At 36.1% G+C, this 57,671-nt stretch carries 46 protein-coding genes, 23 tRNA genes, 1 rRNA gene, 1 other RNA gene, 2 pseudogenes, 1 riboswitch and 2 other annotated features (1 of these 76 only partly in view); of the genes and pseudogenes, 42 read left to right on the top strand and 31 right to left on the bottom strand.

The genetic code is table 11. The annotated features are described in order from the left end of the window. On the bottom strand, window positions 1–418 hold the 5' portion of the coding sequence (locus BKP45_RS05840) for an AAA domain-containing protein (RefSeq protein WP_071388753.1). The gene continues 1,850 nt to the left of window position 1, outside the view; 418 of the gene's 2,268 nt are visible here — the first part of the coding sequence; the start codon lies at window positions 416–418; the stop codon falls past the left edge of the window. A gap of 593 nt (window positions 419–1,011) precedes the next feature. Here BKP45_RS05840 and BKP45_RS05845 point away from each other — a divergent pair. The 3 genes from BKP45_RS05845 (at window position 1,012) to BKP45_RS05855 (ending at window position 4,303) form a co-directional block, all read left to right on the top strand. After that, window positions 1,012–2,460 carry a SulP family inorganic anion transporter gene (locus tag BKP45_RS05845; protein ID WP_071388754.1) on the top strand — a complete coding sequence of 483 codons (1,449 nt, stop codon included), beginning with the start codon at window positions 1,012–1,014 and terminating at the stop codon, window positions 2,458–2,460. A gap of 16 nt (window positions 2,461–2,476) precedes the next feature. After that, window positions 2,477–2,890, top strand: a complete 414-nt coding sequence (locus BKP45_RS05850; RefSeq protein ID WP_071388755.1) for a universal stress protein — start codon at window positions 2,477–2,479, stop codon at window positions 2,888–2,890. A gap of 317 nt (window positions 2,891–3,207) precedes the next feature. Then, window positions 3,208–3,302, top strand: a riboswitch (glycine riboswitch). Between the two features lie 383 nt (window positions 3,303–3,685). Then, a complete protein-coding gene (locus BKP45_RS05855) occupies window positions 3,686–4,303 on the top strand; it encodes a trimeric intracellular cation channel family protein (RefSeq protein WP_071388756.1) in 618 nt (205 codons plus the stop codon). A gap of 230 nt (window positions 4,304–4,533) precedes the next feature. On the opposite strand, the gene BKP45_RS05860 is transcribed toward BKP45_RS05855, so the two are convergent. Next, window positions 4,534–4,953 (bottom strand): GNAT family N-acetyltransferase, encoded by a 420-nt coding sequence (locus tag BKP45_RS05860; protein ID WP_071388757.1) that lies wholly within the window; start codon window positions 4,951–4,953, stop codon window positions 4,534–4,536. A 702-nt stretch (window positions 4,954–5,655) separates the two neighbouring features. Here BKP45_RS05860 and BKP45_RS05865 point away from each other — a divergent pair. Further along, entirely contained in the window at window positions 5,656–6,090 is a 435-nt protein-coding gene (locus BKP45_RS05865; RefSeq protein WP_071388758.1) for a DUF2663 family protein, read from the top strand. 114 nt (window positions 6,091–6,204) lie between these two features. On the opposite strand, the gene BKP45_RS05870 is transcribed toward BKP45_RS05865, so the two are convergent. Both BKP45_RS05870 and BKP45_RS05875 read right to left on the bottom strand, forming a co-directional pair. Beyond that, the gene (locus BKP45_RS05870; protein WP_139193744.1) at window positions 6,205–7,878 is read right to left on the bottom strand and encodes a hypothetical protein; all 1,674 of its coding nucleotides are present in this window, start codon (window positions 7,876–7,878) and stop codon (window positions 6,205–6,207) included. A 35-nt stretch (window positions 7,879–7,913) separates the two neighbouring features. After that, window positions 7,914–8,336: an SEC-C metal-binding domain-containing protein gene (locus BKP45_RS05875; RefSeq protein ID WP_071388760.1), complete on the bottom strand. Its 423-nt coding sequence runs from the start codon at window positions 8,334–8,336 to the stop codon at window positions 7,914–7,916. Window positions 8,337–8,630: 294 nt separating this feature from the next. On the opposite strand from BKP45_RS05875, the gene BKP45_RS05880 reads away from it, so the two are divergent. Both BKP45_RS05880 and BKP45_RS05885 read left to right on the top strand, forming a co-directional pair. Next, window positions 8,631–9,131 carry a cation:proton antiporter regulatory subunit gene (locus tag BKP45_RS05880; protein WP_071388761.1) on the top strand — a complete coding sequence of 167 codons (501 nt, stop codon included), beginning with the start codon at window positions 8,631–8,633 and terminating at the stop codon, window positions 9,129–9,131. 5 nt (window positions 9,132–9,136) lie between these two features. Next, window positions 9,137–10,297 (top strand): cation:proton antiporter, encoded by a 1,161-nt coding sequence (locus tag BKP45_RS05885; protein WP_071388762.1) that lies wholly within the window; start codon window positions 9,137–9,139, stop codon window positions 10,295–10,297. A 172-nt stretch (window positions 10,298–10,469) separates the two neighbouring features. Here the strand turns inward: BKP45_RS05885 and BKP45_RS21460 are convergent. Continuing rightward, window positions 10,470–10,690, bottom strand: a pseudogene (locus BKP45_RS21460) (HPr(Ser) kinase/phosphatase); the annotation flags it as partial. A 272-nt stretch (window positions 10,691–10,962) separates the two neighbouring features. On the opposite strand from BKP45_RS21460, the gene BKP45_RS05890 reads away from it, so the two are divergent. Continuing rightward, window positions 10,963–11,751 carry a histidinol-phosphatase HisJ family protein gene (locus BKP45_RS05890; RefSeq protein ID WP_071388763.1) on the top strand — a complete coding sequence of 263 codons (789 nt, stop codon included), beginning with the start codon at window positions 10,963–10,965 and terminating at the stop codon, window positions 11,749–11,751. Between the two features lie 251 nt (window positions 11,752–12,002). On the opposite strand, the gene BKP45_RS05895 is transcribed toward BKP45_RS05890, so the two are convergent. The 9 genes and pseudogenes from BKP45_RS05895 to BKP45_RS05935 form a co-directional block, all read right to left on the bottom strand. Then, window positions 12,003–12,776 (bottom strand): ABC transporter ATP-binding protein, encoded by a 774-nt coding sequence (locus tag BKP45_RS05895; protein ID WP_071388764.1) that lies wholly within the window; start codon window positions 12,774–12,776, stop codon window positions 12,003–12,005. A 3-nt stretch (window positions 12,777–12,779) separates the two neighbouring features. Continuing rightward, entirely contained in the window at window positions 12,780–13,595 is an 816-nt protein-coding gene (locus BKP45_RS05900) for an ABC transporter ATP-binding protein (RefSeq protein WP_071388765.1), read from the bottom strand. Further along, the gene (gene nikC, locus BKP45_RS05905; RefSeq protein WP_071388766.1) at window positions 13,592–14,443 is read right to left on the bottom strand and encodes a nickel transporter permease; all 852 of its coding nucleotides are present in this window, start codon (window positions 14,441–14,443) and stop codon (window positions 13,592–13,594) included. Before nikC ends, BKP45_RS05900 begins: the two co-directional genes overlap by 4 nt. Then, window positions 14,443–15,393: a nickel ABC transporter permease gene (gene nikB / locus BKP45_RS05910; RefSeq protein WP_071388767.1), complete on the bottom strand. Its 951-nt coding sequence runs from the start codon at window positions 15,391–15,393 to the stop codon at window positions 14,443–14,445. The genes nikC and nikB overlap by 1 nt, the downstream gene beginning before the upstream one ends. Window positions 15,394–15,474: 81 nt before the next feature. Next, window positions 15,475–17,013 (bottom strand): nickel ABC transporter substrate-binding protein, encoded by a 1,539-nt coding sequence (gene nikA / locus BKP45_RS05915; RefSeq protein WP_071388768.1) that lies wholly within the window; start codon window positions 17,011–17,013, stop codon window positions 15,475–15,477. A gap of 589 nt (window positions 17,014–17,602) precedes the next feature. Next, complete coding sequence (locus tag BKP45_RS05920) at window positions 17,603–17,842, bottom strand: hypothetical protein (protein WP_071388769.1); 240 nt, start codon at window positions 17,840–17,842, stop codon at window positions 17,603–17,605. Between the two features lie 276 nt (window positions 17,843–18,118). Continuing rightward, window positions 18,119–18,966: pseudogene (locus BKP45_RS05925) on the bottom strand (Cof-type HAD-IIB family hydrolase). Between the two features lie 111 nt (window positions 18,967–19,077). Then, window positions 19,078–20,322 carry a tyrosine--tRNA ligase gene (tyrS, locus tag BKP45_RS05930; protein WP_071388770.1) on the bottom strand — a complete coding sequence of 415 codons (1,245 nt, stop codon included), beginning with the start codon at window positions 20,320–20,322 and terminating at the stop codon, window positions 19,078–19,080. Between the two features lie 49 nt (window positions 20,323–20,371). Beyond that, window positions 20,372–20,593 (bottom strand) — a binding site (T-box leader). A 201-nt stretch (window positions 20,594–20,794) separates the two neighbouring features. Beyond that, entirely contained in the window at window positions 20,795–21,307 is a 513-nt protein-coding gene (locus BKP45_RS05935) for a MarR family transcriptional regulator (protein ID WP_071388771.1), read from the bottom strand. 219 nt (window positions 21,308–21,526) lie between these two features. Here BKP45_RS05935 and BKP45_RS05940 point away from each other — a divergent pair, with 219 nt between their 5' ends. From BKP45_RS05940 to BKP45_RS05960, 5 genes are all read left to right on the top strand, one after another. Further along, window positions 21,527–23,371 carry an SLC13 family permease gene (locus BKP45_RS05940; RefSeq protein WP_071388772.1) on the top strand — a complete coding sequence of 615 codons (1,845 nt, stop codon included), beginning with the start codon at window positions 21,527–21,529 and terminating at the stop codon, window positions 23,369–23,371. 521 nt (window positions 23,372–23,892) lie between these two features. Next, the gene (locus BKP45_RS05945; protein ID WP_071388773.1) at window positions 23,893–24,822 is read left to right on the top strand and encodes an ABC transporter ATP-binding protein; all 930 of its coding nucleotides are present in this window, start codon (window positions 23,893–23,895) and stop codon (window positions 24,820–24,822) included. Window positions 24,823–24,832: 10 nt separating this feature from the next. Beyond that, window positions 24,833–25,945 carry an ABC transporter permease gene (locus BKP45_RS05950; RefSeq protein WP_245747405.1) on the top strand — a complete coding sequence of 371 codons (1,113 nt, stop codon included), beginning with the start codon at window positions 24,833–24,835 and terminating at the stop codon, window positions 25,943–25,945. 331 nt (window positions 25,946–26,276) lie between these two features. Next, a complete protein-coding gene (locus BKP45_RS05955) occupies window positions 26,277–27,497 on the top strand; it encodes an MFS transporter (RefSeq protein ID WP_071388774.1) in 1,221 nt (406 codons plus the stop codon). Between the two features lie 326 nt (window positions 27,498–27,823). After that, window positions 27,824–28,372, top strand: a complete 549-nt coding sequence (locus BKP45_RS05960) for a GNAT family N-acetyltransferase (protein WP_071388775.1) — start codon at window positions 27,824–27,826, stop codon at window positions 28,370–28,372. Window positions 28,373–28,722: 350 nt separating this feature from the next. Here BKP45_RS05960 and BKP45_RS05965 read toward each other — a convergent pair whose 3' ends face one another. The 6 genes from BKP45_RS05965 to BKP45_RS05990 all read right to left on the bottom strand — a co-directional run bounded on the left by BKP45_RS05965 (window position 28,723) and on the right by BKP45_RS05990 (window position 34,883). Further along, window positions 28,723–28,926, bottom strand: coding sequence for a cold-shock protein (locus BKP45_RS05965; protein WP_071388776.1), 204 nt, complete (start codon window positions 28,924–28,926; stop codon window positions 28,723–28,725). A 415-nt stretch (window positions 28,927–29,341) separates the two neighbouring features. Then, complete coding sequence (locus BKP45_RS05970; protein ID WP_071388777.1) at window positions 29,342–30,178, bottom strand: YihY/virulence factor BrkB family protein; 837 nt, start codon at window positions 30,176–30,178, stop codon at window positions 29,342–29,344. Window positions 30,179–30,639: 461 nt separating this feature from the next. Further along, window positions 30,640–31,308: a beta-phosphoglucomutase gene (gene pgmB, locus BKP45_RS05975; RefSeq protein WP_071388778.1), complete on the bottom strand. Its 669-nt coding sequence runs from the start codon at window positions 31,306–31,308 to the stop codon at window positions 30,640–30,642. After that, on the bottom strand, window positions 31,305–33,632 hold the full coding sequence (locus BKP45_RS05980) for a glycoside hydrolase family 65 protein (RefSeq protein ID WP_071388779.1): 2,328 nt from the start codon (window positions 33,630–33,632) through the stop codon (window positions 31,305–31,307). The genes pgmB and BKP45_RS05980 overlap by 4 nt, the downstream gene beginning before the upstream one ends. A gap of 143 nt (window positions 33,633–33,775) precedes the next feature. Continuing rightward, the gene (locus BKP45_RS22800) at window positions 33,776–34,303 is read right to left on the bottom strand and encodes a hypothetical protein (protein ID WP_245747388.1); all 528 of its coding nucleotides are present in this window, start codon (window positions 34,301–34,303) and stop codon (window positions 33,776–33,778) included. Between the two features lie 187 nt (window positions 34,304–34,490). Next, window positions 34,491–34,883 (bottom strand): hypothetical protein, encoded by a 393-nt coding sequence (locus tag BKP45_RS05990; RefSeq protein ID WP_071388780.1) that lies wholly within the window; start codon window positions 34,881–34,883, stop codon window positions 34,491–34,493. 542 nt (window positions 34,884–35,425) lie between these two features. Between BKP45_RS05990 and BKP45_RS05995 the strand changes: the two genes are divergently transcribed. Both BKP45_RS05995 and BKP45_RS06000 read left to right on the top strand, forming a co-directional pair. After that, entirely contained in the window at window positions 35,426–35,953 is a 528-nt protein-coding gene (locus tag BKP45_RS05995) for an RNA polymerase sigma factor (RefSeq protein ID WP_071388781.1), read from the top strand. Next, entirely contained in the window at window positions 35,943–36,830 is an 888-nt protein-coding gene (locus BKP45_RS06000) for a hypothetical protein (RefSeq protein ID WP_071388782.1), read from the top strand. The genes BKP45_RS05995 and BKP45_RS06000 overlap by 11 nt, the downstream gene beginning before the upstream one ends. Window positions 36,831–37,398: 568 nt before the next feature. Here the strand turns inward: BKP45_RS06000 and BKP45_RS06005 are convergent. Next, window positions 37,399–37,656 (bottom strand): hypothetical protein, encoded by a 258-nt coding sequence (locus BKP45_RS06005; RefSeq protein WP_071388783.1) that lies wholly within the window; start codon window positions 37,654–37,656, stop codon window positions 37,399–37,401. A gap of 815 nt (window positions 37,657–38,471) precedes the next feature. On the opposite strand from BKP45_RS06005, the gene pfkA reads away from it, so the two are divergent. Beyond that, a complete protein-coding gene (gene pfkA / locus BKP45_RS06010; RefSeq protein WP_071388784.1) occupies window positions 38,472–39,428 on the top strand; it encodes a 6-phosphofructokinase in 957 nt (318 codons plus the stop codon). 465 nt (window positions 39,429–39,893) lie between these two features. Here pfkA and BKP45_RS22450 read toward each other — a convergent pair whose 3' ends face one another. The 5 genes from BKP45_RS22450 to gltB all read right to left on the bottom strand — a co-directional run bounded on the left by BKP45_RS22450 (window position 39,894) and on the right by gltB (window position 47,509). Further along, complete coding sequence (locus BKP45_RS22450) at window positions 39,894–40,043, bottom strand: hypothetical protein (protein WP_169824069.1); 150 nt, start codon at window positions 40,041–40,043, stop codon at window positions 39,894–39,896. Between the two features lie 187 nt (window positions 40,044–40,230). Then, window positions 40,231–40,419, bottom strand: coding sequence for an SOS response-associated peptidase family protein (locus tag BKP45_RS06015; protein WP_071388785.1), 189 nt, complete (start codon window positions 40,417–40,419; stop codon window positions 40,231–40,233). 97 nt (window positions 40,420–40,516) lie between these two features. Continuing rightward, window positions 40,517–40,945: a protein-tyrosine phosphatase family protein gene (locus tag BKP45_RS06020; protein WP_071307973.1), complete on the bottom strand. Its 429-nt coding sequence runs from the start codon at window positions 40,943–40,945 to the stop codon at window positions 40,517–40,519. A gap of 513 nt (window positions 40,946–41,458) precedes the next feature. After that, window positions 41,459–42,937: a glutamate synthase small subunit gene (gene gltD, locus BKP45_RS22030; protein WP_071388786.1), complete on the bottom strand. Its 1,479-nt coding sequence runs from the start codon at window positions 42,935–42,937 to the stop codon at window positions 41,459–41,461. 18 nt (window positions 42,938–42,955) lie between these two features. Further along, a complete protein-coding gene (gltB, locus tag BKP45_RS06030; protein WP_071388787.1) occupies window positions 42,956–47,509 on the bottom strand; it encodes a glutamate synthase large subunit in 4,554 nt (1,517 codons plus the stop codon). Between the two features lie 132 nt (window positions 47,510–47,641). On the opposite strand from gltB, the gene BKP45_RS06035 reads away from it, so the two are divergent. After that, the gene (locus BKP45_RS06035; protein WP_071388788.1) at window positions 47,642–48,535 is read left to right on the top strand and encodes a LysR family transcriptional regulator; all 894 of its coding nucleotides are present in this window, start codon (window positions 47,642–47,644) and stop codon (window positions 48,533–48,535) included. Window positions 48,536–48,646: 111 nt separating this feature from the next. Here the strand turns inward: BKP45_RS06035 and BKP45_RS06040 are convergent, their stop codons facing one another. Further along, a complete protein-coding gene (locus BKP45_RS06040) occupies window positions 48,647–48,850 on the bottom strand; it encodes a hypothetical protein (protein WP_071388789.1) in 204 nt (67 codons plus the stop codon). 366 nt (window positions 48,851–49,216) lie between these two features. Between BKP45_RS06040 and BKP45_RS06045 the strand changes: the two genes are divergently transcribed. After that, the gene (locus tag BKP45_RS06045) at window positions 49,217–49,864 is read left to right on the top strand and encodes a M50 family metallopeptidase (protein WP_169824070.1); all 648 of its coding nucleotides are present in this window, start codon (window positions 49,217–49,219) and stop codon (window positions 49,862–49,864) included. A gap of 79 nt (window positions 49,865–49,943) precedes the next feature. On the opposite strand, the gene BKP45_RS06050 is transcribed toward BKP45_RS06045, so the two are convergent. The 4 genes from BKP45_RS06050 to ppnP form a co-directional block, all read right to left on the bottom strand. Then, window positions 49,944–51,341, bottom strand: coding sequence for a PAS domain-containing sensor histidine kinase (locus BKP45_RS06050; protein ID WP_071388791.1), 1,398 nt, complete (start codon window positions 51,339–51,341; stop codon window positions 49,944–49,946). Between the two features lie 590 nt (window positions 51,342–51,931). After that, a complete protein-coding gene (locus BKP45_RS06055; protein WP_071307967.1) occupies window positions 51,932–52,021 on the bottom strand; it encodes a YjcZ family sporulation protein in 90 nt (29 codons plus the stop codon). A gap of 356 nt (window positions 52,022–52,377) precedes the next feature. After that, entirely contained in the window at window positions 52,378–52,473 is a 96-nt protein-coding gene (locus BKP45_RS06060) for a YjcZ family sporulation protein (protein ID WP_071388792.1), read from the bottom strand. 546 nt (window positions 52,474–53,019) lie between these two features. Further along, window positions 53,020–53,334, bottom strand: coding sequence for a pyrimidine/purine nucleoside phosphorylase (gene ppnP, locus BKP45_RS06065; protein ID WP_071388793.1), 315 nt, complete (start codon window positions 53,332–53,334; stop codon window positions 53,020–53,022). A gap of 536 nt (window positions 53,335–53,870) precedes the next feature. On the opposite strand from ppnP, the gene ffs reads away from it, so the two are divergent. From ffs to BKP45_RS06195, 25 genes are all read left to right on the top strand, one after another. Then, an RNA gene (gene ffs / locus BKP45_RS06070) (signal recognition particle sRNA large type) lies at window positions 53,871–54,136 on the top strand. A 286-nt stretch (window positions 54,137–54,422) separates the two neighbouring features. Beyond that, window positions 54,423–54,663, top strand: a sequence feature (23S ribosomal RNA rRNA prediction is too short). 93 nt (window positions 54,664–54,756) lie between these two features. Next, window positions 54,757–54,872 (top strand): 5S ribosomal RNA (rrf, locus tag BKP45_RS06075). Window positions 54,873–54,881: 9 nt separating this feature from the next. After that, window positions 54,882–54,957: transfer RNA gene (locus tag BKP45_RS06080), tRNA-Ala, on the top strand. A gap of 53 nt (window positions 54,958–55,010) precedes the next feature. After that, window positions 55,011–55,087, top strand: a tRNA-Met gene (locus tag BKP45_RS06085). A 54-nt stretch (window positions 55,088–55,141) separates the two neighbouring features. Then, window positions 55,142–55,234: transfer RNA gene (locus BKP45_RS06090), tRNA-Ser, on the top strand. Between the two features lie 23 nt (window positions 55,235–55,257). Further along, window positions 55,258–55,334 (top strand) — tRNA-Met (locus tag BKP45_RS06095). 54 nt (window positions 55,335–55,388) lie between these two features. Further along, window positions 55,389–55,481, top strand: a tRNA-Ser gene (locus tag BKP45_RS06100). Window positions 55,482–55,491: 10 nt separating this feature from the next. Then, window positions 55,492–55,567, top strand: a tRNA-Asp gene (locus BKP45_RS06105). A 27-nt stretch (window positions 55,568–55,594) separates the two neighbouring features. After that, window positions 55,595–55,678 (top strand) — tRNA-Tyr (locus BKP45_RS06110). A 31-nt stretch (window positions 55,679–55,709) separates the two neighbouring features. Further along, window positions 55,710–55,783 (top strand) — tRNA-Trp (locus BKP45_RS06115). A 14-nt stretch (window positions 55,784–55,797) separates the two neighbouring features. Next, window positions 55,798–55,873, top strand: a tRNA-His gene (locus BKP45_RS06120). 14 nt (window positions 55,874–55,887) lie between these two features. After that, a tRNA-Gln gene (locus BKP45_RS06125) sits at window positions 55,888–55,962 on the top strand. Between the two features lie 8 nt (window positions 55,963–55,970). After that, window positions 55,971–56,045, top strand: a tRNA-Gly gene (locus tag BKP45_RS06130). 38 nt (window positions 56,046–56,083) lie between these two features. Further along, window positions 56,084–56,157 (top strand) — tRNA-Cys (locus BKP45_RS06135). A gap of 27 nt (window positions 56,158–56,184) precedes the next feature. Further along, a tRNA-Leu gene (locus BKP45_RS06140) sits at window positions 56,185–56,273 on the top strand. A gap of 30 nt (window positions 56,274–56,303) precedes the next feature. Further along, window positions 56,304–56,380, top strand: a tRNA-Arg gene (locus BKP45_RS06145). Between the two features lie 9 nt (window positions 56,381–56,389). Next, a tRNA-Pro gene (locus BKP45_RS06150) sits at window positions 56,390–56,466 on the top strand. 17 nt (window positions 56,467–56,483) lie between these two features. Continuing rightward, window positions 56,484–56,557, top strand: a tRNA-Gly gene (locus BKP45_RS06155). 7 nt (window positions 56,558–56,564) lie between these two features. Beyond that, a tRNA-Ile gene (locus BKP45_RS06160) sits at window positions 56,565–56,641 on the top strand. Between the two features lie 12 nt (window positions 56,642–56,653). Beyond that, a tRNA-Asn gene (locus BKP45_RS06165) sits at window positions 56,654–56,728 on the top strand. A gap of 6 nt (window positions 56,729–56,734) precedes the next feature. After that, window positions 56,735–56,825 (top strand) — tRNA-Ser (locus BKP45_RS06170). A gap of 18 nt (window positions 56,826–56,843) precedes the next feature. Next, window positions 56,844–56,918, top strand: a tRNA-Glu gene (locus tag BKP45_RS06175). 59 nt (window positions 56,919–56,977) lie between these two features. Further along, window positions 56,978–57,053: transfer RNA gene (locus BKP45_RS06180), tRNA-Val, on the top strand. 166 nt (window positions 57,054–57,219) lie between these two features. Then, window positions 57,220–57,295 (top strand) — tRNA-Lys (locus BKP45_RS06190). 33 nt (window positions 57,296–57,328) lie between these two features. After that, window positions 57,329–57,409, top strand: a tRNA-Leu gene (locus BKP45_RS06195). The last annotated feature ends 262 nt before the right edge of the window (window positions 57,410–57,671 follow it).

Genomic DNA, 57,671 nt, shown 5'->3' on the forward strand with positions numbered 1-57,671 from the left:
TGTCGAGTGGGTGTTTCGGCTCCTCGGTTGGTTCCATTAATTGCTTAATTCGACTACGCTTCTTCTTACTTTTTTTACATTCATCAATACGATCGATGAGTTCTTCTAAGAGCTCCCACGGATCATGATAAAGGATTGCCTCATCAATTAAATCGCCTAACGATTGTTCAAGTGACAAAAGCAAATTATTTCCCTCAGAAGACAACATCCTCCCCTCTACTCTTCGATTTTTCCACTGTAAACAAATACTTGAACCGACTGGAATAGAAATCGGTACAGACGTTTCAAAATAGTAAGTAAACCCTTTATCACTCAATACTAAATGCCCATTTTTTAACGTATATTTTGTACTTCCGTATTTTTTCAAATGATTAATTTCTATATAAAGTGCTTGTTGCCACTCTTTTAAGTATTCCATTACACTCTTCCTTACATTAAAAATGTTTACTAAAATAAACACTCGAAATGGTATCGAATGTTTTCCTCAAATAATTAATTATAACGTAAACTGATATCTTTCGCTTTATTTTCCATAATTTACATTATTAGCGGTGACTATACTGCCATTTTTAAACATTCGCGGACACCATAGCCCTTATATCACGAAAATCATTTCTGAACTCGTTTCAGCAAGCTGAAACATCGGAAAATCCCACCTACGCTTTCAGCCTAAAAAAAATTCAGAAAAATTGCCATTACAAGTTCAAATCAGCAATTTGATGTCCGCAAAAATCAATTTTTACGTCATCTTTCCTAAATAAGGTCCACTGTGTCTGCACCATTTGTTTTACCTGCTAATTTTAAACATGCAGATGTTTCATTTCTTTCTAAAATACCTTTTTACAAGGTTGAAATCGGTAATATCATATTCGCACACTATTTTTTTCAAAGCCTATCTCCTCACCACTCCTACTGGCAAACACCTTAAACAATTCCTTCAACTATTTACCAATATAAACCCTTCAATAATATCACAAATTAAAAAAAGACTTATTTAAGAGGGGGTTTATTATGAATACGATAAAAAAACAATGGTTTGGAAATGTTAGAGGGGATATACTGGCGGGGATCGTTGTGGCTCTTGCTTTAATTCCTGAAGCCATTGCTTTTTCTATTATTGCAGGAGTGGATCCAATGGTTGGATTGTATTCTTCCTTCCTAATCCCTTTAGTCATCGCTTTTGTAGGTGGCAGACCAGGTATGATTTCAGCTGCTACAGGGGCAATGGCACTACTAATGATTGATCTTGTGGCACGCTTTGGTTTAGAATATTTATTAGCTGCAACGATCTTAACAGGAGTTTTGCAGATTATATTCGGTCTCTTAAAACTTGCACGTTTCATGAAATTTATCCCACGTTCAGTAATGGTGGGCTTCGTAAATGCGTTAGCCATTCTCATTTTCATGGCGCAAATTCCCCACCTTTTTGGGCAAGGTTGGCTTGTATTAGCCTTAGCTAGTGCAACACTAGCGATCATCTATTTATTTCCTTATATCACAAAGGCAATTCCGTCTACTCTAATAGCCATTGTTGTGATCACAGGATTTACAATGTTTTACGGGTTAAATGTGTTTACTGTAGGAGATATGGGAACATTGACGCGAACATTGCCGGTTTTTCTTTTACCACAAGTCCCGTTATCATATGAGACATTAGCGATCATTTTTCCTTATGCACTCGCTTTAACAGTAGTTGGTATTCTTGAGTCTCTTTTAACCGCTTCCATTGTTGATGATATGACGGATACGGATAGTAATAAAAATAGAGAAAGCCGCGGACAAGGAATCGCTAATATTGTTGCAGGTTGTTTTGGTGGAATGGCCGGATGTGCGATGATCGGACAATCGGTTATTAATGTAAAATCAGGTGGTCGAGGAAGATTATCAACCTTAGTCGCTGGAACAGTTCTAATCCTTTTAATTATTTTATTAGGAAACATTGTCGTACGAATACCAATGGCAGCATTAGCTGGTGTAATGGTGATGGTTTCTATTAGTACGTTTGATTGGAATTCCTTACGAACCTTACTTATTGTTCCGGCTACTGATTCTATTGTGATGGTCGTGACCGTTGTTACTGTAGTAGTTACACATGACCTTTCCAAAGGGGTTTTTGCTGGTATCTTATTAAGCGCTATCTTCTTTGTGTCAAAAATTTCAAAGGTAACAATTGAAAGCAAATTAGATCCAACTAAGAAAAAACGAACGTACTTTATTAAAGGACAATTATTTTTTGCCTCTGTTACTGAGCCTATTGCAGAATTTGATTTTAAGGAAGACTTAAATGAAGTCGAACTAAACTTTACTCATGCACATATTTGGGATGACTCAGCAGTTGCTGCAATGGAAAAAATCATTACGAAGTTTGAAGAAAACAAAACAAATGTTGAAGTGACAGGACTAAATGAAGCCAGTACACTATTAGTCAATAAATTAAGACATAAATTAAGCAGCCATTAAAAAAGGAGGTAAATATATGTTTAATAAAATTTTATTAGCTTCGGACGGTTCTGAATATGCCATTCGTGCCACAGAGAAAGCGATGGAAGTTGCAAAATGTAACAATGAAGCTGTCATACACATTGTCTATGTCGCCGATGACTCGAAAGGTGATGTACTACAAAATTGGAATACTGCCGGAGCCCAAAATAAACGAAAAGAAAAAATAAAGCCGAGTGTAGAAAAAGTAGAATCTGCAAATATAAAATATGAAGTGAAATATTTACACGGCGAACCCGGACCAGCAATCGTCAAACATGCAAATGAGAATGATTTTGACCTCGTTGTCGTCGGAAGTAGAGGTCGTAATCGATTGCAAGAATTAGTTCTTGGTAGCGTCAGTCATAAAGTAGCTAAAAGAGCCAATTGTGCTGTAATGATTATCAAATAAAGTTGAACTTCAATCAGTGGTGGTTTTCTTTCATCCCCCACTGATTGTTAGTTTAACTTATACCACAGGATAAACAAAAATAAAGGCTTGCTTTAGAGGTACAAAAAACTAAATGTTGGGAAATGCTCTTCATCCAACAACATTTAGTATCATAGTAGTGAAAGAAACAATTATGAAATTCATTAGAGTAAAAATTTTTAAAAAATAATATTAATCTCAATCACTTTACAAGTTTATTATATTATTTATTTTAATAATATTGACAAATCATGCAATCATCCATTATATTTTATAATTATAAAATTGAATAAGTACGTAAGACTACTGTGGGAGAGAATGTAATAATACGTCACCGAAGGGGCAAATCTTTAAAAGAGATGAATCTCTCAGGTAAAAGGACCGCTGTAGGACAATAACTCTCTGGAGAGTGCTTTATGCCACCCACGGGGACACCTTCTAACAATAGGTAAAACTCTCAGGTAAAAGGACAGAGACTATGAATATCTGTTTATTTTATACTATCAAAAAGTATAAAATTTTATGGATGATAGTATAAGAAAAGCTAAGGCTCTCGCCATTAAGACCTGGCGATAAGTCAAGTTTTTCTAATACTATCAGAAATTATAAGTTTCTAACTTGGAAACTGTCTAGCTTCAGCGCCTACGATCTCGGTCACTTCAGTCCTTTTCGGAAGCCAAAGAGCGGCTTCTGTCAAAGGCCTTCCAGTGCCTTTCGCTCGTGACCAAGGCGCTTGCGCTTTTCTTGTAATGTTTACTTATTGATAGGGGGATTTTTGTGGTTTGGGATGTATTAAATGTAATTGGAACTATTGCCTTTGCAATGAGTGGGACAATCATTGCAATGAAAGTAAAGTATGATATTATTGGCACTTATACTCTAGGCTTAATTACAGCGTTTGGTGGTGGAGCGATTAGAAACCTTCTTATAGGTGTTCCAATCATCGAATTGTGGCAACAAACAACACTTTTTATCATTGCAATTATCACCATTACTATTATTTTTCTGTTACCATATAATTTTGTTGATAGATTAAAAGAGTGGAATCTATGGAATCTCTTTGATGCAATCGGACTATCTGCATTTGCAGTTCAAGGAGCTATGCAAGCACACTCAATGGGAATGCCAATCCTAGCGATTATGTTTTCAGCTGCTATTACTGGAGCTGGTGGAGGGATTATCCGAGATGTATTAGCTCAACAAACCCCAAATGTTTTCCGTAAAGAAGTATACCTCTTATGGGCAATGATTGCTGGTTTTATTATTGGCATGGGATGGGCAGAAAAACCTTACCAATTATACACACTTTTCAGCATTATTTTACTATTACGTATCATATCATACCGGTTTAAATGGTGTTTACCGATTAGAAATTTTAATGAATTACAAGCATAATGTTATGTTTTGCAGAACATTAAGTGAAACTTCAATTAAACTATTAAGTAAGCAATCCATTTACATATGAAATAAAAACAGCTCAATTCACAATAAGTTGGGCTGTTTTTATATTGTATAGAACTACACTAATAACTCAGAACAACCGTTTATTTAAGCACAACTTCTCATATGATTTATTTTATCGGCACCAGTATACAGCCGCTAGCAATAAGTAGTCCTACTGCTCCTTAAGAGTGGGAAAAATATTTCTCCATAATTATATAAACTCTACCACCTTTAATAAATCTATTGTTCGTTTCTAACAATCCAAATTTTTTATAAAAATCGAGTTTATTTTCTCTTGCATTACACCAAATTTTTTTTACACCAAGGTTCTTCGCTTCGTTCAATACATAATCCAATAGCTTACTCCCATATCCCTTCCCTTGTTCTTCTTGAAGAGTAGCAAATTTTCGGAATTGAGCTTCTTGATTATTAATAAAAAGTGAGACACCAGAGACTAGTTTTGTTTCATGGTAAAGTCCAAAATGAATTCCGTAGTGATCGTCCTTTAACTTAATGTAGTCTATCTCTTTATCTGGCCACATCACTTTATGACGTAATTCCCATGCTTTTTCCTTATCTATTTTTGTAATTTGAAATTCCATGATACCTCCTTACTAAATCCCAAATATGATAGTAGTCTTTGTAATAATGAAACTTCCTCGTGATTGTTAGTGTTAAACTTTATGAAGAGAACTCGTTCTAGCTTCGCTAGAACATCGGAAATTCAGACGGAGTCTCAACTCCACCTGAATGGAAGTTCCCACCTACGCTACGCTTAGAGGTGGGGGTCTTTGACCCTTAAGTACAAATCAGTTTGATTAATAAGCTAAAGTATTAAAGTATGTTCTATTTTAACACCTTTTTATACTACTGTATTTAATAAAGCTGAACTAACAATCAGTGGGGGTTTTCCTTCATCCCCCACTGATTGTTAGTTCAACTTATACCACGGGCATAAGAATAACTAATCATCAGCTTCACTGATGAAAGTTATTCTATATCGGACCTTTAGGGGCAGTTTATCCCCCACCTAAACTTCTCGATTTTCTTACGTTTTGAGGTGGGGGGCTTACTTGCCCCTTAAGAGTGCGATAAATGTTTTCACAATATTTAGAAATAAATTATGTCTAACGTAAAGTTATGATAAGCTCCTATTTAACAATATCTAAATTATTCTTCGATAATATTCAAGAAGATTTGACTGCATCGTTATCTATTTAAACGAACATTTCTTTTTTCTAATTATCAACAGGTTGTACTAGAAGTGAACTTGCAACATATACATGTTTAAGAGGAGGTGTTGTATGAAAAAACCTTGGGATACTGTCAACGATCAAGCGATGAAAATGATCATTCGTGAATTAATTAAAGTACATGGAGAGTATCAAACTGCTAAAAAAAATACGATGCGTTGGTTACTAGCGTCTTATGTACCTTTATTAGCACTCGTATATATTTTTTATACTCAAGTCCAGTTTAATCTCCATAATATATTTTCTACTATAATGAGTAATAATACGATACTGATTCTTCTTTTAATTTACATTGCCTTAGCTGCAAAAGTAAAAATTAGTATGGATACAGAAAAAGAAGCAAAAAAAGATTATAAAGATATACGTGGCCAAGTTACTGATAACCTTAATAACATCTGGCGTATGAACTATGATATAGCAACTTGTAATGATATTGTTGAAGCGCTGGATAAGCAATATAAAATTAATATTAGTTACAAAGGATAAAAAAGAGCTGCTCAAAAGTACGATAACGTTTCTTTTGAAGCAGCTTTTATTTTGATTGAAAAGAAATTCTACCAAAATTATTATTTTTTATTGTCGGTATTTTAGCAAACAATTCTACCGTATCGTCACCATCATCTCTAGTAAAAATCGTTTGGCAAGTGGCGGATATACGTGATGGAGTTCAGTTATATGATAACGATCTATTTCATCTACCGCCATTTCCGCTGCAAAAATAAGACCCTGCTTCATCTCTTTTACTTCATGATCAAACAATGTGACGATATATCGTTTTTGATGAGAGTCTATTTTTTTAACCTCAATAGAATCAGTGTTACATTTCACAACTTCAAACAATCCATCTAACCGCTTATGTTTTGCTATTAATTTCGGTAAATTTATATTAGGATAATTTTCTTTGCGTCGATAAAGTATGATACTCTTCAGAGCTTCTATAGCTTCAATAAAATCAGATTCGTTTTTTTGAATGACTGAAATAACATTTTTGCCTATGTCTGTTTTGTAGCGCTTATTTAACCATTTTGCTAAAGCTTTTAAGGTACTAAATAAATCTTTCAATTGGGTTTTGTTCATGTTTTCAAATAATTGAATATAATCAACCGATAATAAATGTTCCCAAAAAACACTCGTACACTCTTCCCAACTAGTTAAAGGTGTTTCTTCAAGTAAATAGCGTAATTCATATAAACTCCCTTGATATTTACGTACTGTCGTTTCACTTTTTCCTATTGTTTTTTCTTTAAAAAATTCAAGAAGATCATTTGCATAGAAGCTATTTACTGTACTAGGTGTAAAGCCTAACTGTTCTAAAAATGGGATATCCTCTTCATCCACAAAATTCCGTACTTCTTTTTTTATAGAAGTTATCCTATTTGTTCCACCGGTCACAAAAAGTGATATTGGTAAGTTTAACTTTTTTCGAACTGTATTGAAATCAGCTGTAATTTCTACTTCACCAAATTGTTCGAATACATTTTTGAACAATTTGTATTCGGATTGTTTTAACCAAAGATCAGCTTGATCTGCTCGATCTGTTTCAATTAAACTATGTAAAGATAAATCATTATACATAGGAATAGGTTCATCTACATTTAGCAAAGTACTATTCTGTGCATATATAGAAAAATAGGCTGGTATTTGTTTATCCATTGCTATAACAGAGTTTTTAAATTCTGCCTGAAACGGAATGTTGATCTTTTTTTGCTCCATTTTCAATAGTTTTACCGGTATATTAGCCTCAACTAACGATTGAAATTCCGTTGCTTTGTCTCGTAATAAACTTGTAAATATTAGCTTTCGCTGTTTAAGCAACATCATTCCATAGACGTTACCAATACGAATCGGAAGGTTTAATTCACTATCCTCATAAACATACCAATCGCCCACCCAACTATATTGTTGCTCGTTTTGTTCGCTAGGATTAGCTTCGAATTGCTTCGACAAATAAGCCATTACTTCTTGTTCATCACATTCAATTTGATAGTGAACCGAATACTCAATAATTTCTTTTTCTTGGTGATCACCTGTGATAGTTGGTTCTGTTAATAATTCACCAACTAACTCAGGAAAATAATACGTCATTACTTCACTTGCTGAAAGATTTTCCTGTCTACAAAGCTCTTTAATTTTGGTAGCTGCAGAATGTAAGCTTTGTGGATCAACCATTACTCTTACACCATTAAAGTAATATTTATTATCAAACAACTCAAGTAAACCAAGTGTCCCATACCAAGGTAGTGGAGTTGAAATATTTTCATAGGTATTAGCCACCGGATAGCGTTCCTTTGTTAACAGATCCTCAAAAATCACAATACAATGTCTTCTTTGAATTCCACTGCTTGTACTAATTTAGGTGTTAATTGTAACCATGTTTGAAGCATTGAAGAATCACTTAATTTATTCTCCTTACCAAACCACTCTATTGTTCGAAGTCCATTTTCAAATGTATGAAAAAAATACAACCAGAATCGAAAGTATGGGTATTTTATATTTTGATCAATTTTATATTTAACTCGCTGATAGAAATAAGTCTCCAAACGAAGTTGTTCTTGATACGATATATTTTTATCAACAAAAGCCTCTAGTTTTTTTACTAGCGCATGTTTTTGTTGCAAAAAACGCTCTTCTTTAACTTCACCCATTTGGATAACGTTTTGTTTTTGCATACAGCATTTTTTGTACTTTTTCCCACTACCACATGGACATGTTTTATTGCGATTAACACTCATTTGCAACCCCTCCTAACTTCCTACTTTTTAATCATTTTAGCATTGAACGTTTTAATTTAATCGAAATGATCGAATTTAACAGGAAACATTAACTTTTTTCCAAACTGATCGACCTTCTTAAATCATCAAAACCGTTTTGGTATTAGTATTAGTAAATCCTTTCGTTTGTTGACGCTGGAGCTCGGCAATTAGATAATATATACTTGGAAGAAAAGTATTTTCTACGTATCAGTACTTAATTGAGATAATCAGCAAGGAAAAGGATACGATTTTATTAAAGGAGAGGGATTAATAATGAAAATGAAAATGACAGATTTACCTGGAGTAGGAAAAAAAATATCATTTATTAACGCCGAAAATCAGATGATGGCCATGATCATCCATCATTCAGGGAAGCGAGAATTGTACTTTTTTGAAGATGCAGATGACGATGAAGCAGTTTTTACCTTTAACCTATCATCAGAAGAAACGAAACAAATGGGAGCACAATTTTTAAATGCTACGTTAGATCCAGTTATGAATGAAAAGTTAGAACGACTTCAACTTCTACGAAAACAAGTCATCGTTGAGTGGGTCGAAATTAAAAGACAACCACAATTTACAGGAAAAACCTATATGGAATTTGAAAAATTATTACCGAACGGAGTAACCGTCGTTGGACTCTTCCACGATGACGATTTTAATGTCAGTCCAAGTGGCGATTTGACGCTTCAAAAGGGAAATACCATTATGGTCGTTGGAAAAAGGGAACCGATTGAACATTTTTTGAAAATTTGTGAAAGTGAGGCTCATTAAAAATTATGGAAATTCCTGAATTATTAGGATCTGGCCTCGTACTCCTACTATTGTTTATTACAGGATTCGTAGGGGCAAAAATGAAGATTCCTGATGTTATTATCTATATTCTATTAGGAATTGTCGTTAGTAGTTTCTTATATGGTTCCCATCTCCTTCACTTTACTGGTGAAGTTGGAATTGTTCTCTTATTTTTTATGCTAGGAATGGAGTTCCCTATTAAGCAGTTGTTAAATGTCGCAAAAAAAGTAATGAAAGCGGGAATTCTAGACGTCGTATTAAGCTTTGGTGTCACAACACTCCTTTGTATTGCAATGGGATTAGATATCATCCCTTCTTTAATCATCGGTGGTGTTGTCTACGCAACTAGTTCTTCTATCACGGCAAAAATGCTTGAAAACTCGAAACGAATGGCCAACCCAGAATCAGAATTTATGTTAGGACTTCTTATATTTGAAGATTTAGTTGCACCAATTTTAGTAGCTATTCTTGTTGGACTAACAGCCGGTGCAGCAATAACAGCTACATCCATGTCGATACTTTTACTGAAAGTTGTTGGTTTAATTGCTGGAGCCATTTTACTAGGGCATTTTTTATTTAGTAGACTTGGTCCGTTCTTTGATCGTCATATGAATAAGGATATTTTTATCTTATTTGTGATTGGATTAGCGTTAGCATACGGTGGCCTTGCCCTATTCCTAGATTTATCAGAAGTATTAGGGGCTTTTCTAGCTGGTATCATGCTTGCAGAAGTACGTAGAACCCACGAACTAGAAAAATTAGTTATTCAATCGAAAGACTTATTATTACCCCTGTTTTTCTTATATTTCGGTACAACGATTAGTTTTAATGAAGGTATCCCAATGGTTGCCTTACTTATTCTCATTCTTGTTTGGTCAATTGTTGCAAAAATCATTGTTGGATTTTACGGTGGTCAGTGGTACGGTTTATCTAAACGAGTATCCTTGAAAGCAGGTCTTTCATTAACACAGCGAGGAGAATTCTCAATTATCATCGCTACTCTAGCCGTTGGTTCTATTCAAGCATTTAGTAGTGTTTTTATATTACTTTCAGCAATGATTGGTATCATTTTATTCCAAAGTGCTCCGGTGATTTCAAAGAAAATCTACGGTAAAAAAATAGTAAAGCAACAAAAAACTGCATAAAGCAGAACTTCAAACAGGAAGTGTTTTCACCTAAACTTTTCGATTTTCTTACGTTTTGAGGTGGGGGACTATGACCCTTAAGTACAAATCAGTTTGATTAATACGAAATACAACTAAATTGAAATGGGCAGTCCTATAACTAGGTCTGCCCATTTCAATTGCTCCCGTATTAGCGTACTACATTTAGTAACCCAATACTGCGATGAGCTAGAAACTCCTTATTCTTCACATCATGAGTACCTAAAAGTGTTTGAGGACTTAATTTCTTTATGACAACAATGTCATCAGACACTAGTCGATGCCCACGCCCAATTAACGTATGAGCTGTCTCACTTTTCACTACCCCTGAATTCCCACGGACTAAGATTCGATACCAGAGACATTAACACAAACCAACATTTAGATTTATGTAGCTCCATTTTGACAATTATGAAATTCACTCATTTAAATGAATTTTCACATTAGGTAAGGACTTTTAACCAACCATAACGTTCATCCCCAATGCGAGAAGTGATAAACTATTTTAAAATTTTCTTTTGCTTATTAAATCCGCTTTTTCTATTAGCTTTTAACTAATCTTTCCCGAATTTACATTTGTATTTTCACTACTTTTATATTAAAGTTAAGAATATTTCAAAAGAACTTATTTTTCCCGGAGGTTTTTCATGTATATGTTAGATTTTCACCATCATACTAATCATTCATTTGACTCTAAAGCAGTGATGGAAGATGTTTGTAAAAATGCGATTACGAAAGGTATAAAAGAAATTTGTTTTACAGAACATTTTTCCCTTAATTTTCAATCTCCTACAAATGGCCATATTAATCTTACTAACTATTTCTCGGATATTAAAAGCTGCCAAGAAAAATTTCAAGATCAGCTCCTAATTAGAAAAGGTCTTGAAATCTGTGAGCCTCATTTATTAAAGGATTTGTATTGTAAAACGTTTGAGCCCTTAGAACTAGATTTCATTTTAGGTTCTGTGCACAACATTAATAATCGAACTTTAAGAGAGACACTAGAAAAGAAGCAATTAGCAGGATACAAGGATTATTTTCAAGAGGTTTATGAAATGGTAAGTATAGCTGACATAGATGTCGTTGCCCATCTTGATTTAATGAAACGATACGCTTACGAAGAATTTGGACTATACGACTTTACTGAATATAGAGAAATACTTGAGGCGATATTATCTAAAATAATCGAAAGAAATTTAGGTATTGAAATAAATACATCTGGACTTCGAACTTCCTTAAATGAAAGTCTCCCTTCTATTAATATTGTAAAACTTTATAAGGAACTAGGTGGAGAAATACTAACTGTAGGCTCTGATTCTCATAGCCCTGATTCAGTAGGATCATTTATAAAAGAAGCTATTGAAATGGCAAAAGAATGCGGCTTTACGTATGTCTTTTCATTTGATAAAAGAAAAGCAATTCCACATAAAATTTAGTAAACTCAAAATAAGAGGCTTCATTTTGCGGAGTTAATTTTGTTTGCGGACACAGGAGCCGTTATTTTCATAAAAAAGTCCATTTTGTAAGACACCGAGGACACAGAGTCCGTTATTTGACAAAAGTTAGATAAAATAAAGCTTGAATTAAGTTAATAGCGGAACCATGGTCCTTTTTCACCTTAAACACAAGTTTTTAATCCAAATAACGGAACCACAGTCCGCACACATACCACCCTATAACCTCATGTTTAATCTATTTCCGCTGCTTTTATAAGGGCTTTTGTATAAGGGTGGCGTTCCCGATGATAAAGTTCTTCCAAGCCAAACTGATCGACAATGGAGCCATTCTTTAAAACAATCACTTTTTCACATAAGAATGTTACAGCTCTTATGTCGTGTGAGATAAAAAGAATTGTCATATTATTTTTTTTCTGTAGTTCCTTTAGTAAATGCAAAATTTGAACTTGAACCGTAACATCTAAGCTTGCAGTTGGCTCATCACAAACAAGGAGTGATGGTTCAATACTTATTGCTCTAGCAATACTCACTCGTTGTTTTTGTCCACCACTCAACTCACCGGGATAACGGTCGACCATGTGTTTGTCTAGTCCCACCATCTCTAAAAGCACTTCTGCAATTTCTCTTTCTGAGGATCCTTCTTTCCCTAAATACGAAGGGCTAATTTCCTTAAAATTACTTAGGGGCTCTAATAAGCTTTTCCATATTGGTAGCTTAGGATTTAATGTACTAGTCGTATCTTGAAAAATCATTTGAACATTTTTACGATATTCACGTAACAGTGTTCGATTTTTTGGAGCTATTGGTTTACCATCAAAAGTAATGTTACCTTCTTTATACGGTTCTAAACCTAATAGCACTCTAGCAAGGGTGCTTTTACCACTACCACTTTCCCCTACTATTCCTATGCATTCTCCCTCTGTCGAACAAAACGAAATATTATCTAAAGCCCGAATACTTTTAGAATAGTTTTTTGATAGACGATCTACAATTAATAAACTCATAAATTAAATCACTCTTTCATTCTTATCTAATAGATTCTCGCTTGGGAGTGAAAGTAAGCATGAACATAACTTTTTCGTATACGGATGTTTATGATAACAACGAATTTGTTCAGGGTCGCCCTCTTCAACGATTTGACCTTTGTGCATGACATAGATTCGGTCTGCACGCTTATAGGCTTTGGTAAGATCATGAGTAATCATTAGAACCGCACAACCTGTTTCTTTGCGTAATTTTTCAATATAATTTAACACTTTCTCACCACTCATGACGTCTAAGGCAGTAGTTATTTCATCACAGATAAGTAAGGATGGCTTTAAAGCTAATGCCATTGCAATAGCCACACGTTGAACCTGTCCGCCACTTAATTGAAACGGATAACTTTTATACACTCGTTCAGCTTCCAAACCCATTTCTTCTAAAACTTGAATGGAGATGTTCTTTGCTTCTTTTTTTCGAATGACTTGATGTGTACAAATCGTTTCTACCATTTGCTTCCCAACCTTAATAAATGGTGTAAAACTACCTCGATAATCTTGAAAAATCATGCCAATTTCTTTACCAAGTAACTGGCGCTTTTTTTTTGAGAACATCGTTACTATATCTTCTTGATTATAAAAGATTTGACCTTGCACATTCATACTAGACGGAATAAGTCCCATAATTGCCTTAGAAGTAACACTTTTCCCACTCCCGCTTTCGCCAATAAGAGCAACGATCTCACCTTTAAATACTTCTAAGTTAACATTATTTACTATCAACTTTTCCCCCGATCTATTCTCAATATGCAAGTTTTGTATGGAGATTAAAGGCTCTATCACAAGTGGTCACTCCCTTTTCGAATATCAAAGTAATTCTTCAAACCATCCCCTAGTAAATTACAACAGAGTACCTTTAACATAATTGCTAATCCAGGATAAATCATAAGGGTAGGGATCACTTGAAAATACCCTCGTCCATCATTAAGCATTGCTCCCCATTCCGGAATAGGAGGTTGGGCTCCAAGGCCAATATAGGATAATGAAGAAATAAGAAGAATTACTTTTCCTACATCAATCGCCGCCATGACGATAATGTCTGGCATCACTTGTGGCAATAAATGCATACGGATCGTTTTAAAAGTACTAGAATGAGAGACTTTTGACACTAAAATATATTCTTTTTCTTTCTCCGTTAGTACTAATCCGCGAACTACACGTGCATACACAATCCACTTTACTAACACAATAGCAATAACAATATTCGTTAAGCTAGGTCCTAAAATTCCAGCAATGGCAATAGCTAAAATAAAGTCTGGAAACGCGAGAACTCCATCAATCACTCTCATAAAAAAAGCATCTATTTTTCCACCAACATAACCTGAAAAAAGCCCAATTGGTACACCTATACATAATGCCATTAGTATCGTAAACATACCTAAACCTATCGTTAGCTTCGCACCATAGATAAGTCTAGAAAACACATCCCTACCTAATTGATCCGTTCCGAGCCAATGCGTAGCAGAAGAACCTTGTAGCCTGTTTCCCATGTCTATTTGAAACGGGTCATGAGGAACAAGGACCCCACCGAGAAAAGTAATAACTGCTAGAAAAATAGCAATAACAATACCAAAAAACATACTAGGGTTACGAAGAAGGCTTGATTCTTTTTTCGTTACTACAACTTCCATTATGCGGCCTCCTTCCCTTGTTTTATTTGAGGATTAATAATTAAGTACATAAGGTCTACAATAAGGTTCGTAACGACAACTAATAGTCCGACAATAAGTATATAACCTTGAATAACTGGATAGTCTCGTTGCATCACAGCATTAACAATAAGGTCCCCCATGCCTGGCCACGAAAAAAGAATTTCAATCACTGTGATGCCCCCAAGAAGACTACCTATACTTAATCCAAACATCGTAACAACCGGAATGAGACTTCCTCTTAATGCATGAAAAATAAGGATCCGCTCTTTTCGCAGTCCCCTAGCCTTTGCAGCTTCAATATAAGGACTTTGTAACGTTGAAATTAGACGTTCTCGTAACAAGCGAATATATATTGGCGCCATTGCAACTCCTAGAGTAATTGATGGTAAAACAAAGTGAGCGAACGTCCCTTTCCCCATTACAGGCAGTAAATTAAGTTTTAATGAGAAAAAGTAAATTAATAACAAACCGAGCCAAAAACTTGGGACAGAAGCTCCAATTAAAGCAAACCACCTAGTTAAATAATCAGGCCAGCGATTTTCATAAATAGCTCCTACTATTCCAAATGGAATCGAAATCAAGAACAGAACTACTAGACCACCTATAGATAAAGAAATCGTAGCAGGTAACCGGTTCATAATCATTTCCAAAACTGGTTTTTTAGAAATGATTGATTCACCTAAATCAAATTGAACTACTCCCCATAACCAACGACTATATTGAATGTAAATAGGTTGATCAAAGCCATATTCCTTCATTAACCTTTCTTCTTCGGCTGTTGTTGTAATGACATCCTCAACTTTTAAAATAGCTCTAATAGGATCTCCCGGTGTGACCTTCATTAATAGAAAGGTAACGAAGGAAAGAACTAAAACCATGATGACTAGCTGAGTGATTCTGGAAGCTATGATCGATAAAATTTTATGCATGTCTTTCACCTGCCAAACCTATAAATTGAAAACGCAATAAGAAAAGTGAAAGTATCTTTCAGACACCTTCACCTTCCTACCTTATTCTATATCCATTTTATTCGTAATAAAGTAATACTCTTCAGACCCCGGGCTCCAGTTTTTGACACGTTCATTTACTCCTACAATAATATGAGGATGTAAAATAAACGATTGAGGAACTTCCTCCTGGATAATTGTTACAGCATCCTTTTGTAATCTTACTCGGTCTTCTGGATTTGACGTTACATTTAATTGTTTCGTTAATTCATTTAGTTCTGGAATATTAACTTGCCCTGGATTTAATGAGCCCTCAGGTAAATACGAAACATTTAAGAAGTAACCTCCGTCACCACGTGGAGCACTCAAAAGTGAATATGTTGCTAAATCCCATTCACCCTGTTGATCCCATAAATAACTATCAATATTCTCAACTGTTACAATATTTAATTTTATGCCTACATTTGCAGCTTCCGCTTGTAAGTATTGGGACATTAATGGAAGTTCTGGTCGACCTTGAAACGTTGCTAAAGTTAACTCAAGTACTTCTCCATCTTTTTCATACTTCCCGTCACTATTTTTTTCATATCCTGCCTCTTGTAATAAAATCTCAGCTTGTGCTGGGTCATAACTTTCTAACTCACCATCGTTAGCAAATGCAAAATCAGAATGAAAAGGACCATTTGCAGCTGTTGCGTGCCCATTCATAATTTCACTTACTGCGATAGGACGATTAACAAGCAAATCTAATGCCTTTCGAACTTTTACGTCCTGTAATGCAGGTTTTGCTTGATTATATAGGATGAAATGAACACGTAAACTTGAAACTGATTCAACACGAAAGTTTTCATTATTTTCAATCGGCTCTAACGCCTCTGGAGGCAAGTGGTAAACAATGTCTGCTTCACCTGATTGAAGTGCAAGAGCTCGAACATTTGGATCAGAGTTAAATTTAATCGTCACTTCATCTATGTTCGCAGCTCCATCCCAATAGTCCTCATATCTTTCTAGTTTAATCTCTGATTCAGATGTGAAGTCAACGACTTGGAATGGGCCTGTAGCAATTGGCTGATCACTAATATTTTCTGAGTTTACATATATAATAGAAGCATTAACATGTACTAGCTCAGATACAAATACAGGGTATTCTTCTGATGTAACGAAAGTAATCTCTTGGCCATCTGCCTTTATCGATTCAATTTTTAATGTAGATGCCAACGCATTGTTCACATCAATCAGACGTTCAAAAGAGGCTTTAACAGCTGCACCATCAACTGGTGTTCCATCGTGGAACGTAACACCATCTCTAATCTTAAATGTCCATGTTTTCTCATCTGTTTGTTCCCACGTTTCAGCTAACCAAGGTTGAATTTGTAAGTTCTCATCAATTTTTACTAACGTCTCTGCAATCCCTGCACGAACACCCATCCAATCTTGATGTGGGTCGATCGTTTTCGAAGAAAAGCTAAATATGAGTGTTAATGACTTATCTTCCGTCTCATTGGAGTATGTACTTTCTTCTGAGTTGCCACAACCTGTTACGAAAGCGAGAAATACTGTAAAAATAATAAGAAAAATTGCCTGTTTTTTTAACACTAACATTCACTCCTGTGTATTTTATTGTATTAATTTCAAAGCCATTCTAGACCGTAGTACATTTCGAACACCCTCAAACAACTTTTTTGAGAACGAAGAATGTAATGAAAGCTTGTTACGTCTAATATGTGTTCGATCTACTAGCATTAGCGCTTTTTTCTATTCGTCTCTCTTTTTATAAAATAGAACCATTTCGATTTACACAACAAAATAATAATAGTGTGCTACCAACTTAATAGGGTTTAAATCGTAATGATTATTATTTTCGCTTTTTTTAGTATACTTAAAGTGATGAGAATCGTCAATAATTTATTTTTGATGACTGTCACTCATCGAATAATCTGTTCAGCATAAAGTGTCGTGGTAGTTTTGGGAAGCAACTGCCTTCAATCACACCATGAGTTACTTCTTTGAATTTTCTTCATGCCGCTTTGCGACGAAGATTCAGTACCAATTAACCCAAATATTCAATTTCCGGAAACACCAAAAAACACACTCCATTGGAATGTGTCTTTACTTTGACTAGCAACATCCTACTCTCGCAGGGGAAGCCCCCAACTACCATCGACGAAGCTACTAACTTCTATTCAACTTTTTATGCGTATTTGATACCAGCAGCCTTTATATTATTTTTATCAAATGAATTACAAGGAGTTACCGCATAGGTCATTCCGCATTTTGGACAATTCGCAACAACTTTCTCAAATAAAAACACTTCCCCACATTCACAAGAGATTTCATGGGCATATAATGGTTTTTCGTTTTCTTTTCCCTTACTTATAACATGATCAACAATCGCCTTACCTTCATTTAATTTTGAACAACTACAACTCATAGATTGCCTCCTCATATTTTTTTATAGCACAAAATAAATGAGTATCGTTCTATACTCAAGCTTCATAATAATTACTTTTATTATAAGATACTTTCAATCTCCTTACGTATTTATCCTCTTACGTTCATAAAAGCTTCACTTCCACTGTGAAATTATCTAACAAATGCTTTAACCGTATTTAAATTAAAGTAAATATAAAACAGAATAAACTAAAGAGCACCAGGGCTGGTGCTCTCTATTAAACAGTTCCTTCATTTGGAACATAAACGTATAGGTTTAAATTAATTCATATTTCTTAAAGCTATTATAGATCCCATTCTCATCATGTGTATCAGTGATATCATCAGCTGCTTCTTTTAACTCTTCTTTTGCATTCCCCATAGCTATACCATGTTGAACATATTGAAGCATTTCTAGATCATTTAATCCATCTCCGTATGCAAAAGTATCTTCCTTTTTCATATTTAAATGGTTTAATAATTTCTCAATGGCTATCGCCTTATGAATGCCTGGGACAGATAATTCTCCACTATTTTCCCCAAAGATAGGTACTGTACCTGGAATAACATTGAATTTTGTAGAGAATTTTTGACTGATTGTTTCAATCGGTATATTTGAGCCCAAAAATGAAATCTTATTTATATCATCGCGAATCAAATCAGCATCATCTATTAAACAATCATGAAAAGGCTGCAATCCTTTTTCTACCTCTTCCTTTGTATGAGGATTTTCATCTAATATTTTTTCAATTATAGTCATGATACGTTTTTTGCAATTCTTACTAGCAAACAGACCACCGTTTGCTTCTAAATAAAAGTCTATTTCATTTTCATTAAAATACTCGACGAGATTCTGCACATCCTCTTTTTTCACACGTTCATGTAATACTACTTCTTCATTAACTTAAATATAACCACCAGCAGCGCCGATAATCCCATCAAATCCAATTTCCATTATTTCAGCAAATAATTCTGCCTTTGAACGACCTGTACATATAAAAACTAAGTGACCATTTTCCTAGCTTGTTGAACCGCAAACTTTGCTGTTTCTGGGACGACCCCATTCTCATTAACCAGTGTACCATCAATATCTAAAAAAATTATTTTCTTCATTAAAACACCCATCCCTATTCTTACTTAATACAAAATTATGTTAGTAAACTCATAACGTCTACTTAACCTTACGAGTTTACCGTTATCAAGATTGTTTGCCATAGAGGTACTATTGAGCAATACTTACTTTTTAATCTTTACAAATTTACGTTTCCCTACTTGGACAATTAATCCGTCGGAAATAGCAACTTGTAAATCAGTATCTTCTACCCTATTTCCGTTTAATTTCACACCATTATTCTTAATCATTCTACGAGCTTCACTTTTAGAGCTTAATAATTTTAATTCTACTAATAGATTAATAACTGGCATTTCATTAGCTCCTTGCCATTCAATCACTGGAATTTCATCTGGTACTGTCCCTTTTTGAAACACTGAAATAAAATGCTGTTCTGCTTTTTCTGCGTCTTCTAAGCCATGGTACATCCTCACAATCGTCTTTGCAAGTAACATCTTTGCATCTCTAGGATGTAACTTACCTAACTCTAGATCTTCTTTTAGAAAATCAATTTGTTCAGGTGTTAAATCTGTAATCAATTCCAAGTATTTATTCATTAACTCATCTGGAATAGACATCGCTTTTCCGTACATTTCTTGTGGGCTTTCATCAATACCAATGTAATTTTTCTTTGATTTTGACATTTTTTCTACTCCATCAAGTCCCTCTAACAAAGGCATTAACATCGCTATTTGTTTTTCTTTCCCAAACTTTTCTTGAAAATGTCTACCCATCAAAATATTAAAGTGCTGGTCTGTTCCACCTAATTCAATATCAGATTCTAATACAACTGAATCATACCCTTGCATTAACGGATAAAAGAATTCATGAAGTGAAATTGGTTTTCCAAGCGCTATTCGCTCTTCAAAATCATCTCTTTCCATAAGTCGAGCGACTGTTATTTTACCTGCCAATTGAATAACATCCTCAAAGTTTAATTTTGCTAACCATTTTGAGTTATAATGCAACTCTACTTTTTCCATATCAACAATTTTTCCAAATTGCTCAAAGTACGTTTTCGCATTGTATTTCACTTCATCATCTGTTAATTGCTTCCTAGCCACAGATTTTCCTGTTGGATCTCCAATTTTTCCAGTAAAATCACCAATAAGTAATTGGATTATATGACCGTTATCTTGAAACTGTTTTATCTTTTTTAATACGACTGTATGCCCGAGGTGAACATCTGGTGCTGATGGGTCTAAACCTAATTTTATTTTTAATGGGCGTTTTTCAAGTACTGATTTCGCTACTTTTAATTCTAACTCTTCTGTAGGTATTATTTCTTGAACACCTTGATTGTATATGTTCATTTGCCTTTTTACTTCTATCAATTGTTCTTCGGTTAGTTGTTCGATTGCTTTTTTCATCGCTATTCCTCCTAATTTTAAATAGAAAAAACCACATCCCTAATAATAAAACAGGAACGTGGTTGTTGTTTTTCACGCGGTACCACCCTTATTGAAGAATCTAAATTCTTCCACTCAACGATTAACGGCTCGTCCGTTCTTTGCAAATGATTATTCACAAAGAAAGCTCAAGGAATGTATTTCATGTTATCTTTGTATCGATTTTCACCAACCATCGACTCTCTTAAAACAGGGAGATAACTACTACTATTTTTCCTATCATTACTTTTTTCATATTATTTTTATCTGAATTTTTTTCCGATGTTTCAGCTTGCTGAAGCGAGTTCACTGAATTTTATAATATTTTACCAATTAATGAATTTCATAATCCATCATCCTCGCCACTAAAATACTATATCTAGTGACACCGAACCGTCCGTAACTAGATATAGATTTATGTAGCTTCGTTTTTCTAATTATGAAATTCACTCAGTTAAAAACCATTCTCTTTAATGACTCTTCTAAGTAATTTTGAAATACTCTTTTGCTCTTCTAGACTAAGGCTAGAAACAATTTCAACCTCACCTTTATGAAAATAAGGATATAATTCTTCCATTACTTGTTTGCCTCTATTCGTTATCGTCACATAAGTAATTCTTCTGTCTCTGTTATCAACTTTTCGGTAACAGAGTTCTTTTTTTTCTAGTGTTTTCGTTATATTACTTATCGTTGCTTTTGTTACCCCAGCTGATTTAGCTAAATTTTTTGTTTCTATTGAACCCCAAATCCACAAATCATATAGGATAGAAAATGATGTCCAAGATAGCCCGTATTCCGATAGAACTTCCCGTTCCATTTTATTTCTTAATCCTTGTGCAACTCTGTAAATGTTCGTAACAACAGAAATTGCATCAAAATGAAGTGATTCCAAGTGGATATTAGACAAAAGATTGATAGTGTCCTTTTCTTCCTGTAACAGTTCCCCTTCATCATTAAACGAATGGATAGTAACTCACCACCTCTCGAATTTTCACAATCGTTAGCTATGAAACGATTTTATCAGAAGAAAAATTAAATTACAACCTTAACATTTCAATTTATTCACTTCCATTTCTAGGAACTATAAATTATGATAATATCTGTTGTAAGGTGTAGAATATAAGATATATGCACACCTTGTGTGAACGACTTTTTTCTAATATGAAAATATGAAAGGATGCATGATATGATAACAGATATGCAATTAGTTTTCCTCATTTTAATCATTACAACGATCTGCTTTTTGGTACCACGATTTAGAGCAGACCTAGTCGCAGTTAATGCGTTGCTAGCTTTATTGTTAACAGGCCTTATCACGGTTCCGGAAGCATTTGCTGGGTTTTCTAATAGTGTGGTTATTATGGTTGCTGCTTTATTTATCGTTGGTGAAGGAGTCTTCCAAAGTGGCTTAGCTCAAAAAGCCGGGGATTTACTCGTTAAGAAAACTGGAAACAGTGAATGGAAATTAACAATTTTCATGCTCATTTTAGTAGCCTTTCTAAGTGGCTTTATTAGTAATACTGGAACGGTTGCGATCCTTCTACCCATTGTCGTCAGTTTATGTAGGCAAATGCATCTTCACCCAGGAAAGCTTTTAATTCCTATGGCCTTTGCTAGTAGTATGGGTGGAGCTTTAACATTAATTGGTACGGCTCCAAACCTAATTGCAAGCCAAAGCTTACATGATGCAGGTTATGGGGCACTTACATTTTTCGCCTTCACACCGATCGGCCTGACAATGTTAGCAGTAGGAATTCTTTACTTATGGTTTTTTGGTCGTAAAATGCTTGACAAACCTCTCGAAAACAAAACTGGAACAGCTGAAAAGTTTGACGCTGCTGAGCTAGTGGAACAATACGGGGTTTCCGATAATATCTTTGCTGTAAAAACACCTAAAGAAAGTAAACTGATTGGTAAAATGATCAAACAACTTCATTTGCCAAGTACATACAATGTTACGTTGTTAGAAGTAATCAAGAAGGAAACTTCGTCATTATTACGCCTAAAAGGACGTCGTCAGCCCCAACGAATTACTGTCGATCCAAGTTATGTAGTAGAAGCTGGGGATATTTTTCTTATCTATGGACAAGAAGAAGTACTAGCAAAGTTAGTTGCAGATACCGGTTTCATCTTACAAAAAGGTGCATCATTTCAACTCGAAGAATCTCATCTAGCTGAAGTTATCTTAACTCCACAATCTAGGCTAATTAAACAAACGATTAAGGATGTTAATTTTAGAGAGAAATATGGTTTAACCGTCTTGGCTATGAAACATCAATTCAGTGAACCAAGACAGTTTGGACCAGATGAAACGTTACTTTATGGAGATGCAATACTAGTGCATGGTAAGTGGAAGGATATCGCTCTTCTCTCCTCTGAAAAAAACGACACGGTCGTATTGAAATCAGCTGCCGAAGATACTAATCTAGCTAATCAGACACAACGAAGCGGGATTGCTGGGATCATCCTCTTAGGTATGCTTTTAGCGATGGTATTAGAATTGGTCCCTGCCGTTGTAGCAATTGTTGTTGCCGCGGTACTGATGATTTTGACTGGATGTGTGAGGCAAACGGACCAAGCGTACCAATCGATTAATTGGCAAACGGTCATCCTGATTGCGTGTATGCTTCCAATGGCTACAGCATTAGAAAATACTGGTGGTGTCACGTTTATGTCTGAAGGTCTCATTCATAGTTTAGGAGCAATCGGACCAATCGCTGTTCTTGCTGGATTATACGCAATTACTTCCTTGTTTAGTCAATTTATTAGTAATACCGCTACAGCAGTTTTGCTTTTTCCAGTTGCGATTTTAACAGCCGAGCAAATGGCTGTAAGTCCAATCCCAATGGTGATGGCCGTTGCGTTTTCTTCTAGTATGGCATTTGCTACACCTGTTGCTACCCCACCTAACGCAATGGTCATGGCTGCCGGAAAATACACGTTCCTAGACTTTGTCCGTGTAGGTATTCCATTACAGCTCATAATCGCCCTTGTAGCGATTGTATTATTACCATTGTTTTTCCCTTTTTGATGAGGGTACCACCTAGAATTTTTTTAACCTGTTTGCCAAGATCACGTATCACATGTCGATACGTGATCTTTTTTCGTACCGAGAAGAAAAGCGCAAGTACCTTGGCCACGAGAAGGTGCTCATGTTCCACTCCGTTTGCTCGTCGCACATCCGCTCTTTTTTGGCTTCTAAGCGCTTTTGCATCTACTAGTAAAGTCTGAAGTAGGCTTCCGCGAAGCAGTGTTTCGTGCGACGAGTAATCGCAGGAGCAATGCTGCATAAAGCTACTCAGAGTCGTCATTCATGTTGTTATTGAAGTCAGTAGCTCAACTGAAGTGACCGAGCTCGCAGGCGATTGCGGTAAACAGCTACAAACATCAAAATTTTATACTTAACCTTGGAACAAGAACCTTTATTTACCCTGCTTCATCAACAACCACACTTAGAATATCATTTAATTTTACGAATAAAACTGTGAAACTTTTATAAAGTAAATAACGTATTACTATTCGTTGAAGATGATAAGAAAGAGAGGAGTAAATATGTCCATTTTAGAAGTGAAACATTTACAAAAATCATTTGGTACCATTCGTGCTGTAGAGGATATCAGCTTTTCAGTTCATGCTGGAGAGATATTTACCATTATTGGTCCAAACGGAGCAGGAAAAACCACAACGCTAGAAATGATTGAGGGGTTAGTCCCTCCCGATCATGGGGAAATCTATTTTGGAGAGTTGAACTGGGATAAAAACTCAAAAACTATCAAAAAAATGATTGGTGTTCAACCTCAATCAAGTGCCATGTTTGATTTACTTACACCAGAAGAAAATCTAAACCTATTTGCTACTTTTTATGACAAATCACGTCCTACCGAAGAAATTCTTAAACTAATTAACTTGACTGAGCACCGTAACAATCATGTAAAAAAACTTTCTGGGGGTCAGCGCCAAAGACTTGCCATTGGGCTTGCCATGATTAGTGACCCTGACATCATTTTCCTAGATGAACCGACAACTGGTTTGGATCCACAAGCTCGCCGAAACATTTGGGATATCATATTGCAACTTAAAGAGCTAGGAAAAACGACGATATTAACCACTCATTACATGGAGGAAGCAGAAAAATTAAGTGATCGAGTTTGCATTGTAGATCAAGGTAAAATTGTAACAATCGATACTCCCTCTGCCCTAATTGAACAGTTAACAAAAGAAAGAGAGGTACGATTATCATTCATCGATGGCGAGGATGTAGCCGAAGAAGCTAATAACTTTTCTAAAAATCTTGAATCGGTTATTCGTACTGAACGTGAAGAAATGTCATTAAAACTATGGACCACAAACCCAGAAGATACACTGTTTCACTTATTTGCTTTTACAAAGGAAAAGAATTTTCAAGTCGAACAAGTCTCCATTCGCGAAATGAGTTTGGAAGATGTATTTATTGCGTTTACTGGTAAAGAATGGAGGGATTAACTTGAATAGTATGAAACAATTTAAACAAATGTTCTCTGCTCAATTAAAAATTACTTTTCGTGAAAAACAAGCTTGGTTTTGGGGAATATTTTTCCCTGTTATTTTAATGGTCATCTTCATGGTTATTTTTACTGGCAGTTCTGATAATGAATTTTCTGCAAAAGTTGCTATCGTAGACGAAAACCCAAATGTAATCTCAGAAATGATGCTCAACCAAATCAATCAAATTCCTATACTTGAGGTAGAAACTAAAGAGCCAGTTAGCCGCGAAAAAGCAGAAATCTTGGTAAAAGATCAAGAAGTAGCGGCCGCTATTGTCCTTCCTGAATCAGAAAATGATACGTCAATACTCCTAGTTGTGAACAAAGAAAATGAACGAGGTGTCACTTCACAAGCTCTCTCAGGGATGCTCGATCAATTGATCCAACATGCTAATTTAGCTGCTGTAGGTGCGACCCCTACATATCAATTACAGTTTAAATCCATTTCCTCTGGTAATGCCGAATTGAGTTATACTGATTTTCTACTTACTGGAATGATTGCTTTGGCCATTGCACAAGGTGGAATGTTTGGTATGGTTGATTTAGTGGAAATGCGTAGAAAAGGTCTAATCAAAAGATTACGGATGACTCCGGCTAATATGACTCTTTTTGGATTAAGCGATATGGTTATGAGACTTTTATTTAGCGTGATCCAAATTGTTTTATTATCTCTGATCGGTGTATTTATATTTGGTGCAAAACTGTACATTAATTTTCCAAGTCTTCTTATCGTCTTCCTATTAGGTGCCCTTTCTTTTAATGCTTTAGGATACTTTTTTTCATCCTTTAGTAAAACATCAGAGGCCTATATGGGCGTTGCGAATATTACAAGTTTTCTCATGATGTTTTTAAGCGGGGTGTTTTTCCCTGTTGAAACGATGCCAGAGTGGATCCAACCAGTTTCTCACGTTCTACCTCTTACCTATTTTGTAGAAGGCTTAAGAGACAGTATGGTTTATTCCACTAGTATCTTTTCGGGTTCATTATGGTTTGGAATTGGGGTCATGGTCTTATGGGGTGTTGTTACATTTATGATTGGAAGCTGGTTATACAAAAGAAAATCAATTGTTGCAACAAGATAACTATTTTTTCTACCCTCGCTTACTTAACGCAGCGAGGTTTTTTTCATGGTGATTATTAAGGTTTCTCACTTCGAACCTGTCTAGTTCCAGTACCTACGAGTTTGTGACAAAGGCGCTGGAGCTTTTATTATTGATAAAACAATTCAACTCATTTGGCTTTAAGTCCTGCGCTGAGTATTAGAATGATTTGAACTAACTATTTAATTTTCGTCCGAGCGGTATGCCTATTTTCAATAGCTACTTTAGAAAAATCTCCAAACATCCATTTCCCCCTTGAATGTTTCGTTTCACGAAAGATATAATAGGTATAACGAATACGGGAGTGAATGTAATGCTTAAAACTAATTGGAAACGAAATCTGTACATATTAATGGTATGTCAATTTTTTGTCATGGGCGCAATGACGATGATTATCCCCTTTTTACCTCTTTACTTACAAGAATTAGGAGTAACGGATCCTCAAGCAGTTAGTCGCTGGGCTGGTATTATTTTTGGAGCAAACTTTTTAACTGCTTTTTTATTTTCACCGCTTTGGGGGAGGCTTGCAGATCGTCATGGTCGAAAATTAATGCTACTCCGTTCCGGATTTGGTATGGCCCTCGTCGTTTCTCTTACTGGTTTTGCCACTGGACCTTGGTCCTTACTACTGCTTCGGCTACTCAATGGGATGATTTCTGGATTTATCCCTGCTGCGATCACCTTAGTATCTATGAGCACACCAAAAAAACGTGTAGGTTATGCGCTCGGAATGCTACAAGCAGGCGCAGTAGCTGGTGGAGTTTGTGGACCATTGTTTGGTGGAATCCTAGCAGATTTAATAGGATTTCGGATGGTTTTTTACGTAACAGGACTCACGATTTTAATTACAGCCTTTGTCGTTTTATATTTTGTAAAAGAGGATAAAAAGAAGAAAGTACAAAGTGTCGAGAAAACAGACACGATTGAAGATTTCAAAAAAATTGCTTCGACTCAACCTATTTTACCTTTATTTTTCGTATTTTTTATTGTTCAATGTGCTTTAATAGGGATAAATCCTCTCTTATCATTGTTTGTGCAAGATCTAACCACTACACAAAATGTTGCTTTTTATTCTGGCTTAGCACTGTCAGTTATGGGATTTGCCAATATGTCGGCTAGTCCTTTCTTAGGTAAATTAAGTGACAGAAAAGGAGCTCATTTTGTTTTATTATTTTCGTTACTTTTTGCAGCAATCGTTACTTTTCCTCAAGCATTTGTGCAAAGTTATTGGCAACTTATTATCTTTCGATTTTTATTGGGGCTTTGTTTAGGCGGATTATTGCCATCAATCAATTCCCTCATTCGCAACTTAGCTCCTGAAGGTATGGAAAGTCGTACGTTTGGCTTTTCTAATAGCTTTATGTATTTAGGAACCATGATCGGACCTATTGCAGGAGGTTGGCTTACCTCTGTAGCTGGTATTAGAAGTTTGTTTATTACATCAACTATATTATTATTGATAAACGCTTTTGTAGTGAAATACAAAGTCATACCAGGAATGAAAAGAAGAATTTCACATGCAAAAGCTGGTTGAGAGCTGGCCGTTGTGAACTGAAATTTCTTATTTCGATAATCATCAAAAACGCATAGCGTGCGTGAGAAAAGATCACATCCTATATTAAATAAAGGATACGTGACCTTTTTAAGAGAGCCTATAGTATTGTAGGCTCTCTTTATTTACAAACGTTTTTTAAAATTCTGTAGTTGATAAAGGAAGACTATATGATAAACAGTTGAGCTTCAAAAAAACGCTTTAAATTTTTATAATATTAGCTTTACCAAAGAAGTTAAAAAATGAAATAATGTTCGTAACCTGATATGATAATGGAAGACTAGAATAGTAAAAAGGATAGGTGAAACATGCTAATTAGAAAAGCAACAATAGATGATTGGAAAGGGATTTCTAGTGTTCATGTGGATTGTATGCACGCAGCATATCAAGAGATTTTACCGCCAGACGTTTTAAATAAATTTACGTATACCAATCGTGAAACTCGATGGAAAAACGATCTTCCAAATACTATACGTGGTGGAACAATGAATTTTGTATTAGAAGATGATGATAAAATCGTAGGATTTGCCTTAGGAGGAACGATGAGAGATGCCCGTTTAAGAATTAGATACACTGGTGAGCTTTACGGAATTTATGTACATCCAGAAGTTCAAGGGCAAGGATTCGGGAAAAAGTTATTTGAACGTGTAGCACAACATTTAGCTTCCATTCACCACTCTTCAATGGCTTTATGGACCTTTAAAAATCACCAATCTTGTTCCTTTCTCGAATATTTAGGCGGCGAAGAAGTTTACGAAAAAAATACAACAGTCGCTGGAAACGAGCTGAAAGAATGTGCTTATGGATGGGACGATTTAAAAGCTTTTATTCCTACAGACAATTCATTAAACCTTTAACTATATTTTTGTATTGCAATTGAACCATTACACGATAGCATTGATGGTGAAATCAAATCTCTTTTAACTATTGAACTCTTACTTTCAACCCCGACGGCTTATTAGGTCTACAATTATTATGAAAAAAGGGATTTTTCTCACCCCTATTTACATGACCTAACGATTGCTTTTTTTGAATAGATAGCAAAAAAGCATTCCTTAAATTAAGGAATGCTTTCTTATTTTATTAGAAAAACTTGGCTTATCGCCAGGACTTAAGGGCAGAAGCCTTAATTTATTATACTATCATCCATAAAATTTTTATACTTTCTGATAGTACAAAAAAGGACCCTAAATAGAGTCCTTTAATTTTAGTATACTTTATTTACGTTAGTAGCTTGAAGTCCACGTTGACCTTGTTCAGTGTCAAATGAAACTTTTTGGCCTTCTTCTAATGATTTAAAACCTTCACCTTGAATAGCTGAAAAATGTACGAATACATCGTCTCCACCTTCAACTTCAATGAAACCGAAACCTTTTTCTGCGTTAAACCATTTTACTGTACCTTGTTGCATGTGTATAATCTCCTTATGTGGATCGTTGTCCACTTTTTATTACTATTGATGCTCAATTAGATATAAAGGTGAATTTTTAATATATTCTCTCCTTACAGACCGAACAAAAATAACTTCTTAATCATAACAGATAATTTTCCAAAAAGCAAACCTTAAAAATAATTTGCACAATTTGCAAGTTTACATGCGGTTCTCCCCTCATCTCAAAGGTCCTTACTAACTGATGATATTAATAATTACCACAGTGAGGCATAAAGACCCAACTATTAGATTTAGATTTTATTTTATCTGAATTTTTTTCCGGGTAAAACACCCCCACCTCTAAGCGTAGCGTAGGTGGGATTTTCCAATCAGGTGGTGCAGACTCTCCACCTGATTTTCCGATGCTTCAGCTTGCTGAAACGAGTTCACTTTCTCAAATTCTTTTCTCGTGCCTTATGTTATATAAAGTCGCATTAATTTCGCCACCAATAACCAGAATTAGTCCACTCAAGAAAAACCAGAACATTAATATAATAACTCCCCCTAAACTCCCATAGGTTGCAGTAAAATTATTGAAATTTGCAATATATAAGGAGAATCCAAAAGATATTAATTGCCAACTAATTGTAGCAAATAATGCCCCGTAAATAGCGTCTTTGATGCCTAGTTTTTTATTTGGAGCAATAATATAAATAAACATTAGTACAGCTGTCATAATAGCTGCGCCAAGGATCCAACGAAGACGATTTAGATAAACAAATGTATCGGTCGGAAGAGAAAATATTTCGTCAATACCGTTTAAGATAACATTTCCGAAAACAGGAAGGAGTAGTGTAACAACAAATACAGTAACCAAACCAAGTGTCATAAAAATTGACATTAACCTTATCTTTATAAAGGACCTAGTTTCATCAATGTTATGTGCTCGATTAAGTGAACGTACTAAAGCATTCATTCCATTGGTCGCAGTCCAAATCGTTGCTAAAATACCAAATGATAGTAACCCACCTTGTGGTACGGCTATAACTTCCAATACTGTTTCAGTAAATAACTCGGCAAGCTCAGGTGGAGCGTAGTCATGTACAAAATGATAAATTTGTTCAGTATCAAGTGGTATGTACGGTAGTAAAGCTAAAATAAAAATAATTAAAGGAAATATAGAAAGCATAAAATAAAAGGCTAATGTTGCTGCCCAATCTTGTACAGGATCTTTTTTTATTTGTTCATAAAATTCTTTTGTGAATACATGCATTGTTTGATCTTTTTTCAAAATTTATTGCACCACCTTTATTTCCACTAATTATTAGTATAACCAATTTTTTTTATATTTTATCTGAATTTTTTCTTGGTAAAAGACCCCCCACCTCAAAACGTTTAGGTTGTGAATTAGCTGCCCTAAACGTACGATATAGAACAACTTTCATCATTGAAAGCTGATGATTATTTCAGTTTTATTATTTTCTTCAATTGTTTAACCTTCTTTACCACTACCATTTAACAACATTTACCAGTTACTTCTGGAGTTTATTATATATTACTATACTAATAGGCACAGCGTTCTATCGTACGAAAAGGCAAGAACTTTTCAATCGGTGGAGCGCTTTTTATTTGTTTTAATTACTCCTCTATGTTTAACGCTATTAAATATAACAAATGAAAGTTCACTTTCACTATCATTGATGTAATAAGTGACATTAGATAGTAGAAGGTGAACTTTCCTATATTTTCTATTTAATTGGCATACAACTTAGTTATTTCTTTTAGTGTAACGTCCTTAGTAGTTTCATAGACCCGGTCAGCTTTTTCAAGAGTGTTAAGCGAGCCAATTCCAATCGCAAACATCCCAGCTCTTTTAATGGCCTCTACCCCCGCAGCTGCATCCTCTATACCTATACAATGTTTCGGTTCTACTTTAAGTAAGTTAGCTGCAGTTAGAAAGACTTCTGGGTCAGGCTTACCGTTTTTGATTGTTTTTGCGTCCACAATTACATCAAACTGATCTTTTAATCCAAGTGAAGTGATAACAGAAACTGCATTTTTACTTGCTGAGGCAATAGCCAATTTAATACCAGTATTTTTGACTTCTAAAATAAACTTTTTCATTCCAGGTAAAATATCATTAGGGGTTAGGCTATCAATAAGCTTCTTATAATGCTCATTTTTCATATTCGCTAAATGCCGCTTTTGTACTTCAGTATAGTCTGTACTTTTTCCTCCGTGAACGAGAATTTTTTCTAATGATTCCATCCGGGAAATTCCCTTTAATTGTTCGTTAAACTCTTTTGAAAATGGAATATTTAGTTCTTTTGCAAGTGCTCCCCAAGCTAAAAAATGGTACTCAGCTGTATCCGTTATAACCCCATCTAAGTCAAAAATAATCGCTTTTAGTGGTTTTTTCATGACGTACAATCTCCCCCGTCATTACAATCCTCTTTTTGAATTGGTACGATCAGTTGCCCATTTTCAACTAGCGTCTCTTGTCTTCCATATAAATTTAATGTTAGTTGTGGACCTTTTTGAGAAATTAAGAGCTGTTCTTTTTTTACTTCCACCTTTAACGTATGGTTTCGATATACAATAGTAAATGAATAACGATCCCATTCTTTTGGAATAAACGGTGCAAAAGCTAGAGTTTCGTTTGCAGACCTCATCCCTGCAAAGCCTTGCACGATGGCTAACCACGAACCCGTCATACTGGTTATGTGTAAACCATCTTCCGTATCATTATTGTAATTATCAAGATCAAGGCGTGCTGTTCGGTTATAAAACTCATACGCTTTTTCCTCTTTCCCGAGTTCTGCTGCTAATACTGCATGAACTGATGGAGAAAGAGATGATTCATGCACCGTCATTGGTTCATAAAAATCGTAGTTTTTCTCTTTTTCTTCAAATGTAAATAGATGGTTTAAAAAATATAAACCTTGCAAGACATCTGCTTGTTTAATAAAACAACTTCTTAAGATTTTGTCCCAAGACCAGTTTTGGTTTAGTGGGCGATCTTTAGGGTTTAGTTCATCAACCGTCATTAGTTGTTTATCTAAAAACGTATCATGCTGGATGAATACACCTCGTGTTTTATCATAAGGAAGGTACATATCGTCGATAATATCTTGCCATCTTTCCTTTTCCGCCTCAGTTACACCTAAGTTTGTTAAAAGTTCATGGCAATTTTGTTCTTGTATATACGTAATAACATCTAACGTATAGCTAAGTGTCCACACTGCCATTTTATTTGTATACCAATTGTTATTTACATTGTTTTCATATTCATTTGGTCCTGTCACTCCATGGATCATGTAGACCTTTTTTTGCTTATGATAATGAACACGATCTGCCCAAAATCTAGAGATCCCAACTAGGACATCAATGCCATACTCAAAAAGATATGATTTATCTCCTGTATAGTTCACATAATTATAAATAGCGTAAGCAATTGCACCGTTACGATGTATTTCTTCGAAGGTTATCTCCCATTCGTTGTGACATTCAATCCCATTAAATGTCACCATAGGATAAAGAGCACCTTTAAGTCCCTGATTACGTGCATTGGTATAGGCTCCCTCGAGCTGATTATGTCGGTAGATACAAAGATTACGAGCGACTTCTGATTTTGCAGTAGATAAATAGAATGGTAGAGCATATGCTTCTGTATCCCAATACGTAGCACCACCGTATTTTTCACCTGTGAAGCCTTTAGGACCAATATTTAAACGTGAATCTTCTCCATAATATGTGGAAAATAACTGAAACAAATTGAAACGAATTCCTTGTTGGGCTTCTACATCCCCATCTATTTCAATATCTGCCATCTTCCACCGTACTAACCAAGCATGTTTATGCTCGGCTAAAGCTGAATGATATCCTTTTTTGATTGTTTTCGTTAATAACTTCTTGCCCTTCTCGATAAGTTCATCAAATTTATGGTTCCGGTCTGTTGTAACAGCGACATATTTGTAAAGGGTGCTAGTTGTACCTTGATTCGCTTTTACAACTATTTTATTTTCGACAGACTCACCCTTCTCACTAGAAGAAATCTCCAAAACTGTTCCATCAACAGCAACCTTCATAGTTGTCGCAAGTTGAAAGGTTGGTGTACCAAAAGGATTTTCTTTTGTTTCCATTACAAGACTAGCTTCATAGTCTGATACTTCTTTATCAATTTCAACCCAAAAATCTTCATCATAGTTTGAATCTTCATTACGAACATCTCCATCTAAATAAGGGATAAACGTAACTTTTCCATCAAAGTTTTTCGGTGTTACACTGTACTTTATACTAGCAAGCTCGCAGTCTACGATTGAAAGGAATCGCTCAGTTAAGATCTCAATTTCCTTTTTACCTTTCAAGATTGTAAATTTGCGTAATAGTATCCCATGTTGCATGTCAAGTTCACGATAATATTCTTTTACATTATCTTTATATAAATCTACTTCCTCATTGTCAATAAAAACGCGAATCCCAATAAAGTTCGTTGAATTTATAACCTTCCCATAATACTCTGGATAACCGTTTTTCCACCAACCAACTCTTGTTTTATCAGGAAACCAAACACCAGCAATATATGAGCCTCGGTGAAAATCACCCGAATAATTCTCTTCAAAATTACCGCGCATACCCATATGCCCATTACCTAAGCTCATTAAACTTTCACTAAGGCGAAAATCGTCTTTATGAAGTTTTGTCTCAATTATTTTCCAACCATCTACCTTACATAACCTTTTCATAACGTCACCCTTTTTGTTTTATTGTGTTCCACCACAATCTAAAAAATTAACTATGTAATTCTATGCAAGGACAACCAAAAAAATTCGGGGTCTGACCCCCACCACAGTAACGCTTTAACGCGGTGGGGGTCAGACCCCTTTTTCTATACACATTGGAACGATGTAATTTCACGGAGGCTTACTCCGAAATACACCCATCTAAATCCGGTCCAACGATACCCTGAAACAGATCTTCGGCCTACAAAAGTCGGATAATACCAAAATTGTTGGCGATTTCTTAACCATATATACGTATATCTAAACAAACACCCTCTAATACCACCTGGATCCACTGCAAAAGTACCTACTTGTTGAGCTTGAGTTGGAATATAGGATGGTGGTGGAGATGTAGGTGGGCCTACGTCTGGCGTTGGACCTGGCGGTGTCCATGGTGGTTGAGGTCCAACTGGGGGACCTGGTGGTGGTCCAAATGGAGGTCCTGACGGTTGCCCATGTGGAGGTCCTGGCGGCGGGCCTGGTGGCGGTCCTAGATGTCCCCCTGGTGAAGGAAACCACTGACCAAATAGCCTCTCATTATAGCCTTGATAATAATTATCTGGTTGATACTGATAATCTACAGTTTGAGCGTACGGGGGATAAATATGATAAAAGTATTCATCATTTGTATACATAAGATGCACTCCGTTTCTATAATAGGATCAAAACATCATATGCACTAGTCATTTGTCTATAATCTTGTACAAAAAAAATGTGTGTTTGACTATGGGGTTTGCCCCCTACTTTCTTCGGTATATTCGGATAAAAACATGGGATTAATGAGTAGAAAACCTCGTTCATTTTTACATACCTCTACCCAATCTAATACTGCTGCAATAACAAAACCTGCCCAAATGCCGATTCCCCTACTTGAACATTATGTACTTTATGAGCAATATAACCTTCTACAGAATCTATCGGTAAAGCGTCACTACCTAGTTTTGCTCCAGATCGAGCATTGCCTTTCTTTACTTTACCACCATTTTTTATTACCACTTCAACAGCAGCATCAAATGCTTCCCATAGTAATTGATTTTCAGGTGGGATTTTCGGAGAAACTAATCCTTTTGCATTTTTATCGTACCAAATTTCGCATTGGTCACCCTTTAATAAAGTAATCATTGCTCTACCATTACATTTGTTTAATTTTTCTTTTATTTTTTTCACAACCAAACTATCGGTAGGTTTAATTGGTAGAAAAGTAATATGGTCCATTTAGTACACCCCTTTTTTAGTTAAGTTTTTGTCCAGATAACTAAACGTACGTTACAACCATTGTTCATTACATTCTAAATTGACCCCATTTTTTACTTTGCTTTTTCTATATTGTCGGCTTGCATGCTCATACTATATACTAATGTTTTGACTGCTAAAAGTAAAAAAGTACAGTGTTCATCCAATATCTTTACCTCTTTTTGTCCTCAATGATAAATGATCAACATCACTATATTTAAAGTTTTAAAAAAAATCTCAAAATATGTGCAATGAAAATAGTTAGTTATCGTCTAATAATATAAACATGAAAAGCGCAAGGCGCCCGCCTATCGGCGACAAACACTGGAAGACCAGCTCGTAGCGGTCGGGTTTTTGACCGAAAGAGAAGGTCTGAAGTGATCGAGCCGATGGCCCCTGGAGCTAGACAGTTTCCAAGTTAGAAATTTATAAATTCTGATTAAATAAAAATGCGAAAGCCATAAAAGCTAGGGACTTATCCGAACAATTAAAGTTTCATTACCAATTTAAACGGAGGCAATATTATGACCGATCAACAAATCATTTCTGATTGGTTTCACCAATATAGTGATGATGTATATCATTTTTTCATTTTTCGAATTGGTTCTACGGACGTAGAGGATCTCGTCCAAGAAGTTTTTATAAGGGCAATTAAGGGAATAGATTCCTTTCAAGGAAATTCACAGCCTAAAACTTGGCTTTTTACAATTGCCCGGAATGTGGCCATTGATGAACTAAGAAAAAGAAGTCGGAACAAATGGAAAAACTACTTTTTCTCTGAGGAAAACCATGATGTAATAGTTGAACAAACTCCTGATCAACTTTTCCAAATAAATGAGGAAACAATGAAACTATATCAGGCAATTCAATCTCTGAAGGAAAATTACCGGGAAGTTGTCATATTGAGGGGAATAAAAGAACTTTCTGAAAAAGAAACCTCCTTAATATTAAATTGGAGTGAGAGCAAGGTGCGTTCTACTTATCATCGTGCAAAAAAAGTGTTACTAAAAGAGTTACAATCCGAGCTAGGAGGAGAATACAGTGAACGATAAGGATAGAGAACTAGAAAAAAAGCTAGGCACTATGGAAAAACCTAGTTTACATCCTGAAAAAAAAGAAGCCATCCATCAATTATTAATGAAAGTTAATAATAAATATAAACGAAAGAAAAGGAGTCGATCTATAATGAAAAGGTTTGTTGCAGGTTTAACCGGGGTTGCTGCTATAGTTTTATTAGTCTTCTTTATCATGACATCCTCTAATGAAAAACCTCTAGATCATACAATTGAGGAGCCGATACCTGATGAAACTGTAACCATTGAAAACCCTGAGACTGACAAAGAGCAAAATGAGATCACAGATAATGAAAAAGATGAAATTTCTGATCAAGAAAAAGATGTAAAAAAGGAGCCCGATAAAGCGACTAGTAATCCATTTGAAAAATACCAAGTCTTTTCAGATTATATGCTTGAACATCCTGGTTATTTAAGTGAAGCGAGAACTTTTTATAAAATTGAAAATACAAACTACTTCTTAGCATACGGCCACCAAGCACATGCTGTAAACAGGTATGAGCTTTTTGAAGTAAAAGATAACACAGTCACTCTGATCCGAAGTGTTGTCGATGATGCTGACTTTGAAAGAATTGAATCGATCGTTCATCTAGATAATTGGAAAGAATTAATGATTGACTATTTACTAAAAGAGGTTAAACCAACAGAGGAGATCTTTTTCTCATTCGATAACCCGCAATCTGAAACAGAAGTAACGATTGAAGATCAAAGTTACATGCTATTCCCAATTAATGTTACAAAAGATAAAATCTATTTTTTTAAAGAAGGAGAAGGTCTTTGGGTAAAATTGTATAAAGATGAAGCGACCATCAACATGTATGGCGAAGAGCAAAAAGCAATTCGTATCCAAGAATAACAATAAACTGGGGGATGTCACTTCATCCCCTCTTTCCCTACTTTACTATTTGCACCCTTCAAAAGATTCCTCTTTGGTAATCCACTGACTACAAGCATACGAGAATTACTAATATCAATAATATATCTCTTCCTGTACACGATTTTAATAAATTCATTAATCGAAACAAAAACAAGGTTAACCTACAAGGCTAAGCCTTATAAGTCAACCTTATTCATCGTTTCAGCATGCAAATTATTTAATGAGGGATACACATGTGTCAATCAATATCAGCGTAAATTTACACTTACGTATTGGAACAACTAAATCCGCCATTTTTTCTGAAGTCACTAATTGTTGTTTAGCTGACAGATAGAGAATAAAATCGTGGAAAACGTTAAACATTTCCGTCTCTAAAACTACGGAACCGCTTTCTTTTTTTGTATACTAGAGAAATTATTCTAACTAAAAACTTACTACTTTCTAACCTTTAAAACTAACTATTACTTAACGAAGTGATAAATGTAGGTCTTAATCTGGACAGTCACGAACCGTAGAAAAGGACTTGTTAATTATCAATGTGTTATTATTAGGAATAGTCCTCTAAATGCGATAGTATTTCTTTTCCTTTATCCGTAAGTACTTTTCCTCGCTTCATACATTGCTTACAGTCGTAAAGTTTTGTAGATTGATTCTTAGCTAATACCCATGCTGTATTCGCATCCTTCATTTCAACATCCATATACCTGTCATATAGTTGATTTGCTTCTTCATTATTGAAGTATTCATACATTCCTTTTCCATTACATTTAGGACAAATCATTTCTAACCCATCAATAATTTCCATTTTTATCAACTCCTTTATATAATTATATGATGAATAATCAGATATTAAACCTTTTAATTTAAATTCTATGGAAACACTAAAAAACTGTCATGATATTGATTTTATTAAGTTTCGGGTACGTTTACTTTCTGGAAGCTTTTTCGTGTAAATATTAAGTCGTCTCGTTTTGTTTTTTCTCTTACCCTATTATCGAGTAATTCACCGTTTCGTTATCGTTCTTACTTCTCTAAACCTCTTTTAGGGTACGTATCGCACCAATCGTTACAGTTCTCACTGCCTACAACTTATCTCGAACACGTATCAGCCACACTTCTTCCCCACCTAATGCAAACCCATTATTACACACTAATATTTGGATAATCTCTAATTAATACCTAATAATATAAGGTAACCATTCCCTTTATTCCAAATTTTAAACAGGAGAATGTAGAATGAAGATTGAAATTCTGACCTCTCAAGGGATAGTCAATGGGTTCATAATACTAAGGCGGAGTATGATTTTAAAATGGGTATGAAATACTAATAACTAAGCAAATAAAAAGCCCCCATAAATTACTTGGACGACAGACAAACAACCATTCAACGTAAACAAAGGCTTATAAAAAGCAAGCAGCATGTTCATATAATGCAGTTTGCTTTTTTCATTAACAATATAACTTTTGCGATCTCACACCCACTTAATATTTGGTTCAAAAGATTTTTGTATTTTGGACAAGCAAGACTACCCTATTTTAGAAAAAAGAGTTCTTAATGAAGCTTCCCTATAAATATGATTAATTATGAAGGGCAATTCGGTATAAAGGAGGACGATATGAATGAATATTGGTATATTAACCTCTGGCGGCGATAGTCAAGGAATGAACAGTGCCATCCGAGCTATTACTCGAATAGCGATCATAAAAGGTCATAATGTAATCGGTATTAAAAAAGGTTTTCAAGGATTAATGAATGGTTTATTTGTACCATTGGCCCTTCGTGATGTTGGGGATATTCTTCATAGAGGAGGTACTTTTTTACAATCGGAACGATCCTCCGACTTTTACTTTCCTGAAGGACAAGAACGAGCGATTGCCCATTTAAAAGAAGCAAATATCGATCACCTCGTTGTCATTGGTGGTGATGGTAGCTATCGTGGTGCTTTAGCATTATATCAAAAAGGAATCAATACTTACTGTCTTCCAGGAACCATTGATAATGATATTGCCTTTACTGATTATACAATTGGTTTTGATACCGCTGTAAATATAGTAGTTAGTCTAATTAATAAAATTCGAGATACATCAACAAGTCATGATCGTACTAGTGTAATCATGGTAATGGGGAAAGGCTCTGGTAACATTGCTCTCCATTCAGGAATTGCAAGTGGGGCTGATGCAATTATTCTTCCAGAGGTTCCTTGGAATATTGAAGAAGTTTGTCAGTCTATTAAAAAAGGATACGACCGTGGGAAAAGGCACGGTATTATCGTTGTAGCTGAAGGTGCAGGATGTGGTAGCCAAATTGCAAAAGAAATCGAAAAAAGAACTCGTTTAGAAACTCGAAGCACAAATTTGGGTCATGTTCAACGTGGCGGTAGCCCTAGCGCCTTTGATCGTATATTCGCTAGCCGTATGGGAGATAAAATTATCGAATGTATTGAAAATGGAATACCTGGTATAGCGGTTGGGATCGAAAAAAATGAAATCACCTATCGTACAATTCAAGAAGTTCTTAACAAAAAACCTGATTTCAACTATAAATTATATGAAATTGCAAATAATTTATCTCAATAACTAATAAAGCTTACCTTCTGACAGTGAGGGGTCCTTCATCCCCTCCTAATACCACTATTCAATTAATTCCCATACATCCCAATTTCACTTCATCTACTCAAGACCTTTGAAACTCTGGTTGCAAATTGAGTAGCTCCTCATTTGTTTTTATGTAAGTACCATAAAGCGGAACTTCAATCAGTGGGGGTTTTCTTTCAACTCCCACTGATTGTTAGTTTAACTTATACCACGGGCATAAGATAACTAATCATTAGCTTTCTCTAATGATTAGTTATTCTATTTTGGACCCTTAGGCGTAGTTAATCCCCACCTAAACTTATCGATTTTCTTACGTTTTGAGGTGGGGGTCTTACTGCTCCCCTTAAGAGTGGGATAAAAAAGGCCACATACTTATAAAGTACGGGTGACTAATTATGATAAATTAATTTTTCACAAGTTGTACAAGTGTTCAATAAAATGCTCAGTTTATTGTTTAGAATTTTGTCGTCCAGTTGGTGATATTGATTTTTCAAGTTCTTCATATGATAGAATATTATCGGAAGTCAACCCGTCATTATGAGTATTTCCTTTTTGACTACCACCTTTAGAATTATTACGCTTCTTTTTATTTGTCAAGCCAAACCCCACCTTTCTTTTTTCTACATATATATTATGAGAAAAACATGGTTAATTTATTCTAAGGAAAACCCGATCATTGAGGTGGTATTTAGGTAACCGCTATCTCTCTTTTTTTCTATACCGAACACGCACCCTTCTCTAACGTGACCTCTACCTTATTGTTCCCGTTATTCCCACAGATTTATCAACGACTATTTAATGGTGTTAAAATTTCTGGGTGATCGTTCTTCGGTGAATTTACTAAAGTTAATACTTTATAGGAACTCATTTTATCTGCTGGATAAGGAATTAATAGTGATTTTAATAAATCGGTATCATTTACATCCGGATTTAGCCACATCTCATATGTATCTTCTGGCAAAATAACAGGCATTCGGTCATGTACAACATCATAACAAACTATCTTTTCAAATTAAAAGATCAGACCTACCATTGTAACGGCGAGGATCTGACCTTTATACATTCAAAACTTACCCATTTGGAAATACTCTTTTTAGAGCTTCTTTATTCTCAGATTTAACATTAATCTTTGGACGAGCAGCTTTAGCAAGTTCTTCAGCTTCTTCGATTGAACTTGCTTTACCTAAGGTTAGAAGGGTTCCAACTGCTACGGTACCTGTACGGTTACTACCACCTTGGCAATGGAAGTAAATATTTTTACCTTCATGATAAGACTTAACAACATGATCAATGGACTTTTTAATAAACTCATCTTGATGCCCCGCATCGTCAACAATTGGACTATGTACTCGATGATAGTTAGTCTCTTCTGTTGGTGCCTCTGCTCTTAAATCATAAACAACATCAATTTTTTCATTTTTTAATACATCCTCAACATCATTAGCTCCACCAATATAAATACGATTACTTAACAATTCATGGTAATTCTTTGTTCTCATTTACTTTTCCTCCTAGTATTACGATTTACTTTATAGCTTACTTTGTTCATGCTTTTTCAATTAAAATATATACGCAACATATAACAAATTACTTATATGATAAGTTACTTATGCAAGAATATTCAAGCTTGTTTTTGTAAAGATATTGTAAATAAAGCTTCAGCGCCACTCCATTTGCTCGTCACAAAGCAACAACCGAAAACTGAGCTCGTAACTGCTGAAGCTAGACGTTGACACCACCTCTGTAATGTTATAACACAAGGAAGAAATCTATAGTTTCCTAAACAACGAGGAAAGGGCGATTTTCAAGTTGGGAACATTGGCTTTTCTATAACATTGTAAAATATTATACTTGAACTCGTTTGCCAATTTTTTCATAATGTCCTACGAAATAATGATATAACAACAAAAACAAGCGTACCAATCATAGGAATTGGTACGCTATTTCTATTTCTAATTACTATTTTTTCTCCAAAAACTGAACGATCTAGTATATTCGGGGAGTATTAATCATTACTTAACTAAACATTTCGTTAAATATTTGTCTACTTCACGTGCAGCTTCGCGACCTTCATTGATCGCCCAAACAATTAAACTTTGACCACGTCTCGCATCACCAGCAGCGAACACACCTTCTACATTGGTTGTGTGCTTACCGTATTCTGCATCGATCTTTTGGTTAACTGTTTCTACACCGAATTGTGTTAACATTGGTTGTTCCACACCTTCAAAACCAACAGCAATAAAGATGCACTGTGCAGGCCATACTTTTTCTGTTCCAGGAATTTCTTTAAACATTAGTCGGCCGGTTTCATCCTTAGTTTCTTCAACTTGGATTGTGTGTAATTCTTTTGCACTTCCATTTTCATCAGTAACGACCTTCTTCGTTTGAATTAAATATTCACGAGGGTCTTTACCATATTTAGCAGCTGCTTCTTCATGAGCATATGAAACAGTGTGCACATTCGGATACGCTGGCCACATATTGTTTTCAGGTCTAGTTTCAGGTTGTTTCGAAAGAATTTGGAATAATGCAACACTACGCGCGTTTTGTCTTGTTGCTGTTGCAACACAGTCAGCCCCAGTGTCACCACCACCAATAACGATAACATCCTTACCTTCTGTATCAATGAAATTACCATCTTTAAAGTTTGAATCTAGTAAGCTTTTTGTAGCTTTCGTTAAGTAATCCATTGCAAAATGAATTCCTTTTGCTTCCCTACCTTCAAATTTGAGATCACGCGCTTTTCTAGCCCCAATACAGAGCACAACTGCATCATACTGTTGTTTTATTTCTTCAGCTGTGATATCTACCCCAACTTCAGTGTTTGTAATAAAATCAATACCTTCTTGCTGCATTAATTTAATACGACGCTCTACTACACCTTTATCAAGTTTAATGTTAGGAATACCATACATTAATAATCCGCCTGGTCGATCAGCACGCTCATAAACAGTTACTGAATGACCAGCTTGATTTAATTGGTCAGCACTTGCTAATCCTGATGGGCCTGAACCGATAACTGCGACTTTCTTTCCTGTACGATTTTTCGGAATGCGAGGAGTAACCCACCCATTTTCAAATCCTTTATCAATGATCGAGCGCTCAATACCCTTAATTGATACCGCAGGGTTAGAGATCGATACCGTACATGACCCCTCACAAGGGGCGGGACAAACTCGTCCCGTAAATTCTGGGAAATTATTTGTTTTTTGTAGGCGTTCTAATGCTTCCTTCCATCTTCCACGATAAACTAAATCATTCCATTCAGGAATTAAGTTATTAATAGGACAACCAGATGCTGCACCTTGAATAATCATTCCTGTATGGCAGAAAGGAGTTCCGCAGTCCATGCATCTAGCTCCTTGTTCACTTAATACTTCATCAGAGAAAAAGGATGAATATTCACTCCAGTCACTTAACCGTGTTTTAGGATCTCTTTCCTCTGGCTTTTTGCGACTATATTCCATAAATCCTGTTGCTTTTCCCATGATCATTCTCCTCCTTTCTTATTTCACCACTACTTCTAATTTTTTACTTGGTGCTTTTTTCTCTACAGCTGCGTTAGCTTGGAAGGCTTCCATAATTGCTTCATCTTCAGCTAAACCTCTTGCTTTGTGTTCCTGAATTTTTTCCATCATACGCTTATAGTCTTTCGGAATAACTTTTACAAACTTGCTTGTGATTTGATCCCAGTTTTTAAGAACATGATCGGCTTTTTCACTCTTCGTATAATAGAAATGGTTAACGATCATCTCTCTAACTTCTTTTGTCTCTTCTTTATTTTCAAGAGTCTCGAATTCAACTAGCTCTTTGTTACATAATGATTTAAATTCGTTTACATCATCAGCAAGTACGTAAGCAATTCCACCTGACATACCAGCTGCAAAGTTTTTCCCAACATTACCTAAGATAACGACACGTCCACCAGTCATATATTCACATCCATGGTCTCCAATTCCTTCAACAACGGCTTTCACACCACTGTTTCGAATTGCAAAACGCTCACCAGCGCGTCCGTTAATGTAAGCTTCACCACTTGTTGCACCGATGAAAGCAACATTTCCAGCAATAACATTATCACTTGCTTTTAGTCCTGCGTTTGGATCTGGTTTAACGATTAATTTACCGCCTGATAAACCTTTTCCGAAGTAGTCATTTGTATCACCTGTTAAATGAAGAGTCATACCATTAGGAACAAAGGCACCAAAACTTTGACCAGCTGAACCGTTAAAACGAAGTGTGATCGTATCTTCAGGCAATCCTTTTTCTCCATAGCGTTTTGAAACTTCACTTCCTACAATCGTACCAACAACGCGATTAACATTCATAATCGGGAATGTTACATCAACTGGATTTTGATTTTCTAATGCGTCTTGTACTGCTGGCAAGATTTTTTGCATATCTAAAGACTCATCTATCTTATGATTTTGAGAGATACACTTTGTACGAGGGCCCTCAGCTTGGTAAGTTAATGCAGTTAAATCTAACTGACTCGCTTTCCAATGTTCTTTTGCACCTTCACTTACTTGAAGTACATCTGTACGTCCAACCATTTCTTCAACTGTTCTAAATCCTAGCTCTGCCATGACTTCACGAACTTCTTCGGCAATAAAGCGCATGAAGTTGACTACGTGATCAGGATCTCCAGCAAACTTATAACGAAGTTCTGGGTTTTGAGTAGCAACACCTACAGGACATGTATCTAAATGACACGCACGCATCATAACACACCCTAATACGATAAGTGGAGCTGTTGCAAAGGCAAACTCTTCTGCTCCAAGAATTGCAGCCATAACTACATCTTTACCTGTCATAAGCTTTCCGTCTGTTTCTAGTACAACGCGGTCACGTAAACCGTTTAGCATTAATGTTTGATGTGCTTCTGATAAGCCAAGCTCCCATGGTAATCCAGCATGCTTGATACTTGTTTTTGGTGAAGCACCTGTACCACCATCGTATCCACTGATTACAATAACATCCGCAACACCTTTAGCAACACCCGCAGCAATTGTTCCGACACCAGACTCTGATACAAGTTTTACACTAATACGCGCATGGCGATTAGCATTTTTCAAATCATGAATTAACTGCGCTAAATCTTCAATTGAGTAAATATCATGATGTGGAGGTGGTGAAATAAGTCCAACACCCGGAGTTGACCCACGAACCTCAGCAACCCAAGGATAAACTTTGTTACCTGGAAGCTGACCACCTTCACCTGGCTTAGCTCCTTGTGCCATTTTGATTTGTAATTCATCTGCATTAATAAGATAGTGACTCTTAACTCCAAATCGACCTGATGCAATTTGCTTAATTGCACTTCGACGATTGTCTCCATTTTCATCTACTGTAAAGCGGCTTGGATCTTCTCCACCTTCACCACTATTACTTTTTCCACCTAAGCGGTTCATAGCAATCGCTAAGGATTCATGAGCTTCTTTACTTAATGAACCATATGACATAGCTCCTGATTTAAAACGTTTCACAATCGATTCTACAGACTCAACTTCGTCAATTGAGATCGACTGGCGTTTTTCATTAAATGAGAATAAATTACGTAAATATCCAGCTTTTTCTTCATTTGCTGTTTTAGAATATTGCTTAAATAAATTGTAGTCACCTTTACGACAAGCCCATTGAAGCGTGTGAATTGTAGTTGGATTGTATTGGTGATGCTCACCATTTTTTCTCCATTGATAGTCACTTCCTGTATCTAATGTTTTATCATAAGATTCAACATATCCAGCCTCATGACGATTTTTAGCTTCTTTGGCAATCGTTTCTATATCAATTCCACCAAGTTGTGAAGTTGTTCCAGTAAGATAACGGTCAATTACACTTGAACCAATACCAACTGCTTCGAAGATTTGTGCCCCGCGGTAACTTTGGATTGTTGAAATCCCCATTTTTGACATTACCTTTACAACACCTTCAGTAACAGCTTTTACATACTTTCTTACTGTTTCTTCGTAGCTTAATGATAAGCTACCATCTAAAGTGGCTGCATGGTACGTTGCATAAGTAAGATATGGATAGATTGCATCTGCTCCATAGCCGATTAATGCAGCAAAGTGATGTACTTCTCTAGCCTCTCCAGTTTCTACAATTAAGCTAACTTTCGTACGAACACCTTTTTTAACAAGGTGATGATGCACTGCACTAACTACTAATAAAGTTGGGATTGCTACTTGGTCTTTGCTCATATCTCGATCTGATAAAACTAGTAAACTTACCCCTTCTTCAATTGCTTTTTCTGCCTTTTGACATACGTCCTCAAGAGAAGTTTCTAAATCTTCAGAAAACAACGTGTGAATAGTTGAACATTTAAACTCCGAAGTAACACCCTGTTTTAATTGTGCTAACTGATCTTGTGTTAAAATTGGCGTTTCAAGTTGAATTCGATGACAATTATTTTCATTTGGATGAAGTAAATTCCCTTCAGCTCCTAAGTACGATACAGTTGATGTTACGATATGCTCACGAATTGCATCAATTGGCGGATTCGTAACTTGTGCAAAAGTTTGTTTGAAATAGTTAAACAATGATTGCGGACGATCTGATAATACCGCTAAAGGACTATCATATCCCATTGAACCAATAGGGTCTTTCCCTTGTGTAATCATTGGAATTAAATACTTTTTAACATCCTCATGCGTATAACCGAATGCTTTTTGGCGTTGAAGTAAATCTCCAAATTCTTCAGCTAACACTTGTTTTTCTTCTAACTTTACTAATTGCTTATCTAACCATTGTTGGTATGGATGCGCATTGGCCATTTCTGATTTGATTTCCTCATCAGAAATAATACGTCCTTCTTCTAAATCAATTAATAGGATTTTCCCTGGGCTCAAACGTTCTTTGTAAAGAACATTTTCTTCTTCAACATCAATAACCCCAACTTCAGATGAGAAAATAATGTAATCATCTTTTGTTACATAATATCTAGCTGGACGTAGACCGTTACGATCTAGAATAGCTCCAATTTGTTTTCCATCTGTAAATGAAATCGCCGTTGGACCATCCCAAGGCTCCATGATACAGCTGTGATATTCATAAAAAGCTCTCTTTTCTTCTGAAATATGTGGGTTTTCTGTCCACGGTTCAGGAATTAACATTACTGCTGCATGAGCAGGCTTTCTACCTGATAAAACAAAGAATTCAAGCGCGTTATCTAATACAGATGAGTCACTTCCGCTAGTATCTAGGATTGGAAGTAATTTCGGTAAATCTTCACCAAATACTTCTGAAACAAATTGTTGTTCACGAGCTTTCATCCAATTAATATTACCTTTTAATGTATTAATTTCTCCATTATGGATAAGATATCTGTTCGGATGCGCTCTTTCCCAACTCGGGAATGTGTTTGTACTAAAGCGGGAATGTACTAAAGCAAAAGCTGATACAAAAGAATCGTCTTGTAGATCAAGATAAAACGTATCTACTTGTTGAGGTGTTAACAAACCTTTGTAAACGATTGTTCTACTTGATAAACTCGCAAAGTAAAAACGTAACTCACGTTCATTTGCCCAATGTTCTGCTTGTTTTCTAATTATGAATAGCTTTCTTTCAAACACTAAATCATCTTGAATTTCATCGTTTGCACCGATAAACACTTGACGGATAACAGGACATGTTTCTTGTCCACCTTTTCCGATTTGATTTACATCGATAGGCACTGTTCTCCAACCTAGGAGCGTCTGCCCTTCTTGTTCGATCAATTCGTTTACACGAGCTTCAACTTCAAGACGCTCTGCTTCATTTTTTGAAAAGAATAGCATCCCTACTCCGTAACGACCTTTATTTGGAAGATTAATTTCCGGACATGCTTTACGGAAAAATTGATCAGGAATTTGCACCATTACACCAGCGCCATCCCCTGTTAAAGGATCGCTTCCTTGTCCGCCACGATGGTCAAGCTGACATAACATTTTTAGTGCTTTTTTTACAATATCATGAGTTGCAAGTCCCTTAATATGCGCATATAGACCAATTCCACATGCATCATGTTCGAATTCAGGATGATAGAGACCTTGTGCTTTTGGTAAGTTATTAAATGTCATTTTTATCTCCCCTGTTAGTTTTTTTCACGAATTGCTTTACGTAGTTTTTATTTTATGGTATCAAATTAATATATACAATATATGATTTAGATGATTTCTATCTCATATCGATATAAAAAAGGGATGGTGTCCATGGAATTACGACAACTACGCTATTTTATAGAAGTTGCTGAAAGAGAACATTTTACAAAAGCTGCAGAACATCTTCATGTCGCACAATCGGCAATAAGCCTACAAATATCAAAACTTGAGGATGAACTTGGAGTTGCGTTATTTGATCGAGTAGGTAGAAATATTAAACTAACCCCTATTGGCAAAACGTTCTTAATTCATTCAAAGGCAGCGATAAAAGCGATTGATTACGCCAAAGAAAAAGTAGATGAATATTTAGATCCAGAATTCGGGACAGTAAAAATTGGCTATCCGACAAGCCTTGCCAACCATTTACTCCCCACCGTTATTTCTGCTTTTAAAACGGAGCACCCGAAGATTTCCTACCATTTACGTCAAGGTTCATATGCTTCATTAATCGATTCAGTAAAGAATGGTGAATTAGATCTTGCCTTTCTTGGTCCAGTGCCACCGAGTACCGCTGATATAGAAGCGCACGTATTATTTTCTGAGAATATCTCTGTTTTAGTACCAGCTAATCACCCTGCATCTGCAAATAAAAGTTTGTCTCTTGCCGATTTGAAAAACGATGATTTTGTATTATACCCAAATGGATATGTATTACGTCAAATCGCCGTTGATGCATGTAATGAGGCAGGATTTGAACCTAAGGTTTCAGCAGAAGGAGAAGATATGGATGCTATAAAAGGTCTTGTTTCCGCCGGTATTGGTGTAAGCCTTTTACCTAATGGTACGTTTTACGATCGAACGTCTAGTTTAACAGTACAAATACCAATCGACACACCAGAAGTGCAACGAACGGTTGGTATCATAATACCCAAAAACCGATCACTGGCACCTACTGAAAAAATATTTTTTCAATTTGTAAAAGAGTTTTTCGATTGGGATTTTTAATTCGTCTGCCTATTTACCTCCTGGACATTTTAGTACTAAACCAAGCTACAGAAATCTATACCTAATTACGATCGGTTCAGCGTAACTAGGTATAGTATCTTTCGGGCAAGGTTATGAATGAGGAAATTCATAATATAGAGAAAAATTATTTACACCTAATACTAAGTTCATCCAAAGTACTTCTTCAACTTGCTCAAATTTTGTTTCATCGCATTCAACGATTAATACTACTTCCGAAAACTTAGTAGGAAACTTTTTACGGTCATTTATTTTTCGTACCTCTAATAACTTAGTCATGAAGTTAAAATCTTGCAATATTTATCATCCATTGTTTTTTCATCGACATTTATATCACCTAAACTTTTTCTTATTAGGTTACTTTGAATTCAAAAATATATTCAAATACATTTTTATTTTTATTGTTGGTATGCCTAAATATTAGCACCACTTAAAATAAGTTTCACTCACTTCTTCCCATAACTGAAGTTTGTTCTACTCTTGTTACTGTTACCTGATTACACTTTCCACCATGGGGCGGGATCCATTCACAAACTTTGGTTACCACTTTACTTCGGTTACCGCTATTATGTGATCCAAGCAAATTATAGAGCCTGGACAATTTCCTTTATTTTGTAACACAACAAAATTGACTATAATAAATTGATATGGAGGTGATTGAACTTGGAACATATTTTTTACTATTTAGTAGCTGCCTTTGTCATCTGTCATATTCCTATTATTAGAAGGTTATTTTGTACGATTAATACGTTAGTTCATGAGTCTGGACATGCAATTGCTGCACTTATGACAAGTGGGAAGGTATATTCCGTTTCGTTATATTTAAACAGCGAAGGATTGGCTGAAGTTGGTACTAGATCGTGGCTATCTCGAGTCATCGTCAGTTATGCTGGCTATACAACTTCTTCAGTCGTTGCTTTTCTTTGCTTTTACTTTATAAATTCAAACAATCTAGTATTTATATTTTATGGATTATTAGCTTTGGCAATCATAAATCTTGTCTTATGGGTTCGAAACTTTTTTGGCATTCTTTGGCTTTGTGTTTTTATTGGATTTAGTTTTTATATCGAATATCATCAGTTATTAGCATTGAAGGAAGCTCTAATATTATTATCATCAAGCATCATCCTTATCCACTCAGTATCTAGTGCCTTTACGATATTTTACCTAAGCATTTTTCATCCTTCCCGTGCAGGTGATGCTACTAGTCTTGCATCAAACACGTTTATTCCCACTATATTATGGGGTTTCATATTTTTCGTTCAATCATTAATTAGTTTATATTATGTCTTTACGCTTTTTATTTTGTAGAAAAATAAAAAAATCAAAAACGCTCCTCTAACTATTGGTGTGTTTTTGATAATTTTCCAAATTTCAACTAACTTTACTACTATATATTAACCTTGGTTGCTCGCCTTGGCTTCGGCAGAAAAACTCTAAAGATAGTCCCTTCTCCTATTTTACTAGTAAATTCAATCTTTCCCCCATGGTCATTTATAATTTTAAAAGTAGTTACCATCCCTAATCCCGTACCTTTTTCTTTTGTTGAATAAAATGGCATCCCTATATTAGGAGCTAAGTCATCTGAAATTCCACAACCTTGATCGATTACTTCTATTAGGATATTTTCTTGACTATAGTCATGAAGGACAACCTTGATTACCCCACCATCAGTCATGGATTCGATAGCATTTTTAATAAGATTGATAAATACCTGCTTTAACTGATTACTTACGTAGCTAATGCTTCCTACTTTTTCATATTCAAAAATAATTTCGATATTCTTCATCAGTGCTTGCGATTGTAACAAAGTCACAACATCATTTATCGTATCTTTAATGTTCCCATTAGTAAATTGAACTGCTTGGGGCTTTGCTAAAAGTAACAATTCACTCGTAATCATTTCGATGCGATTCATTTCATCAAGTAATATTTCAAGGTGAATCGGATTAACTTCTTTTTCTTTTTTTATTAATTGTAGGAATCCTTTTAATGTCGTTAATGGATTTCTAATTTCATGGGCAATTGAAGCAGATAATTGTCCTACCAAGGAAAGCTTCTCCGCTTTTTCAATACTTTCCTCAGCTACCTTTTGCAAAGTAATATCTTTACAAATTCCATATACGCCAATGACTTTATTTCCTATCGTAATTGGTATATTGGTAACCTTACAATGTATGATTCTTCCACTTTTATGAATTATTTTACAATAATAATTTTGCGGAACACCATTAGTTGCTTCATTAAAAAAATACATTGTTTTTTCTAAATCTTCTTTAGCTATCAGATGGTGAAATGATTGATCTATTAATTCATTTTCACGATAACCAGTTAATTCTTCTAACGCTTTATTAACACTTATGTATCGACCTTTTAAATCAAATGAATAAACGGCATCTGGATTATTCGTAAATAAAGATTGATAATGCTGTTCTCTTTTTATACTTTTTCTTTTGGAAGATGTTATATTTACAAAATATACAGATAGCGTTTCCTTTGATGGGTATGCCCGCAAATCAAACCACTGATTTTTTAAGGGGTAATATAACTCGAAGCTTACCGACTGTTGTTCTTTCATTGCCAAATGAAAATAACTGAAAATAGGTAAAGTAACCATATGAGGAAATTGGTCCCATAAACTAGTTCTGAGCAGTTTTCCTTTTGGTCGATTAAACATTTTTTCTGCCGCTTGATTTAGATAAATAAAGTTCCACTTGGTATCCAATATAAAAAATCCATCCGTTATTTTCTCAAGAATATCAAGAGCATCAAATTTTTTTACATCCATTTTACTTTTTCCTCCACGCGATTATACCTATAGCGATATTAATTATATCAAAAATGATACTATCCTTATCTTCACTATCCTTGATTTCACAAAAAATAACTAGAGGTTAATTAAAACGTTTACAACTTACTCCTTTATCATTGATAAAACTGATTAGTTAAGAAAATTGGCAGATTAAAATTCAATAAAGCTGAACTTCAATCAGTGGGGGTTTTCCTTCATCCCCCACTGATTGTTAGTTCAACTTATACCACAGGCATAAGAATAACTAATCATCAGCTATCACTGATGAAAGTTATTCTACATCGGACCTTTAGGGGCAGTTTATCCCCCACCTAAACTTCTCGATTTTCTTAAGTTTTGAGGTGGGGGTCTTACTTGCCCCTTAAGTGTGGGATAAACTACTTTTTCCTTGCTCAAACACATAATCACCTAACCTTATTTTCATCACTATTACTATTCCCATTTAACATTTCTTTAAAACTTAATTAGAAAAGCATCTATAATTCCGAATTATAATCTCGAAAACTTATCTCTTCAAAGAAAAGGATGCCCAATCCTCTTAGATTGGGCATCCCAAGTCTTATTAATTAGTAACCTACGTAAGCAGCACCTACGATAACTAAAAGAATAAACAATACTACAATTAACGCGAAACCTGTTGTTCCTACGTGAGACATATTTCAACACTCCTTATAATTTTAATTGTGGAATTACTCCACCTACGAGTACTGTATTCACGTGTCAGTACATGTGATTAGACGAATGTCCTTATTTTTCATATTTATAAAAATTATGACTAAGTGAAAATCCACTAAAGGTTCCTCCAAAGTAAAACTGACAAGTTTAGCACTCAATTTTTTTGTTTTTCTTCATTACAATTGATAAAAGCTTATTTCACTAGTATAAGCTAACTATTCATTGTGAGTTCTTCTTTTCAGAATCAGTGAAAAAGCGTTATGCAATCCATACATATCGCTTTTGTAGTTCCCCTAGATTTTCCACATTTTTCGAGACAATCAATGGTTGCACGTTATTAGTAGCTCACATATGCAGCTCCAATAATAACTAGAAGGATAAACAATACTACGATTAACGCAAAACCTGCTCCTAATCCATGTGGATGTGACATATTACCATCCCCTCCTTTTGCATTTGTTTGTGGATATCTCCACTTACACTTACTGTATTCAATCACAATATAATGTGCTTAGACATTTATAACTTTTTCGATAATTATAATTCCAACTTTAAAAAAACTTATCTAAAAATCATGGACGAGTTAATTCAATGAAACTAATTTTTAAGTTGATTTAGCAGGATAATACTACTTCCGTTCGTTTCGGCTTCTCACCTTTCTCACTGTTTTCGAAAATGTATCTCACCCATCAAGAAAAGCGCAAGCGCCTTGGTCACGAGCATCAGTCGCTGTGCCACTCCGTTTGCTCAGGTGCAAAGCTGCATGAAGCTAATCAACGAAGGATTTCAAGAGGTAATTGAAGTCATTTGCTTGACTGAAGTGACCGAGCTCGTATGCTGCTTGCGCTAGAGAGTTTCCAAGTTAGAAATTTATAAATTCTGATTATATGAAAAATCCTCACAAAATATTTGTGAGGATTACAGTTATAGTCCCAAGATTGCTCAATACATTTAATTATTTAGCATTAATTGTTACCCTTTACTCTGCCAAGTATGAGCAACAATAATCAACTACAGAATGAACTTTCAATTGAAATTTTTCATTAGCAGGTACATAAAACACACCGCTACCATCAATAACCTTCCAATCTTCACCTTGTAATTTATATTCTAAATGACCAGCTAAAATATCCATTTCTTCTTTAACATCAGTGGAAAACGTATATTCACCAGGTAACATAATCCCTAAAGTCTTTTTTGTACCATCTTCAAATATAACTACGCGACTTGTTACTTTTCCGTCAAAATATGTGTTAGCTTTCTTGATGATCGTGACATTATTAAATTGTTCCATACTTCTTTTATCTTCCTTTCAGTTTCAAAGTACTATTAATTTACCACAAATATTTGTCGAAATAAATAGAATTCTCAGAAATTAACTACTGTATAAAGCTGAACTTCAATCAGTGGGGGTTTTCTTTCATCCCCCACTGATTGTTAGTTCAACTTATACCACGGGCATAAGAATAACTAATCATCAACTTTCGCTGATGAAAGTTATTCTATATCGGACCTTTAGGGGCAGTTAATCCCCCACCTAAACTTCTCGATTTTCTTAAGTTTTGAGGTGGGGGTCTTACTGCCCCTTAAGTGTGGGATAAAAATGATTACGTAATCTAGCTTAAGCACAATATTCATCTACGTATATCGAACACACGGTTTCTACAAACAAGCCTCGTTTTTAGAACATCTTTCACCAAACCACCTCTGCCCTCCACTCAACATTTCTATTTAACATAATTAATTGCCATTTCCAACCTCAACTACCAAACGATTAATATATACAAGATATAAAAACCATAGTAATATTAACTTATCAAATGAAACACATCGCAATAGACGGGGAGCTAGCGGCACCTTGTAACCTACAATCCGCTATAGTAGGGTCGAATTCCTATCGAAGGTCTAATCATGTGTGGTCAGTACTTTTGATTTGGTGTTGAGGAAAAAGTCTTTTACAACGAAAAACCTACGAACGGGTCAGATCCGGAAGGAAGCAGCCATAAGGGGGACACTTTTCTTGTGTAAAAGGGTACTTTTTCTGAGTCAAAGAGAAAGGTAACGCATGGATGGTTATATCGTAGATAGGTTTGCGATTACATAAACGTCAAAGGCAGTTCCTCATGCATATAGGAACTGCCTTTGTAATATTTCTATTACTTTTACTTTTCGGCTCTATAATAATTGTTGGGGTATCCAAACAATTAGGTTAGTGGTGATATTCTTCTTTTTTGCTTCATGGGCGTAGCCCATGAAGCAAAAAAGAACACGCAACCTACCAATTCTTTTATACTTGAATTGACGAGAAACAAGTAAAAGATTGGGGTTGCGTGTGAGTGAATTTTATCATAGATTTGCCAGGATTGAAAGATGTGTGCTCATTAAGAAGGTTGAAGAGGTTGATCATGTCATACGATTTGGTGTACCAGTTGTTCCGCCAGGAGCATAGCTGGGTAGCTACGTATGGAAGGGATAAGTGCTGAAAGCATCTAAGCATGAAGCCCCCCTCAAGATGAGATTTCCCTTGGAGTTAATCCAGTAAGACCCCTTAGAGATGATGAGGTTGATAGGTCTCGGGTGGAAGCACGGTGACGTGTGGAGCTGAGAGATACTAATCGGTCGAGGACTTATCCTAAAATAAGAATTGAATTTACACTCAAGAAACTTATATGTATGTTATCTAGTTTTCAGAGAAGGATCTCTGAAATTAATATAATCTAGTGGCGATAGCGAAGAGGTCACACTCGTTCCCATGCCGAACACGATCGTTAAGCTCTTTTGCGCCGATGGTAGTTAGGGGCTTCCCCTTGTGAGAGTAGGACGTTGCTAGATTGTACTTATGGGGCCTTAGCTCAGCTGGGAGAGCGCCTGCCTTGCACGCAGGAGGTCAGCGGTTCGATCCCGCTAGGCTCCACCAAAGTTTTTTTGTGAAACGAAGTGGAACAAAAATAACTTACCTATTTATTTTTTGGCGGCGTAGCTCAGCTGGCTAGAGCGTACGGTTCATACCCGTGAGGTCGGGGGTTCGATCCCCTCTGCCGCTACCAAAGTTTTTTCGTGAAGCGAAAATAACTTATCAACTTAATTTATTGATATGATACGGAGGAATACCCAAGTCCGGCTGAAGGGATCGGTCTTGAAAACCGACAGGCGGGTTAAACCGCGCGGGGGTTCGAATCCCTCTTCCTCCGCCAAATAACTTACCTATTTATTTTTTGGCGGCGTAGCTCAGCTGGCTAGAGCGTACGGTTCATACCCGTGAGGTCGGGGGTTCGATCCCCTCTGCCGCTACCAAAGTTTTTTCGTGAAGCGAAAATAACTTATCAACTTAATTTATTGATATGATACGGAGGAATACCCAAGTCCGGCTGAAGGGATCGGTCTTGAAAACCGACAGGCGGGTTAAACCGCGCGGGGGTTCGAATCCCTCTTCCTCCGCCATATTAAATAAGGACCCGTGGTGTAGCGGTTAACATGCCTGCCTGTCACGCAGGAGATCGCCGGTTCGATCCCGGTCGGGTCCGCCATTAATAACTAAACCAATTATATATTTTGGAGGGGTAGCGAAGTGGCTAAACGCGGCGGACTGTAAATCCGCTCCTTAGGGTTCGGCGGTTCGAATCCGTCCCCCTCCACCATTTAACATATTAGATAAGATATAGTGCCTTTAGGGGCATAGTTTAACGGTAGAACAGAGGTCTCCAAAACCTCCAGTGTGGGTTCGATTCCTACTGCCCCTGCCAAACAAAAGAATATGGCGGTCGTGGCGAAGTGGTTAACGCACCGGATTGTGGCTCCGGCATTCGTGGGTTCGATTCCCATCGATCGCCCCATATAATTATATTAATGGGCTATAGCCAAGTGGTAAGGCAACGGACTTTGACTCCGTCATTCTCTGGTTCGAATCCAGATAGCCCAGCCATTTAGTTCGCGGGAGTAGTTCAGTGGTAGAACACCACCTTGCCAAGGTGGGGGTCGCGAGTTCGAATCTCGTCTTCCGCTCCAGTGATTAATTAACTTAATATTGAGCATATTATATTCTTGGCGGCATAGCCAAGTGGTAAGGCACGGGTCTGCAAAACCTTTATCCCCGGTTCGAATCCGGGTGCCGCCTCCAAGTGCTCAAAAAAGTCTTTATAGGTATGCCGGGGTGGTGGAATTGGCAGACACACAGGACTTAAAATCCTGCGGTAGGTGACTATCGTGCCGGTTCAAGTCCGGCCCTCGGTACCATCATGAAAAGTTTTAATTAAAAAACAACATGCGCCCTTAGCTCAGCTGGATAGAGTGTTTGACTACGAATCAAAAGGTCGGGAGTTCGAATCTCTCAGGGCGCGCCATAGAAATGTCGGGAAGTGGCTCAGCTTGGTAGAGCACCTGGTTTGGGACCAGGGGGTCGCAGGTTCAAATCCTGTCTTCCCGACCATGCAATTAATTATTAATGCGGGTGTAGTTTAGTGGTAAAACCTCAGCCTTCCAAGCTGATGTTGTGAGTTCGATTCTCATCACCCGCTCCAAAAGTATGGGCCTATAGCTCAGCTGGTTAGAGCGCACGCCTGATAAGCGTGAGGTCGGTGGTTCGAGTCCACTTAGGCCCACCATACTAGATTTATTCCACAGTAGCTCAGTGGTAGAGCAATCGGCTGTTAACCGATCGGTCGTAGGTTCGAGTCCTACCTGTGGAGCCATATTAAGGAGAAGTACTCAAGTGGCTGAAGAGGCGCCCCTGCTAAGGGTGTAGGTCGTGTAAGCGGCGCGAGGGTTCAAATCCCTCCTTCTCCGCCAGTCGCGGTTTTTTATACTGGCCCGTTGGTCAAGCGGTTAAGACACCGCCCTTTCACGGCGGTAACACGGGTTCGAATCCCGTACGGGTCACCAATAGTTTTAGGTCAACTTTTTAGTAGAAATTTTCTACTAAAACAAGTAGAAGCATATTTGGAGGATTAGCTCAGCTGGGAGAGCACCTGCCTTACAAGCAGGGGGTCGGCGGTTCGATCCCGTCATCCTCCACCAGAGTTTTTTTGCTTAACAAAGTCGAGCAAAAATAACTTACCTATATATGCCGGCCTAGCTCAATCGGTAGAGCAACTGACTTTTAATCAGTAGGTTGGGGGTTCAAGTCCTATGCCCGCACTCCTAGTATAAGTATTGCTTTAACAAAATTTTTATTATTTATAAAGAGCCATTAGCTCAGTCGGTAGAGCATCTGACTTTTAATCAGAGGGTCGAAGGTTCGAATCCTTCATGGCTCACCATAGTTTTTTACTTAGCAAAATAACTTTTCATACGCGGGTGTGGCGGAATTGGCAGACGCGCTAGACTTAGGATCTAGTGTCTTTGACGTGGGGGTTCGAGTCCCTTCACCCGCACTTAAAAGCTTCCTTAAATATTAAGGAAGTTTTTTATTTTGTTCTAAGGTAAGAAAATATAAAAATTTCTAATTTGGAAACTGTCTAGTTTCAGCGCCTACGAGCTCGGTCACTTCGTTTAAGCTACTACTGACTTCAATTACTACGTGTAATAAATCTCGAATGAATTCATAGGTGCTAAGTACCTATGTTACTTGCCATACAAGAAGTAATGCAAATAAACGTAACTTTAAGGACACAAGTATCGAGATATCCACAAAGT

This window comes from Anaerobacillus alkalidiazotrophicus (genome assembly GCF_001866055.1).

Coding starts and splice junctions, on each gene's coding strand:
- BKP45_RS05845 (WP_071388754.1), top strand. CDS start 1,012: ATGAATACGATAAAAAAACAATGGTTTGGAAATGTTAGAGGGGATATA.
- BKP45_RS05850 (WP_071388755.1), top strand. CDS start 2,477: ATGTTTAATAAAATTTTATTAGCTTCGGACGGTTCTGAATATGCCATT.
- BKP45_RS05860 (WP_071388757.1), bottom strand. CDS start 4,953: ATGGAATTTCAAATTACAAAAATAGATAAGGAAAAAGCATGGGAATTA.
- BKP45_RS05865 (WP_071388758.1), top strand. CDS start 5,656: ATGAAAAAACCTTGGGATACTGTCAACGATCAAGCGATGAAAATGATC.
- BKP45_RS05875 (WP_071388760.1), bottom strand. CDS start 8,336: ATGAGTGTTAATCGCAATAAAACATGTCCATGTGGTAGTGGGAAAAAG.
- BKP45_RS05880 (WP_071388761.1), top strand. CDS start 8,631: ATGAAAATGAAAATGACAGATTTACCTGGAGTAGGAAAAAAAATATCA.
- BKP45_RS05885 (WP_071388762.1), top strand. CDS start 9,137: ATGGAAATTCCTGAATTATTAGGATCTGGCCTCGTACTCCTACTATTG.
- BKP45_RS05890 (WP_071388763.1), top strand. CDS start 10,963: ATGTATATGTTAGATTTTCACCATCATACTAATCATTCATTTGACTCT.
- BKP45_RS05895 (WP_071388764.1), bottom strand. CDS start 12,776: ATGAGTTTATTAATTGTAGATCGTCTATCAAAAAACTATTCTAAAAGT.
- nikC (WP_071388766.1), bottom strand. CDS start 14,443: ATGGAAGTTGTAGTAACGAAAAAAGAATCAAGCCTTCTTCGTAACCCT.
- nikB (WP_071388767.1), bottom strand. CDS start 15,393: ATGCATAAAATTTTATCGATCATAGCTTCCAGAATCACTCAGCTAGTC.
- nikA (WP_071388768.1), bottom strand. CDS start 17,013: ATGTTAGTGTTAAAAAAACAGGCAATTTTTCTTATTATTTTTACAGTA.
- BKP45_RS05920 (WP_071388769.1), bottom strand. CDS start 17,842: ATGAGTTGTAGTTGTTCAAAATTAAATGAAGGTAAGGCGATTGTTGAT.
- tyrS (WP_071388770.1), bottom strand. CDS start 20,322: ATGAAAAAAGCAATCGAACAACTAACCGAAGAACAATTGATAGAAGTA.
- BKP45_RS05940 (WP_071388772.1), top strand. CDS start 21,527: ATGATAACAGATATGCAATTAGTTTTCCTCATTTTAATCATTACAACG.
- BKP45_RS05945 (WP_071388773.1), top strand. CDS start 23,893: ATGTCCATTTTAGAAGTGAAACATTTACAAAAATCATTTGGTACCATT.
- BKP45_RS05950 (WP_245747405.1), top strand. CDS start 24,833: ATGAAACAATTTAAACAAATGTTCTCTGCTCAATTAAAAATTACTTTT.
- BKP45_RS05955 (WP_071388774.1), top strand. CDS start 26,277: ATGCTTAAAACTAATTGGAAACGAAATCTGTACATATTAATGGTATGT.
- BKP45_RS05960 (WP_071388775.1), top strand. CDS start 27,824: ATGCTAATTAGAAAAGCAACAATAGATGATTGGAAAGGGATTTCTAGT.
- BKP45_RS05965 (WP_071388776.1), bottom strand. CDS start 28,926: ATGCAACAAGGTACAGTAAAATGGTTTAACGCAGAAAAAGGTTTCGGT.
- pgmB (WP_071388778.1), bottom strand. CDS start 31,308: ATGAAAAAACCACTAAAAGCGATTATTTTTGACTTAGATGGGGTTATA.
- BKP45_RS05980 (WP_071388779.1), bottom strand. CDS start 33,632: ATGAAAAGGTTATGTAAGGTAGATGGTTGGAAAATAATTGAGACAAAA.
- BKP45_RS22800 (WP_245747388.1), bottom strand. CDS start 34,303: ATGTATACAAATGATGAATACTTTTATCATATTTATCCCCCGTACGCT.
- BKP45_RS05990 (WP_071388780.1), bottom strand. CDS start 34,883: ATGGACCATATTACTTTTCTACCAATTAAACCTACCGATAGTTTGGTT.
- BKP45_RS05995 (WP_071388781.1), top strand. CDS start 35,426: ATGACCGATCAACAAATCATTTCTGATTGGTTTCACCAATATAGTGAT.
- BKP45_RS06005 (WP_071388783.1), bottom strand. CDS start 37,656: ATGGAAATTATTGATGGGTTAGAAATGATTTGTCCTAAATGTAATGGA.
- pfkA (WP_071388784.1), top strand. CDS start 38,472: ATGAATATTGGTATATTAACCTCTGGCGGCGATAGTCAAGGAATGAAC.
- BKP45_RS06015 (WP_071388785.1), bottom strand. CDS start 40,419: ATGCCTGTTATTTTGCCAGAAGATACATATGAGATGTGGCTAAATCCG.
- BKP45_RS06020 (WP_071307973.1), bottom strand. CDS start 40,945: ATGAGAACAAAGAATTACCATGAATTGTTAAGTAATCGTATTTATATT.
- gltD (WP_071388786.1), bottom strand. CDS start 42,937: ATGGGAAAAGCAACAGGATTTATGGAATATAGTCGCAAAAAGCCAGAG.
- gltB (WP_071388787.1), bottom strand. CDS start 47,509: ATGACATTTAATAACTTACCAAAAGCACAAGGTCTCTATCATCCTGAA.
- BKP45_RS06035 (WP_071388788.1), top strand. CDS start 47,642: ATGGAATTACGACAACTACGCTATTTTATAGAAGTTGCTGAAAGAGAA.
- BKP45_RS06050 (WP_071388791.1), bottom strand. CDS start 51,341: ATGGATGTAAAAAAATTTGATGCTCTTGATATTCTTGAGAAAATAACG.
- BKP45_RS06055 (WP_071307967.1), bottom strand. CDS start 52,021: ATGTCTCACGTAGGAACAACAGGTTTCGCGTTAATTGTAGTATTGTTT.
- BKP45_RS06060 (WP_071388792.1), bottom strand. CDS start 52,473: ATGTCACATCCACATGGATTAGGAGCAGGTTTTGCGTTAATCGTAGTA.
- ppnP (WP_071388793.1), bottom strand. CDS start 53,334: ATGGAACAATTTAATAATGTCACGATCATCAAGAAAGCTAACACATAT.